This window comes from Candidatus Liberimonas magnetica (assembly GCA_020523885.1).
Classification (GTDB): Bacteria; Elusimicrobiota; Endomicrobiia; order Endomicrobiales; family JAFGIL01; genus Liberimonas; species Liberimonas magnetica.
The window spans coordinates 1-57,671 of record JAJAPY010000020.1; the positions used below are offsets into that span (position 1 = coordinate 1).

Annotated in this window: 52 protein-coding genes and 2 tRNA genes (1 of these 54 running past the window's edge); all 54 read right to left on the reverse strand. The window is 39.1% G+C overall.

Going from position 1 to position 57,671, the window contains the following annotated elements:
- Positions 1-284: 284 nt before the first annotated feature.
- Positions 285-2,294, reverse strand: coding sequence for a glycosyltransferase family 39 protein (locus tag LHV68_11875; protein MCB4792567.1), 2,010 nt, complete (start codon positions 2,292-2,294; stop codon positions 285-287).
- Positions 2,295-2,350: 56 nt separating this feature from the next.
- Positions 2,351-3,784, reverse strand: coding sequence for a B12-binding domain-containing radical SAM protein (locus tag LHV68_11880; GenBank protein ID MCB4792568.1), 1,434 nt, complete (start codon positions 3,782-3,784; stop codon positions 2,351-2,353).
- Positions 3,774-5,471: a carbamoyl transferase gene (locus LHV68_11885; GenBank protein MCB4792569.1), complete on the reverse strand. Its 1,698-nt coding sequence runs from the start codon at positions 5,469-5,471 to the stop codon at positions 3,774-3,776. The genes LHV68_11880 and LHV68_11885 overlap by 11 nt, the downstream gene beginning before the upstream one ends.
- A gap of 57 nt (positions 5,472-5,528) precedes the next feature.
- Positions 5,529-6,272, reverse strand: a complete 744-nt coding sequence (surE, locus tag LHV68_11890; GenBank protein MCB4792570.1) for a 5'/3'-nucleotidase SurE — start codon at positions 6,270-6,272, stop codon at positions 5,529-5,531.
- 13 nt (positions 6,273-6,285) lie between these two features.
- Positions 6,286-7,362, reverse strand: a complete 1,077-nt coding sequence (gene murG / locus LHV68_11895; protein MCB4792571.1) for an undecaprenyldiphospho-muramoylpentapeptide beta-N-acetylglucosaminyltransferase — start codon at positions 7,360-7,362, stop codon at positions 6,286-6,288.
- Positions 7,363-7,460: 98 nt separating this feature from the next.
- Complete coding sequence (gene ftsW / locus LHV68_11900) at positions 7,461-8,561, reverse strand: putative lipid II flippase FtsW (protein MCB4792572.1); 1,101 nt, start codon at positions 8,559-8,561, stop codon at positions 7,461-7,463.
- Entirely contained in the window at positions 8,551-9,909 is a 1,359-nt protein-coding gene (gene murD, locus LHV68_11905; protein MCB4792573.1) for a UDP-N-acetylmuramoyl-L-alanine--D-glutamate ligase, read from the reverse strand. Before murD ends, ftsW begins: the two co-directional genes overlap by 11 nt.
- A 53-nt stretch (positions 9,910-9,962) precedes the next feature.
- On the reverse strand, positions 9,963-11,048 hold the full coding sequence (gene mraY, locus LHV68_11910) for a phospho-N-acetylmuramoyl-pentapeptide-transferase (GenBank protein ID MCB4792574.1): 1,086 nt from the start codon (positions 11,046-11,048) through the stop codon (positions 9,963-9,965).
- 183 nt (positions 11,049-11,231) lie between these two features.
- Positions 11,232-12,554 carry a UDP-N-acetylmuramoyl-tripeptide--D-alanyl-D-alanine ligase gene (locus tag LHV68_11915; GenBank protein ID MCB4792575.1) on the reverse strand — a complete coding sequence of 441 codons (1,323 nt, stop codon included), beginning with the start codon at positions 12,552-12,554 and terminating at the stop codon, positions 11,232-11,234.
- Between the two features lie 119 nt (positions 12,555-12,673).
- Positions 12,674-14,188: a UDP-N-acetylmuramoyl-L-alanyl-D-glutamate--2,6-diaminopimelate ligase gene (locus LHV68_11920; protein MCB4792576.1), complete on the reverse strand. Its 1,515-nt coding sequence runs from the start codon at positions 14,186-14,188 to the stop codon at positions 12,674-12,676.
- Between the two features lie 248 nt (positions 14,189-14,436).
- On the reverse strand, positions 14,437-16,197 hold the full coding sequence (locus LHV68_11925) for a penicillin-binding protein 2 (protein MCB4792577.1): 1,761 nt from the start codon (positions 16,195-16,197) through the stop codon (positions 14,437-14,439).
- Positions 16,190-16,447, reverse strand: coding sequence for a hypothetical protein (locus tag LHV68_11930; GenBank protein MCB4792578.1), 258 nt, complete (start codon positions 16,445-16,447; stop codon positions 16,190-16,192). The genes LHV68_11925 and LHV68_11930 overlap by 8 nt, the downstream gene beginning before the upstream one ends.
- A gap of 2 nt (positions 16,448-16,449) precedes the next feature.
- Complete coding sequence (gene rsmH, locus LHV68_11935; GenBank protein MCB4792579.1) at positions 16,450-17,331, reverse strand: 16S rRNA (cytosine(1402)-N(4))-methyltransferase RsmH; 882 nt, start codon at positions 17,329-17,331, stop codon at positions 16,450-16,452.
- Between the two features lie 32 nt (positions 17,332-17,363).
- Positions 17,364-17,789 carry a division/cell wall cluster transcriptional repressor MraZ gene (gene mraZ / locus LHV68_11940; protein ID MCB4792580.1) on the reverse strand — a complete coding sequence of 142 codons (426 nt, stop codon included), beginning with the start codon at positions 17,787-17,789 and terminating at the stop codon, positions 17,364-17,366.
- Between the two features lie 176 nt (positions 17,790-17,965).
- Complete coding sequence (locus LHV68_11945) at positions 17,966-18,325, reverse strand: sulfite exporter TauE/SafE family protein (protein ID MCB4792581.1); 360 nt, start codon at positions 18,323-18,325, stop codon at positions 17,966-17,968.
- A 561-nt stretch (positions 18,326-18,886) separates the two neighbouring features.
- On the reverse strand, positions 18,887-19,306 hold the full coding sequence (locus tag LHV68_11950) for a ribonuclease HI family protein (protein ID MCB4792582.1): 420 nt from the start codon (positions 19,304-19,306) through the stop codon (positions 18,887-18,889).
- 21 nt (positions 19,307-19,327) lie between these two features.
- Positions 19,328-20,029, reverse strand: a complete 702-nt coding sequence (locus LHV68_11955; GenBank protein MCB4792583.1) for a C4-type zinc ribbon domain-containing protein — start codon at positions 20,027-20,029, stop codon at positions 19,328-19,330.
- 99 nt (positions 20,030-20,128) lie between these two features.
- A tRNA-Val gene (locus LHV68_11960) sits at positions 20,129-20,200 on the reverse strand.
- A gap of 102 nt (positions 20,201-20,302) precedes the next feature.
- A tRNA-Ile gene (locus LHV68_11965) sits at positions 20,303-20,376 on the reverse strand.
- Positions 20,377-20,729: 353 nt separating this feature from the next.
- Positions 20,730-21,065 carry a hypothetical protein gene (locus LHV68_11970; protein ID MCB4792584.1) on the reverse strand — a complete coding sequence of 112 codons (336 nt, stop codon included), beginning with the start codon at positions 21,063-21,065 and terminating at the stop codon, positions 20,730-20,732.
- 46 nt (positions 21,066-21,111) lie between these two features.
- Positions 21,112-21,936 (reverse strand): Bro-N domain-containing protein, encoded by an 825-nt coding sequence (locus LHV68_11975; GenBank protein MCB4792585.1) that lies wholly within the window; start codon positions 21,934-21,936, stop codon positions 21,112-21,114.
- 204 nt (positions 21,937-22,140) lie between these two features.
- Positions 22,141-22,896, reverse strand: coding sequence for a hypothetical protein (locus LHV68_11980; protein MCB4792586.1), 756 nt, complete (start codon positions 22,894-22,896; stop codon positions 22,141-22,143).
- A 113-nt stretch (positions 22,897-23,009) separates the two neighbouring features.
- Positions 23,010-24,191 (reverse strand): AAA family ATPase, encoded by a 1,182-nt coding sequence (locus LHV68_11985; GenBank protein MCB4792587.1) that lies wholly within the window; start codon positions 24,189-24,191, stop codon positions 23,010-23,012.
- Positions 24,192-24,379: 188 nt separating this feature from the next.
- Entirely contained in the window at positions 24,380-25,420 is a 1,041-nt protein-coding gene (locus tag LHV68_11990) for a pirin family protein (protein MCB4792588.1), read from the reverse strand.
- Between the two features lie 33 nt (positions 25,421-25,453).
- Positions 25,454-25,978, reverse strand: coding sequence for an ORF6N domain-containing protein (locus LHV68_11995; GenBank protein ID MCB4792589.1), 525 nt, complete (start codon positions 25,976-25,978; stop codon positions 25,454-25,456).
- Between the two features lie 224 nt (positions 25,979-26,202).
- Complete coding sequence (locus LHV68_12000; protein ID MCB4792590.1) at positions 26,203-27,573, reverse strand: PQQ-like beta-propeller repeat protein; 1,371 nt, start codon at positions 27,571-27,573, stop codon at positions 26,203-26,205.
- Between the two features lie 121 nt (positions 27,574-27,694).
- Positions 27,695-27,976: a tetratricopeptide repeat protein gene (locus LHV68_12005; protein ID MCB4792591.1), complete on the reverse strand. Its 282-nt coding sequence runs from the start codon at positions 27,974-27,976 to the stop codon at positions 27,695-27,697.
- Between the two features lie 383 nt (positions 27,977-28,359).
- A complete protein-coding gene (locus tag LHV68_12010) occupies positions 28,360-29,433 on the reverse strand; it encodes a ParB/RepB/Spo0J family partition protein (protein ID MCB4792592.1) in 1,074 nt (357 codons plus the stop codon).
- A gap of 191 nt (positions 29,434-29,624) precedes the next feature.
- On the reverse strand, positions 29,625-30,761 hold the full coding sequence (locus tag LHV68_12015; GenBank protein ID MCB4792593.1) for a PDDEXK nuclease domain-containing protein: 1,137 nt from the start codon (positions 30,759-30,761) through the stop codon (positions 29,625-29,627).
- 321 nt (positions 30,762-31,082) lie between these two features.
- Positions 31,083-31,289, reverse strand: a complete 207-nt coding sequence (locus LHV68_12020; protein MCB4792594.1) for a hypothetical protein — start codon at positions 31,287-31,289, stop codon at positions 31,083-31,085.
- Positions 31,290-31,382: 93 nt separating this feature from the next.
- On the reverse strand, positions 31,383-32,540 hold the full coding sequence (locus LHV68_12025) for a cation:proton antiporter (GenBank protein ID MCB4792595.1): 1,158 nt from the start codon (positions 32,538-32,540) through the stop codon (positions 31,383-31,385).
- Between the two features lie 191 nt (positions 32,541-32,731).
- On the reverse strand, positions 32,732-32,941 hold the full coding sequence (locus tag LHV68_12030) for a hypothetical protein (GenBank protein MCB4792596.1): 210 nt from the start codon (positions 32,939-32,941) through the stop codon (positions 32,732-32,734).
- A 12-nt stretch (positions 32,942-32,953) separates the two neighbouring features.
- Positions 32,954-34,009, reverse strand: a complete 1,056-nt coding sequence (locus LHV68_12035; protein MCB4792597.1) for a DUF1646 domain-containing protein — start codon at positions 34,007-34,009, stop codon at positions 32,954-32,956.
- Positions 34,010-34,084: 75 nt separating this feature from the next.
- The gene (locus tag LHV68_12040; GenBank protein ID MCB4792598.1) at positions 34,085-34,222 is read right to left on the reverse strand and encodes a hypothetical protein; all 138 of its coding nucleotides are present in this window, start codon (positions 34,220-34,222) and stop codon (positions 34,085-34,087) included.
- 145 nt (positions 34,223-34,367) lie between these two features.
- A complete protein-coding gene (locus LHV68_12045) occupies positions 34,368-35,579 on the reverse strand; it encodes a glycosyltransferase (GenBank protein ID MCB4792599.1) in 1,212 nt (403 codons plus the stop codon).
- Position 35,580: 1 nt separating this feature from the next.
- A complete protein-coding gene (locus LHV68_12050) occupies positions 35,581-36,249 on the reverse strand; it encodes a DUF5752 family protein (GenBank protein MCB4792600.1) in 669 nt (222 codons plus the stop codon).
- Positions 36,246-38,858 (reverse strand): phosphoenolpyruvate--protein phosphotransferase, encoded by a 2,613-nt coding sequence (gene ptsP, locus LHV68_12055; protein MCB4792601.1) that lies wholly within the window; start codon positions 38,856-38,858, stop codon positions 36,246-36,248. Before ptsP ends, LHV68_12050 begins: the two co-directional genes overlap by 4 nt.
- Entirely contained in the window at positions 38,827-39,651 is an 825-nt protein-coding gene (otsB, locus tag LHV68_12060) for a trehalose-phosphatase (GenBank protein ID MCB4792602.1), read from the reverse strand. Before otsB ends, ptsP begins: the two co-directional genes overlap by 32 nt.
- A complete protein-coding gene (locus tag LHV68_12065; GenBank protein ID MCB4792603.1) occupies positions 39,648-40,697 on the reverse strand; it encodes a mechanosensitive ion channel family protein in 1,050 nt (349 codons plus the stop codon). The genes otsB and LHV68_12065 overlap by 4 nt, the downstream gene beginning before the upstream one ends.
- Before the next feature lie 9 nt (positions 40,698-40,706).
- A complete protein-coding gene (locus LHV68_12070; GenBank protein MCB4792604.1) occupies positions 40,707-42,938 on the reverse strand; it encodes a trehalose-6-phosphate synthase in 2,232 nt (743 codons plus the stop codon).
- An 89-nt stretch (positions 42,939-43,027) separates the two neighbouring features.
- Positions 43,028-43,243 carry a DUF2892 domain-containing protein gene (locus LHV68_12075; GenBank protein MCB4792605.1) on the reverse strand — a complete coding sequence of 72 codons (216 nt, stop codon included), beginning with the start codon at positions 43,241-43,243 and terminating at the stop codon, positions 43,028-43,030.
- Between the two features lie 746 nt (positions 43,244-43,989).
- Positions 43,990-45,708 carry a sigma-70 family RNA polymerase sigma factor gene (locus tag LHV68_12080; protein MCB4792606.1) on the reverse strand — a complete coding sequence of 573 codons (1,719 nt, stop codon included), beginning with the start codon at positions 45,706-45,708 and terminating at the stop codon, positions 43,990-43,992.
- A 1-nt stretch (position 45,709) separates the two neighbouring features.
- On the reverse strand, positions 45,710-47,509 hold the full coding sequence (dnaG, locus tag LHV68_12085; GenBank protein ID MCB4792607.1) for a DNA primase: 1,800 nt from the start codon (positions 47,507-47,509) through the stop codon (positions 45,710-45,712).
- 56 nt (positions 47,510-47,565) lie between these two features.
- Complete coding sequence (locus LHV68_12090) at positions 47,566-48,525, reverse strand: NGG1p interacting factor NIF3 (GenBank protein ID MCB4792608.1); 960 nt, start codon at positions 48,523-48,525, stop codon at positions 47,566-47,568.
- Positions 48,526-48,643: 118 nt separating this feature from the next.
- Entirely contained in the window at positions 48,644-48,841 is a 198-nt protein-coding gene (gene rpsU / locus LHV68_12095; protein ID MCB4792609.1) for a 30S ribosomal protein S21, read from the reverse strand.
- Between the two features lie 37 nt (positions 48,842-48,878).
- Entirely contained in the window at positions 48,879-49,220 is a 342-nt protein-coding gene (locus LHV68_12100) for a histidine triad nucleotide-binding protein (GenBank protein ID MCB4792610.1), read from the reverse strand.
- 62 nt (positions 49,221-49,282) lie between these two features.
- Positions 49,283-50,542 carry a tRNA (N(6)-L-threonylcarbamoyladenosine(37)-C(2))-methylthiotransferase MtaB gene (mtaB, locus tag LHV68_12105; protein MCB4792611.1) on the reverse strand — a complete coding sequence of 420 codons (1,260 nt, stop codon included), beginning with the start codon at positions 50,540-50,542 and terminating at the stop codon, positions 49,283-49,285.
- Positions 50,543-50,573: 31 nt separating this feature from the next.
- Complete coding sequence (locus LHV68_12110; protein ID MCB4792612.1) at positions 50,574-51,356, reverse strand: hypothetical protein; 783 nt, start codon at positions 51,354-51,356, stop codon at positions 50,574-50,576.
- A 3-nt stretch (positions 51,357-51,359) separates the two neighbouring features.
- Positions 51,360-51,896: a flavin reductase family protein gene (locus LHV68_12115; protein MCB4792613.1), complete on the reverse strand. Its 537-nt coding sequence runs from the start codon at positions 51,894-51,896 to the stop codon at positions 51,360-51,362.
- A 161-nt stretch (positions 51,897-52,057) separates the two neighbouring features.
- A complete protein-coding gene (locus tag LHV68_12120; GenBank protein ID MCB4792614.1) occupies positions 52,058-52,777 on the reverse strand; it encodes a 16S rRNA (uracil(1498)-N(3))-methyltransferase in 720 nt (239 codons plus the stop codon).
- A gap of 1 nt (position 52,778) precedes the next feature.
- Positions 52,779-54,221 carry a B12-binding domain-containing radical SAM protein gene (locus LHV68_12125; protein MCB4792615.1) on the reverse strand — a complete coding sequence of 481 codons (1,443 nt, stop codon included), beginning with the start codon at positions 54,219-54,221 and terminating at the stop codon, positions 52,779-52,781.
- A 56-nt stretch (positions 54,222-54,277) separates the two neighbouring features.
- A complete protein-coding gene (gene dnaJ, locus LHV68_12130) occupies positions 54,278-55,420 on the reverse strand; it encodes a molecular chaperone DnaJ (protein MCB4792616.1) in 1,143 nt (380 codons plus the stop codon).
- Positions 55,421-55,475: 55 nt separating this feature from the next.
- Positions 55,476-57,377, reverse strand: coding sequence for a molecular chaperone DnaK (gene dnaK, locus LHV68_12135; protein ID MCB4792617.1), 1,902 nt, complete (start codon positions 57,375-57,377; stop codon positions 55,476-55,478).
- 70 nt (positions 57,378-57,447) lie between these two features.
- Positions 57,448-57,671, reverse strand: the end of a protein-coding gene (locus LHV68_12140; GenBank protein MCB4792618.1) for a nucleotide exchange factor GrpE. 352 nt of this gene lie beyond the right edge of the window; only the last 224 of its 576 coding nucleotides appear in the window; its start codon lies beyond the right edge, outside the window; the stop codon is at positions 57,448-57,450.

Sequence of the window (57,671 nt, forward strand, 5' to 3'; positions counted from 1 at the left end):
TCTGCATTGCCTACTCCGCCGTAGTAGCCTTTATGGCTACGAAGGCCGGGCATCCTCAGACAGGAGTCGTGGGATTTCATGCCGCATGTATTAATATACAATACTTAATATAACTATTACCTGTTTCTATTTGCGTCCCAATATATCTTTTATCAGGTGGGCTTTATTGGACAAAAGCGGGTCTTTGCAGTGCCCATCCTTCACTCTTATGAAATCTGGGGCAAGTTTATAAATATTATTTTTCCGTTTACACTTTTCCCATTAGAAATAATGAATGATAAAACTCAATTTATATTATCTATTATGCGGGCATAGTATAACGGCTTTTTAAAATCCGGGAATGCGTTTAACTTTAACCAAATTATGTATTTTTCACTTGTGTAATATTCAAACCACATTTCGCCATTTTCTGTAATTATCCTGTCAATTAGAAACGGGATTATTTGCACGCCTTTGCTTCTTAACAAAACCAGGGCTTCATATTTTTCTAATGTTTTAGAATCCACTACCTGATCTTTTAAATAACTAACGTTTCTACGCCTTGTATCATGGGGAATCTCTGAGTGCATCAGAATCTTTTTATCACCTCTTTGACACATAGAAACAATTTCATATATTTTATCATTTTCCATACCTATATTTTTAGCTCTTTTGTAAAAACCAATCTTCATTGTCACTCCAACAGGATAAGAAGGAAATCTTTCTTCAAAATCAAATGTTTTCACGTTCAATGGGATAAATCCATACTTTTCAATATACTTATCATAATCTGGGAAACCATAACAAAGGGGCCTGAAATAAATATCGCAATCACTGTCTTCCCAAGGATAAACGGGATCACGTAAAAGTGGGTATATCTTTTTGAACGCTTCTATAACCGAAAAAGTTTCAATATTAATAAATAATTCATTCATGGACTCTAATTTTGAATCTATCGGCCATTTAAGTAAATTTACCCTGCCATATTCTTTTATGTTATTCTTAATAAATTTATACTCTATTTGTTCATCATATGCCTTAATTATCTTATTATAATTTAAAAACAATTGAAGCAACGATATCCCTGCGATTAATACTGAAAAGATTGCGAACATATATCTTTTCAGCAACCTCTTTTCAACGGCCTGCATAAGTATACAGATAAATATAATCGGTATATACTCTAAATAACTTGAATAATAATAATTTATAAAATATCCTGGGTACACCACAGGAACTGTTGCGACAAAAAATACATATATTATGAACAACCCTACAGATACATTCCTTGTAGGCCTATTTATGATTCCGGTTATCACGCCAGCCAAAAATAAATAATAAAGAGGCAAAACAAAATGTCCGGACGAGTAATTGCTATTTGCAAAGGGCATCATTATATTTATCAATTTGTTCAGCAAATTATTTTCAGGTGCTATATTTACAAGCCCACGATACTCTTGCAAAGTTTCCTTGAAAGGCAATATAAACGGCCAGAAAACAATTAACAAATAGCAGATAATATACAAAGTTATTTTTATCTTTGAAACAGCTTTTGAGTTAATTAATATATAAAGCGTAAATGGAATTACTACAGGGAACTGCTCTGGCCTTACAAAAGTAAGAAATGAAAGTACTAAAAAGTATGTTGGCAACAATATTTTCTCTTTATCTTCCCGACATAAAATACTGCTATAGATGAGTAAAAGGTGCAGGAAAATAATTAGATTACAGTGTGATTCAGTCGCCGCATAGCGTATCTGAATCGGAGAAAAAGCAAAAATAATTAAACCAATATATACAATTGTGCTATTTTCCAGTATCCGCTTTAAAATAAGATATAGTAAATAGAGACTAATAATATTTAGAAGCATATTCCCAATAAACAATTTCTCAAACGTCATGGCCCCGAACGATTCCAGTATTTTAAAAGGGCTCCAGAAAATATTGTAAGGAAAACCATAAAGTACGTCCCCATGGGCCACTGTTGCTTCAAAAATATCATAATAATAAAATGTTCCGCGGTAATTAATATGTGCAAAGCTAAACAATGACAAGTAACATCTTAAAAGAAAGGCAATGGTAAGTATAGCGATAATTTTATAGTTTAGTAGGTTTGAAAAAAAATCATGCCTGAAAACACTTGAATATATAAGGGAAAAGATAATCAAATAATAGATAACATAATACATACTATTATCATGATTTCCAGTGACAGCATACCCAATAAATACTCCTATAAAGATGAGCACATAGATTAATTCTATTTTCTTATTTTCTTTTAGCAAACTTGCAATTAATATTTTAATAGCTTTCATATTTTTTAAACCCTGTAAATTCTGGGGACATTTTGTTTACGTTTAAAATCTGTTTCCTAATATATAAATCTATTTGTTATATTAAGCATAATCCTGCAAAGATATATTTCATACGGATATTTAAAATATCGTTTCCTCCAGCGGAGAACACTTAACTTGTGTAATAGTTCCAATATATAGTTGTAAACACGATTTTTTTTCTTTATCCTCCAATCACAAAATGCCAGCAAAGATACTATCGTTATTATGTTTAGAAATCCCTTATCTTTAACTACTAACTGGTTTGTGGCATTCCAATAAGACCTGCTCCATTCCATTAAACTGGAAGGAAGGACATATCCTTTTTGGACTGCCTCAGAATAGAATTCCGAACCGGGGTATGGGGTCAGTATTTTTATGTCGGAGATTGACAGGTACGGGTTTATTTTAAACATTTCATCTACCAGATCCATGGTCATGATCATTTCTTCAAGTGTTTCCTCAGGATGGCCCATAAGGATAGTAGTATACGCGCTGATACCGTATTTTGCTGTTAAGGCAGCCGTATCCTTAATGTTTTGGACAGAAATTCCTTTTTTATAATAATCCAGTATCCTTTGTGAACCGGATTCAGTGCCCCAATCTACCTGCACACAGCCGCAATCCTTTAAATCGCGCATTAAACCATCGTCCGCATAATCAGCCCGTATTGCTAATCCGAAAGGAATGCCCCGTGTTTTCATGCCCCGTGCGATCGATAATGCACGCTCTTTATCTACAAAGAAATTGTCATCATGAAAATATACCGAATCAAAATCATAACGTATTTTTAATTTATCTATATCTTCCAGGACCTCTGAATAACTTTGAGCGCGCCATTTTTTTGAATGAAATTCTTTTCCATAACAAAAGGTACAGCAATGCGGGCATCCGTTACTGGTGAACATACTTAATACTTTATTCCCAAATCTGTAGTTTGATTGCAGATAGCGGTTCAGGTCTGCCGCATCCCAGTCATATACCAGGGGAATATCGTAAACCTCGTCATTCCTGGCATTTACTACTATATTTCCATTTTTTTTATACGCTACGTTAGGTACGGTATTTAGCAGCTTATTTTCCATAACCGCATTCAACAGGGATGGGAGAGCGATCTCGCCGTAACCCATGACAATATAATCTATGCTTGGCTCATCCAATGTTTGTTCTGGAAGCAAAGTAGGGTGTATCCCGCCCCAGATCACTGGAATACTTGATTGTTTTTTGATAAATCTGCTTATCTTTAACGCATGATATATCTGCGGGCCCGTCATGACCGACAGACCGACAGCCAGGATATCATCTTTATTATATTTATCGAAGATGTCCTTGTAATTATCATACCTTGAATCCCATATTATGGGTTCAAAGTTCTGCTTTTTTAGGTTTTTTGAAAGGCATAAAAGGCCGAAAGGAGGTTCAATTATGGACGGGCCTGTCCGCGGCATGATCAGTATTATCTTATTTCTCAATGATATAAGTCCCCAGGCATAAAACATCGATATTCGTTGATAAATAGCATTTTATCGCGTCTTCCGGAGAACAAACTATCGGTTCGCCTTTAACATTGAATGATGTATTTAGAATTACATGGACTCCTGTAATCGCAGCGAATTCTTTTATGAGAGAATAGAAGAGAGGGTTATCTTCGTATTTGACAGTCTGTACCCGTGCTGTGCCGTCAACATGCACAACAGCAGGTATCCTGCTTTTATACTCTTCTTTTACAGGTAATGCGAAAAGCATATAGGGTGAGTCGATACCTTCCATTTTAAAGTAATCGTCTTTTCTCTCATAAAGAACGGCAGGGGCAAAAGGCCGGAAAAATTCACGGTGTTTTACTCTATCATTTAAGATATCTTTCATGTTCCCGTTTATAGGAGAAGTTAAAATACTTCTATTGCCCAGGGCCCTCGGGCCGCCTTCCATCGCGCCCTGGAACCAGCCGACTATTTTATTAGCAGCTAAGTATCCGGCAATTTTTTTACTCTGGTCACTTGTTTTGAGGTATTTCAATTTATATTGAACGAGCATCTTTTCAATCGAATCATCAGAATATTTTGGGCCTAAATAGACATGTTCTAAACTATGCCTGTCTTTGTTTTTTAATATCTTGTGGTATATATAGTAGGCAGCGCCGATCGAAGTGCCGGCATCATTAGGGATAGGGAAAATAAAGATGTTTTTGAACCCTGATTCCTTTATAATCCGGCTGTTTGCCGTACAGTTCAAAAACACTCCGCCGTTTAAACAAAGATTGTTCGTTGAGGTATTTTTACGAATATGCTTCATCAGGTCAAGCAGTGTCTCCTCAAATACTTTCTGCACGCTCGCAGCAAGATTTTCATGCGCTTTATTTATCAATTCATCCTGGTTTCGTTTACAATTCAAGTCTTGCATAAATTCCCAAGACAAAGGATTAGTGGCATTGAAATTAACATGCTCAGTATTGACTTTAAGGACACCGTCTTTATTTACGGATATAAGTTTTTTTAATGTGTCATAGAATGCCGGTTCGCCGTAACTTGAAAGTCCCATTACCTTGCCTTCGTCAGCATTCATTCTAAAACCGAGAAACTCCGTTATTGCCCCGTAAAAACGCCCCAGAGAATCCGGGAAAGTTGACCTGGACAATACCTTATAATCATTTTGCTCGACAACTGCACTTACTACTGTATCAATTTCACCCGTTCCGTCAACAGATAATATGGCTGTATCATCGTATCTGGAAAGATAATATGCCGCTGTCATATGCGTTTCATGATGAGTTATAAAAAAGAATTTACCCTTAAAACCGTATTTCCACCTCAACTTAAGAGGTATCGAGAGCATAGCAAGAAAATAACTTGCATACAGCCCGAAACGAGAGTCATTAAAATTATACGATTTTATTAAATTCCAGATTCTCTGGACAATTCCCTTCCATGGTTTCCAGAAAAAACCGATGTATGCCACCTGTTCAAAATTTATGCCTGCTTCGCTTAAACAGTATTTTATGGCATGTTCCGGGAATTTATCGGTATGTTTTTCCCGATTGAACCGTTCTTCTTCCGCAAAAGCTACGATCTTTCCGTTCTTTATTAAACATGCAGAAGAATCGTGCATAAAACTGGATATGCCTAAGATGTATATTTCGTCTGATCGTTCAACCTTTTTCATGTAGTATTCTCTGATTAGATTTCAAAGCCGTTTTTTTGCTCCGTCCTGCTAATTTATTCAAGTTATATCTTTTATCCAACTGCTGAAAAGTTTGAATAGGTATTTTGTAGGAGGCGTTACAAGAAGGGGTGTTATGGAAACAAAACCATTGTCGACTGTAGTCACATCCATTCCAGCCTGAAGGAGCCCTGAAACGCTTTTACCCGCAAGCCAGAAGTATTTTCTTCCCCTCGGGTCGCGCCTCTCCTCTATATCGTCATCATATATCCTTTTTCCCAGTTCAACTATCTTCGCTCCTTTTGCACTGCGGGGCACGTTTACATTCAGGTATGCCCCTTCAGGGAAACGGTTCTTGAATATCTTTATGGCAAGGTTAAGGGAAACCTTAGCAGCTGTTGAATAATCAGGCTGCTGGTAATCCGAGACAGAAACAGCGAAAGAAGGGACACCATGCAGTGCTGCTTCCCGGGCACCTGCAACAGTGCCCGAATAAATGACATCCTGTCCGAGGTTAGGCCCTGAATTTATCCCTGAGATGACAAGGTCAGCCTTTTTTTTCAATATATAAATGATACCAAAGCGAACGCAGTCAGCAGGCGTACCGTCAGTAGCATAGAAGTCTTTTCTTAATCCCCTTACATGAAGAGGTTTATTTAGCGTTATAGAATGGCTTACAGCCGAGCGGTCGTATTCGGGCACGACAACAACTACCCTTGCTATCAAGGAAAGCTGTTTTACAAGCGGTTTTATACCTGGGGCGTTAACGCCGTCATCATTGGTTATCAATATAGTTTTGCCCATAGGTGAGATTTTACTAATTAAGGACTAAATCTGCAAGCTTTTCCTGAGGCAAAGGCGAGGGTAAGGAAATTCTTTCTTTGCGGTTATAAGAAGACTTTAATTGAAATTTTATTGCTGCCGCCAGCATTTCGGGTTTCAGGTCTTTTTCCCTTATCATGACTGCTTTTAATTTATCCGCCAGGGCTTTTGCGTTATATTCCTGATGGTTTTCAGTTGCGAACGGGAAAGGGATGAATATAGTGGGTTTATTCAAGATAGCAAGCTCGCTTACCGTTGATGCCCCAGAACGGCATATGATAAGGTCTGCCATGTGGTATGCTTCGCCTATCGATTCAAGATATGGAAGCACGCATGAAACAAAGCCGTTTTTTTCATATTCTTCCTTTACTCCTGGCACATAGTTCGTACCGGTAATGTGTAGAAATTGCACGTTTTCTTTCACTTCAGACATAAGATGCAGGCTGTCGACCAGGTTTTTGTTAAGGTTTTTTGCCCCCTGGCTTCCTCCGAATACCAAAACAGTGAATTTATCCTTGGATAATTTATATTTGGAGTAAACGTCGTCACTTCTCTTGTTGAATATTTCCAGCCGTACCGGGTTTCCCGTAAAAAAAGCTTTTTTTTCTTTAAAATGTATTTTCGTATCTTCAAATCCAAACGCCATCTTATCAGCAAAATTCATCAGGAACCTGTTTGCAAGGCCCGGGATAAAATTGGATTCATGCAAAACGACCTTTATACCTTTCAACCATGCAGCCAGGACCACGGGCCCTGAAATATACCCTCCCATACCGACTACCGCTTTAGGTTTAACAGATACCATCACCATGAACGATTTAATAAAACTTATGACAAATAAGAGAATAAATTTGAATACCTTTAAAGACAAAGACCTTGATAACCCTATTATAGGTATCTGGAAATATTCAAGTTTTTCCCCATCTAGTATCTTGCAGCCCAGGTCGTTGCTGCGCACAATAAAAATCGGCTTGATATTTCTTTTTTTTAATTCCCTTGCAAGTGCTATGCCCGGGTATATGTGCCCACCGGTACCTCCTGCGGCAATAATTATAGTTTCCGTTTGTGCCATAACAACCCTTTAAAAAACTCTAAATTTAAAATTCTAAATCCGAAATATTTATTTATAGCTTTATATTTTGAGTTTTAATTTTATTTAGTGTTTTAAGTTTAGGATTTAGAATTTATTTTTTTTGAAATATTAAGGAGTATTCCGACACTAATTAAATTTATCATAAGAGAACTACCCCCGAAAGATACGAAAGGGAGGGACAGGCCTTTTGTCGGAAGAAGTCCGCAGGACACGCCCAGGTTTATGGCTACCTGGAAAACCACCATGAATGTTATCCCTACGGCAAGGAAACCGCCGAAGAGGTCTTTGGAGTTTCTCGCTATCACGAGGCCCCTCCAGGCAAACAGGATAAAAAGAGCTATCACAAAAAGCGCCCCCGCATATCCGAGCTCCTCCCCTATTATGGGAAATATAAAATCCGTATGAGGTTCAGGCAGGTACATCATTTTAAGCTGTCCCTGGCCGAGCCCTTTTCCAAAAAAACCGCCCGAGCCAAGAGCAAGAATTGATTGTGATAGCTGGTATGACCCTGAATTTATATCATACCACGATGAAAAAAATGATTTCATTCTTTCAATACGGTAAGGTTTTCTAAGCACTTCTATGACTCCGAACGGAATAAAAGCTAATCCAGTTACTAAAATATGCCAGAAGCGCGCTCCCGCGACAAGCAATAAATTCATGCTTACTATTACCATAAGTACCGGGGTCCCGAGGTCGGGTTCCATGGCTATGGGGATGCAAAATAAACCTATCATGAAGAAAGCCGGCCATAGCCCTCTCCAGTCTTTTATACGGCTTTTTTTTCTATCTAAATAATCGGCCAGCGCCACTACAACAACAAGTTTGGCAAGCTCTGACGGCTGAAACCCTATGAATCCAAACCTTAGCCAGCGTTTTGCTCCGCCCTTTACAGTGCCGATTATCAAAACAGCCACTAATACGGCTAAAGTGATGAACATCAATATTTTTACATATTTTTGCAGGTAATGGTAATTGAAGTTTGAAAAGAGCATCATACCGATGAGGCCTAACGCCGCCCATACCGCCTGCTTAATGACAAAAAGATAAGGGGCTTTCCACCTTATGTCTGCCATTATAACGCTTGAAGAAAAAACCATAAGTATGCCCAAAATAACTAGTATCAAGGTTATAATGAACAGGCTATAATCAAAATTATATGAAGCTTTATCCTTCATTCTTAATTTTATTGACGAATGACTTGAACTGGGTGCCCCTATCTTCGAAATTCCTGAACTGGTCAAAAGAAGCGCAAGCAGGGGACAACAACACCATATCCCCGGGTTTTGAATGTTTTACAGCTCCCTTTACTGCCTCAAGGAGGGTATGCGAATCAAAAAACATGGTAATACCTTCAAGGTCATGTCTGATTTTTTCTGCGGATTCTCCTATAAGGAATATCCCTTTGACTTTTTCTTTTACAAGCCTTTGTAGGGGGGTGTACGGAAAACCTTTGTCCCTGCCACCCATGATAAGCCAGATAGGCCTATTAAAAGACTCCAGCGCGACCTTTGTTGAATCTACATTGGTAGATTTCGAATCGTTAATGTAACTGGCACCATTTATCTCGGTTATAAATTCCAGCCTGTGTTCAACTCCCTTAAAACCCGAGATAACTTTTTTTATGACTTGAGATTTTATTCCTGCGATACATGCTATTGCTATACAAGCAAGGGCATTCTCGATATTATGGGGGCCCGGTATATTAAGGCACACTGGCATTCCAAATCTTTTAGAACCAAAGACAAATACCATTTTGTCCTTTAAAAGATAGGCCCCCTGTTTAAGCACCTTTTTTCTTGAGAAGAAAATTACTTTTGAAGGTGCTTTTTTGGCAAGAACCCTGCATATCTTATCGTCATAATTCAAGATGCAATAATCGTTCTTTACCTGGCTTTGGAATATTTTTTCTTTGGCTTTTATGTAATTGGCCATAGAATGGTGATGTTCAAGGTGGTCTTCGGTTATGTTTAAGATGCAAGAGATATCGGGATGGAATTTCAGAGAATCTTCAAGCTGGTAGCTTGAAATCTCAAGGATTATATTTGTTTTACCATCTATTATATTTATGTGGTCAGCCAACGGAGAGCCTATATTCCCAGCAACGATTGTCTTTTGCCCGCTCTTCTTAAAAATATCGCCGAGAAGCGTTGTAGTAGTTGTTTTTCCGTTCGTGCCTGTAACAGTTATGATTTTTTTCGGCTTTACAACATTCAAGGAGAGTTCAAGCTCACTCCAGACAGGTATATTCTTTTTATTAATTTTTTTCAATATCTCTATGTCAGGATGCACTCCCGGGCTTTTTATTATCAGGTCCATATCCAGAAGCTTATCAGAATGTCCGCCAAACTCCACAGCGATGTCTTTTTTCAGGTTAGCTAATCGGTCTATACATTCATGTTTCTGGTTTACTTCGCTTATGAAAACTTTTGCTCCCAAAGACTTTAATAAATTTGCGGCTGCTACCCCGGATTTGGCAAACCCGATTACCCCAACTTTTTTGTTTTTTAAAGTTATTTTGTTCATATTTCAGATTCACCAGTTAAGCTTTTAATAAGGGTTGCCAGGTTTTCAGCAACTTACCTGATCTTTAATGAAGCAAGAGAGATGAGAGCAAATATTATCCCGAGTATCCAGAACCTGACCGTAACTTTTGGCTCTGCCCAGCCGGATAATTCAAAGTGATGATGGATCGGGGACATCTTAAATATTCTCTTCCCCCTATGGCGATAAGAATAGACTTGCAGAATAACGGAGAGGACCTCAATGACAAATACTCCGGATATTATAGCAAGTATTATCTCCTGCTTAATGAATACAGCGGTCAAACCCAATGCTCCGCCCAGGAACAGGCTTCCCGTGTCTCCCATAAAAACCTGAGCAGGATAAGTATTAAACCATAAAAATCCAAGCCCAGCACCCACAAGAGTTGCAAGGAATACACTTAATTCTCCGGCACCGGGTATGGGCACTATCCTTAAATAGGATGCTATCTTTAAATGCCCGGAAAAATAAGCAAAAAGGGCCATTGTAAAAGCTGCGATTATCAGATTACCTATAGCCAAGCCATCCAAACCGTCTGTTAGGTTTACCGCATTAGAACTTGCCACGATCACAAGGGCAGAAAATAAGATATACCCCAGGTATAGGTTTACAAAAATATTTTTTAGATAAGGGATATTTACAATTGAGGCGTAATCCGGATGCGGCGGATAAAACCATAAATAGACTGAAACACCCAGGGCAAGTACGGACTGGGCTACAAATTTTATCTGTGGTTCTAATCCCTTGGGGTTTTTCTTTACGAGCTTCAGATAATCGTCAAAAAAACCGATCAGGCCGAGCCAAACGATTGAAAACAGGATAATTACTATGAAACGGTTATCCAGCCTTGCCCATAAAAAAGTAGCTATGATCATGGAAAGCAAAATAATAATGCCGCCCATCGTGGGGGTCCCTGATTTCGCCAGATGAGTTTGAGGCCCGTCACTCCTTATCACCTGTCCGATCTTATATTGTTTCAGGTATTTTATTATATGTGAACCTAAGACAAAGGCCAGTACCAGGCTCGTCAAAGCAGCCATAGCTGCCCTGAAAGTAATATACTGGAATAGATTGAAGGGCGAGAAATATAAGTGAAGCGGGTAAAAAAGATGATAGAACAAGTTAATTTATCCTATATTAAATATATTGGGAATTCAAAATGAAAAATGCAAAATTTAGGTGTCCCGCATTAGCGGGGCTTATTTAAATTATCCCGCAAAATCGGGATACCGCAATTTTTCAATTTGCATTTTGCAATTTTCATTTTTCATTTGTTAGCCATCATAGGCCGGGCTAACTTGAGTCTAGTCGGAAAATACCTGGCTTATTATTTCTTCAAATTTCATTCCGCGTGAAGCTTTAAAAAATATCACATCTTGAGACAAAACATGCTTTTTAAGCTCCTGGGTTAATTCATCTTTTTCCTTAAAATATTTTACGTTATTTGTATCAATAGCTAAAAAAGCATTTTCCATCAAAGGGCCGTATAATAAGATACTGTTCAACGGTTTATGAGTAAGGAATTCACCTAATGAATGATGTTCCATCTTTGCTTCTTGCCCCAACTCCAGCATATCTCCCAGAACCACTATCTTATCCCGGTCCGGGAAAGACTGGACCAGGCTGTCGATCGATTCTCTCATTGAAGAGGGGTTTGCATTATAGGCGTCATTGACTATAGTAACACCTGATACCATATCCTTTACATTCATCCTCATTTTTGGGATGCTATAGTTTTCTAGCCCATCTTTTATTAATTCAATCTCCGCTCCAAGAACTGTTGCTGCAGCTGCTGCGGCTAAAGCGTTGTAAATATTGAACTTACCGAATACAGGCAGCTCTATAGCTATGGAGTTATCATTAATATGCAGGTCAAATTTCGGATGGCCGGGCCATAGCTTTAAATTTGTCGCATATACGTTTGCGGGTTTGTTCAAGCCAAAAAACATAATATTCGTCTTTAATGTTTTATCCAGGCCGCTTAGGTACTGATCGTCTTTGTTTATTACCGACCATCCGTCGTTTGGCAGGCTTTCCAGCAGGTTTTTCTTCTCCGTTAAAACTCCGTCAAGGTCTTTGAAACCTTCAAGGTGCGCAAGGCCTATATTTGTAATCACTCCGACTTTGGGAGCAGCTATTTCGCTTAACCTTTTGATTTCTCCGAAACAAGATGTCCCCAGCTCCAAAACCGAATATAGATATTTTGAACTTAGATTGAACAAGGTCAAAGGCAGTCCGATCTGGTTATTATAATTTCCTGCATTTTTTAAAGTAGCCCCTTTTTTGCTTAAAATAGAAGCCAGCATTTCTTTTACAGTGGTTTTCCCATTTGAGCCCGTGATGGCTACAACCTCAAGGCTGAACTTTCTCCTGTAGTAGCCCGCCAGATCACCGAGCGCTTTGACCGAATCGGAGACTTTTATTATAGCGGGTATGTACGGGAAAGGCTTACCGAGGTCAACATCGTTCCTTGTAATAATAAGCCCCTTGGCTCCTTTTTCGATCGCTACTTTTAAATAATCATGCCCGTCATAATTTTTGCCTTTAATGGCAAAATAATAATCATCTTTTTTTAAAGTGCGCGTGTCCGTCGCTATAGATTCAACCGGGGAATGCGGATCCCCCAGAAGGAATTCTCCTTTTACTGCATCGATTAGCTGGTATAAAGATAAATTCTCCAGTGGAGCTCCTCCTGTAGGAGCCGAAGGCTCCTTAAATAACGCGACCTACTGCGATCTTGAATGTACTATAGTTTGCCTTTTGAGATATATTTTTTTGCTATTTCAGCATCATTAAAATGTATCTTTTGGTCTTTAAGTATCTGGTATGTTTCATGGCCTTTGCCGGCTAAAAGTATTATATCGCCTTTCTGTGCCATAGCCACTGCTGTCGATATAGCCTGTTCCCTGTCCAGGACTACTTGATAATTATTCCTGTTATGACGCCTGATACCGACTTCAATATCAAGAGCTATCTGGGACGGGTCTTCGCTTCTTGGGTTATCTGAAGTTACAAAAACATAATCGCTGAATCTTGTAGCAATGTCGCCCATCACAGGCCTTTTTGTCCTGTCCCTGTCCCCGCCGCAGCCAAAAACAGTTATGAGCCTTTTATGCGGTAATTGGCGCAAAGCGGCCAGAACATTCTTTAAGGCATCATCCGTATGTGCATAGTCCACAACTACGGTATAAGACTGTCCAAGGCTTACCTTCTCTAACCTGCCCGGGACAAAAGGAGATGCCTTGATATTCTTTATAATATTCTCTAAAGAGATGCCTATTCCCAGGGCTGCGCCGACACTCGCAAGCACATTGTAAACATTGTACATACCCAGATAACCCACATGTACTTTCCCTTTTCCGGCAGGGGTTTCAAGAAAGAATTCCGTGCCTTTGCTGGATATTTTTACTCTCTTTGCTTTTATATCGGCTTTTTTCGACAAGCCATAAGTTATTACAGTGGTGTTTTTTACCTCTCTTATAAGTTTCTTGCCCCACGGGTCATCTATATTGATTATAGCAAATTTAGGAATTAAAGTGTTTGAACCCGTCCGTTTCGGTTTTGCAGAGTAGCTTTTTCTGCCGTTTTGTAATGACAGGAACAATCTTTTTTTAGCTTCAAAGTAATCTTCCATAGTCTTGTGAAAATCAAGATGATCTCTTGTAAGGTTAGTAAATAGAGCTATATCAAATTCCACAAAATTAACGCGTCCTAGATAAAGCGCATGCGAAGAAACCTCCATTATTGCAGAACCGCATTTGCTCTTTACCATATCATTTAGGATCTTAAAGGTTTCGGAGGATTCCGGAGTTGTATTTTGCGTTGGGTATGTTCTCTGCCTGAACCTGTAATTCACCGTACCTATTACGCCGGCATAAATGCCGACTTTATTTAAAATATTCTCCAATAAGTAGGTAATAGTAGTTTTTCCGTTCGTTCCCGTAACTCCTATCATCAGAAGTTTCTTATCTGGATGGGAATAAAAATTACTGCTTAAATATGCCAGGGCCCGCCTAATATCAGATACCACGACCAGAGCTGCATTTTTTATGTCAATAAATTCGTCCGTTACTACCACCTTTGCTCCGGAATTTATGGCATTACCTATAAAACTCTTGCCGTCTGCGTGATAACCGGATAGAGCCACAAATATATTCCCCGGTTTGATCTTTCTGGAATCATGCGTTATACCGGTTATATTGATATTCTTATCTCCGAAAACCTCGCAATCTAATCCATTCAAAACAGTTTTTAGTTTCATTGGCTATCGCGTCCTGTGGAACCCCTCTGGCCAGGAGCCGGAGGCTCCTTTAGTGATGCTCCTCCGGCTGAAGCCGGAGGCTTCTTTAATAACGCAGCCTAATGTGACTTCATTAATTTGATTTGACGGAATCCCTTTAGGGACTACATCATTTTGCATTGCCTACTCCGCCGTAGTAGCCTTTATGGCTACGAAGGCCGGGCATCCTCCGACAGAAGTCGGAGGTTTTCATGTCGCATGTAATAATGTTACATCCCGCCATCATTTATTCCCCGACATACGTCGGAGGTTTTCTTTGCGGCGGGATAATTGGGAATATTTTTGTTATTAGCCAATAACATAGTTTCATTCTCAGGCAAAATCCTTAAATACTGCAATGAACGGGAACATACTTTCTGAAAAACCGGGACTGCCGTAGTAGAGGCCCAATAGTCTGTCTTAGGTTCATCAAGTATTACAAGTATCGTTAATTTCGGGTTTATTACAGGGACTATCCCGCAAAATGATGCAGTATATAATTTTGTAGAATATTTTTTTGTCAGGGGGTCCCTTTTTTGGGCTGTGCCCGTTTTTCCGCCAATTTTATAACCCGGTATCTTCGCGAGCTGGCCGGTCCCTTTTTCTACTACACTAAGAAGAATTTCTTTTAATTCTTTAGCTGTCTTTTCAGATATCGTCCTTCTTATTATTTTCTTGTCCGGGCTGTATAGGACATCCCCTTCCGGGCTTACTATCTTTTTTATTATGACTGGTTCAAGCAGTAGTCCGCTATTCGCTATCGCAGAATACGCATTGATAATCTGCAGCGCTGTTACCCCTATTTCCTGTCCGAAAGAAATTATGGGAAGAGACAGGCCGCTCCATTCATTCGGAGCCTTTAAAAGTCCTTTTACCTCGCCCGGGAGGTTTATGCCTGTCTTGCTGTTAAAACCGAACTGCCTTATATATTTATAGAGAATGTTTTTCCCCAGTCTCTGCCCTATCTTAGCTGCACCGATATTTGACGAATATTCTATTACCTCATCAAAATTTAACAGCCCCTGTTTTTCATGGTCTTTGATGATATGGTCATAAACAGCATACTTGCCGTTTTCACACCATATAACTTCATTCCTCTTTATAAGTTTTTCTTCGAGGGCTGCGGCAGCGGTGATTAACTTGAATGTAGAACCTGGCTCAAAAATATTGCTTATGGCAGGATTGCATAAACTCTTTGAACCAAAATAAGATTCCGGCTTATAATTCGGCCTGCAGGCAAGCGCAAGTATTTCTCCCGTATTTGGGTCTTGTATGATTATAACCCCGTCTTTGGACCTTGTCTTTGCCATAGCATCTTCCAGCTCCTGCTCGGCAATGAACTGGAGGTTCCTGTCAATAGTTAAATAAACATTAGCACCTCTAATAGCATCCATATCGGTCAGTTTATCCGGTATTTCCCTTCCTTGGCCATCACGATACCTTAAGTCTTTTATTTTTTTCCCGGAAAGATGAGAATCACAGGAGTATTCAATCCCTTCAAGCCCTGCTCCTTCCTTGCTCACTACTCCAAGCAGATAACAAGCCATATCCTTTTCCGGGTATTTTCTGGAAAAAGCAGGTACAAAACCAAGACCGGGTATTTTCCATGATTTGACAAGGTTCATAGTTTCAATATCTAGATTTTCTTCCAAAGGTATGTATGACCTGTTCCTATCAGAAAGTAAAATATCTTTAGGCACTTTTATATTTATCTTATTCAATCTTTTAACTACTTCTTCGCTATTATCTATTAGCTTGCCGTCTGCAAAAATTGTGTATGAGGCCGTGCTCATCGCAAGGATCTTGCCGTTTTTATCAAATATCATACCCCTGCAGGAACTTTCAGGACGGTTCTTTGTTATGGTTTTTTCGACCTTAGAATTTATTTCCTGATGGTGCCATATCTGAATGAAAAAAAGGCGTGCGCCTATCGTTACAAAAGAAAATATTATAAAAAATATTGATAAAATCAGCCTTTTTGAATTAATCATTTTCTAGATAGATTATATCCTTATCCTGGGGATGTATTAAGCCTTTTTGTTTTGCTATTTGATCTAATCTTTCCATAGAAAGATATTCATTTATCTTCAATTTCAGGACATCATTTTGCTGTTCCCATTTTTCACATTCTTTGCTCAGATTGTCTACTTTATATCCCAAACGTATGGCTTCCGTTTGCTGCCAGAGATAAAAAGACAATACTAAAGTTACAGCCAACAGGATTTGAAGATATTTGATCATTTTTAGGACTTTTCCACTGACCTTAATTTTGCGCTTCTGCTTCTCGGGTTTAAATTTATTTCTTCCTGGCTTGGAGTGATTATTTTTTTTGTCAACAAACGATAAGTGCCTTCTTTACTTAGGTCCCTGAAATTATTTTTGACTATCCTGTCTTCCAGGGAGTGATAGCTTATGATTACCACTCTTGCTCCGGGTTTTAAACAAGCGGGTAGTTTATCCAAGGCTGATTTGAGGTTTTCTAACTCGTTATTAACTTTGATCCTTAAGGCTTGAAAAACTTTTGTTGCGGGATGGATTTTGCCTTCTCGTTTCTTTACTCTTCCGACAAGTTCTGCCAGGTCTCTTGCAGATTTAATCTTATCCTTTTCTTGTTTTATAATACGGCTGATCTTTTTTGAGAATCTTTCTTCTCCTAGATTATAGAATATCTCGCTCAGCTCATCTTCACTGCAACAATTTATAATGTCCAGTGCGCTGTTATTTATTTGATCATCCATTCTCATGTCCAGATTTGAAGATTTAAAACTAAAACCCCTATCTGGGCTGTCAAACTGATGAGAAGAAACGCCTAGATCAAGCAATATCCCGTCTGCCAGGTTTACTCCTGCGCCGGCCAATGCAGCTGACAGCTCTTTAAAATTCGTCTTTATCAGCTTTAGCCGGTCTTTAAAAACACTCAAATTCCTTTCGCATTCTCTTATAGCTTCTATATCGCAATCAAGAGCTATTATTCTTATCTCCGGATATTTTTCAAGAAAATACCTGCTGTGACCACCTCCGCCTGCGGTTGCATCGATATATACACCACCTGTATTCTTTATCAGATATTCTTCCGTTTCTTTAAGCATTACAGGTAAATGGTATATATGATAATTCTCTTCCACTTTTATGATTTATGCCTCTCTTCGTTAAGACATTATAATTCCAATTTGACCGCAAGTTTCTTTAAAGATATTTCAGCCTTTTCCTTGGAATAGTTTTTCCACTTTTGTTCATCCCATATCTCGATCCTGTTACCGACACCTACAATAACAGCATCCCGTTTTATTTTTGCAAAATCTTTAAGGTTTTTTGGGATAAGGACTCTTCCCTGCGTGTCCAGATATAGCTCGTGAGCTCCGGATAAAAGAGCGCGTTTGAACGCCCTTTCCTCGGTCTTGTCCGGCAAGGAAAGGTTCTCAAGCTTAGTTAAGACCTTTTCCCAGGTTTTCATGTCATATAAAAAAAGACAGCCTTCAAGGCCTTGAGTAAGAATAAATAATTTTGATTTTTCCCTCAGGATTGAAGGAATAAAAAGCCGGTTTTTTGTATCTATGGTATGGTTATATCGTCCAATATACATTATTTGTCACTTAACACCACTTTTCACCACTTTAGTATAAGTATACAATATAACATAAAATATTGTCAATATATATTTTAAAATAATATTTTTATGATTTATCAGGTTGTTCTGCAGACATGCCTGGAGGTGTCAGAGATACTTAAAAAAAATGGGCCGATTAAGGTTTTACGGGGTTATTTACCAAATATCATTTTTATGGCGACTAGAAGCATTGCTGCACCGAACAGCTTTTTAAGTGCGTCGTTTGAAAATAACGCCGCTATCTTTGCTCCAATAAAACCTCCTATAAAAAAACCCAGGCATATAAAAACAGCTATCTTAAGGTCAACATTGCCGTTCTTATAATAAACCCAGGCTGCAAGCAGGCCTATAGGAGGTATTAATATAGCAAGGGTAGTACCCTGTGCCTGATGCTGTGTAAGCTTGAATAAGTAGACAAGGGCAGGAATTAAGATTATGCCGCCGCCTATCCCAAACAGACCGCCCAGTACCCCTGCTACGAACCCTAAAAGCACATAAAGGACAATTATCATCCAATTCTCAACAAAATTATTTTTAAGATAACCTATACACCGAATTCTGTCCCCGCCTCATCGGCAGGGTAGGATCATCATTCTGCCCCGCAAATTGCTTTACGGGATCAAGCGGCCGTAAATGGCCTTGCTTCCCAGTAAGGATTTAGCCGTTTCAACCCCGCACTTATAAAAGTATCTCTACTTTCATTATACTGCGGGACTCAGCCGAAAAAAATTTGCATTTTTTCCTGCTGCCTCTGAGCTTTCGATCAAAGGCGTCTCTGTTCGCACCTCTTGCCGCTACTGCGCAGCGGAAACACCAAATTCGAATCTCTAAATCCGAAAAGGAATTATTTTGGATTTCGTAATTCGTGCTTGGTTCTTCCGTTGCGCAGCAACGGCCGATGGGTATTACCCACTACCGTTTTCCCGCCTTCGCACAAGGCTTCGGCTGGCAAGCCCGCATTGTTGCCATAAACATAACAAATCGGCTTGTCCTCCGAAGCTTTAGCGAAGGAGGAGATTGAAGTTCGGACTTTCCTCTCCACTACTTTCTAGTAGAGCGATCCTACGGTTACCTTAAAAATTATTTTTTTTTGCAGTTGCAAGGTTTATTGCCTGATTAGCCAGACGGTCTGCTGATTTATTCTGTTCTCTGGGAATATACTTAAAGTCAACTTTCTCAAATTCTTTTAAAATACCCTGGGCATTTTCAAAATACCTGGATAGATTCTCGTCTCTTACCCTGTAAAGACCGAGCATCTGCTTGCAGACCAACTCTGAATCAAGATGCATCTCTAAACTGCACGGAATATATTTTTTCGCCAGTTCAAGCCCGCGTAAAAGAGCTTTATACTCGGCTATATTGTTTGTAGCTTCCCCTATAAACTCTTTGGATTCTTCCAGAACATTATTATTTTCATCACACAACAAAACCCCTATGCCGCCGGGCCCGGGGTTGCCTCGTGATGCTCCGTCCGTGTAAATATTTATCTTCATCTTAAGCGGTCTCCCGGGGAGTTATTTTTTATAAAGTATCCTTGAACAACTGTCACAGAATATCAGATCTTGTTCTTTACAAACTTCATTTACTATTTGAGGCCTTAAAGTGATATAACATCCTCCGCAGCTATCCCCTTCTATTGACACAATCGCTAAACCCTGCCTGCCGTCTCGTATATGTTCATAACGCTGCAACAATGTTTCAGGCATGTCCTTTACATATTCTGCTCGTTCTTTTTCTGATTCGATTATTTCAATTTTTAATTTCTCAAGTTCCTTGTTGAGCTCTTCGCTAACTGATTGTATTTTTGCTTCTTCTGCTTTTAGCGCCGCTTCTTCGGTTCTAATTATCTTAACTTCATTTTCACTTTCTTCCATTAGCGTTAATATCTCTTCCTCAAGCTTCTTTTTTAGTTCTTTGGCCTTATCTATCTCTCCAAGCATAGCTTTATAAGCATCATTCTTCTTGATGGAATTCAACTCAATGTTATGCTTTTTTATCTCGTTCTCTTTTGTTTCAAGCTCTATTTCTTTTTCTTTCTTTGCCATCTGCAGTTTTTTGTATTTATCTTTCAACTCTTCAACCTGAAGCTTTAATTTAGTTAAAGTAAGATTTTGTGCTTCGATCTCTTTGGGTATCACTTCAGCCCTGTGACGAAGCCTGTCTAAAACGATATCTTTTTCCTGTAAACTCACCAAAGACTGCAATTCTTTTTTCACGTATAGGTCCTTTTGGATTTAAATTATAAATTCATTAACCAATCTTTTTGACTTTACCTTTCTGCTAACTGGTCACTGGTAACTGTTCACTGTATTAACTGGGTAGTGCAGGGTTTGAACCTGCGGCCTCTCGCGTGTGAGGCGAGCGCTCTCCCACTGAGCTAACCACCCTTTTACAGTGACCAGTGACCATTGAACAGTAACCAGTAAACAAACCTCTTTGACTTAGCCTCTATGGTCACTGGTAACTGGTCAATGATTACTGATATTAATTGGGCCAGGAAGGACTTGAACCTCCGACCCGACGATTATGAGTCGTCTGCTCTAACCAACTGAGCTACTGGCCCTTTACTGTCTTAAACTTTCTTACAATATATTTGTGGACGGCAATACAGTGTATGCTGTTAAAATAATGACATTTCCTGACATCTTCTGATACCCCAAAAAACCATGCTGTTTTTGCTACCTTTACTGATTTTTTACTGATTTCATTTTGCCTATTATTGCTCTGCGTTTGGTTAATATAGCAAATTTCTATTATTTTGACAAGGTTTTTGCCAATTATATTTGGTTATATGCAATAATATCATACAATTTACTAGAAATTTCAATAGATTTCATTGCAAAAATGAATACCAAAGAAGGGTTAAAGTAGCCAAGAACCTATAAGAGTTATCATATATATAGCCTGTCACCGTTTCTACGCATCTCTATTTTTTTGAATAAACTTTATTCTTTGTTCAATAATATCAAATATCTCATCAGGGATTTCATCCCTTTTTAATATGCCAAACGCTGCTGCTGAAGCTACTATCATGTCCGCATCGGTGTAGTTATACTTTTTCCATATTTCCTGAGCTGCTCCATTATGAAATTTATGTATATATTCATTTAACTCAAAACCATCAATTTTCTTGTTTTCCCAATCCTTAAACCTATCCTGTAATAATTTTAGCTCTGCGCCAAGTTCTTTTTGATAAGACAAACCTGCAAGCTCCTTCAATTTTATTCTGATTTTTTTGGGATATTCGTTCATGATTTTTAGTTCAACTTGTCAAGCCTGCATACCGTTTTATAAATTTTTATTGCTCCAACTGTTTACGCTTTGCTGGTAAAAAGTTTTTTCTTGATATAACCGACCTCTTTAATGTATGTTCAAGTTTCCTGCGGGCAACACCAGCTATTTCGCCGCCTTTTTTTGCATCTACTTTCAACTTCGGCATTCCCTGCGAATCTTCCGTTTTGTGAATCTCTGTTGTAGCACGTTCTCCAAGCATTGTAAATATCAATTCAAAATCGTCCATATGGTCACGAAGGTTTTCCCTTTTTAATCCTTTGAGCTTTTTATACTGGCTGGGAGTAACTCCAAATGTCGCCTTTGAAATATCTGCGGTTAATATTTCATAATCTTTGTCTTTTTCCGCTCCCCGCTTCTGCCATTCTTCGGTTAATTCTTCCCGTATAGCAATACCACGCATACGCTTCTCTATCCAATCATCAGGATAGCCTTTTAATTTATAAAGCATTCTGGTTCTTTTTGTAGCAAGTTCCGGATTCTCTATTTCCTGTATCCGTTCATAACCCACTTTTGCCAGCCAGCGTTTGAAAGGCTCGGCTTTCGGTGAAGGTATTGACTGGATAATGCGGAATACCCCTTCTGTATTAGCACAATTGAGCTTTTGAGACCCACCTTCCGTATCAACTGAAAGGGGGGTGACAATTTGTCCCCACCCTTTGGAAAGATCTTTATCTCTAATCCGCATTTTGCGAACATAATCCTTAACATTAGGTGTATCTGTTAATGCTTCTACTACATCATTTACCACAAACCACCATTCCTTGTTGTGTAAGGTTTTTCTAATTGTCTTTCCCCTGAACAAAGCTATTTTTGTCATTTCATCTGTCATTGCGGTTCTCCTAATTGAATTGTTGCCGCTGAATCGGTGACTGGCACCGTTTCCGTCTTAAAAATAAGTATAGTGTCCCCGGAATTCTTCAATCAGCCCGTAAAGACAATATCAATCTATTATTTTTAGTTCAACTTATCAAGCTGTGTCCTTCCGAAGCTTTACGCGAAGGAGGGCCTGACACCGTTTTTGTGTCCCCGAAATTCAAAATGAATAGCTAAAACCGATCAGCCAGTAGTTTAGGAGTGCAAAGTTATAAACTTCAGTAACATCTGCTCCGCCTTCTACTATCCTGTAACCGGCTTTGATGGATGTCCTTGAACCTGTCCTGTACTGCGCGGCAACAAGAACATCTTCAGCCCTGCCAGGCCCGCCTGCAAGAGCGTCGGCATCAAAAATGAAAGCGAGTTGTTTGCTGAGCCTGTAATCTAGCCCGAAATTAAGAAGAGGCACAAACCCAGTGTTCTTTTTTTCAGATGTCAGCCCCGCGCCGGTAAGTGTTATCGACGCGTCTCTTACCTTTGCCGTAAACCCCAGCTTTACAGACAAGTCATCGCTTTTTTTCCACAGCTTCCAAAAAGAGACCCTGTAAGAATCAAACCGGTACTTTGCTGAAACATCTGTGTTTGCGGGTATAGTGTCGTTATTGAAACTTATCAGCGAACCTGTAACTCCGCTCGCGGAAAGCGTAAGCGGCGCATAAAGGAACGATATAAACTTATCTTTCTTTAATTCTCTGGTTAACCGCACCCTGTAAAAGCCTTTTCTGGCAACAGAAAAACTATCCGTCAAAGAAAACCTGGTTCCGATGTTTCCCGGAACCTGAATATCGTTATACCCGGCGGTTACCAGCCCCGTTTCAAAGTCCACATTCCAAGGTTCAAATCCCATCGCCGGACTTGAAAACGCCAAAAATACTAAAAATACTTTTATGGCTTTTGATATTTCTCTCAGTTTCATTAGATACTCCCAAAAATAAGTATAGTGTCCCCGGAATTCTAATAGAAATGGCCTCAATCTCTGCTTAATTAAGTATTGTGTCCCCCGAATCCTTTTCCCCGAATCCTGTTTTTCTAAAAAATATCTCCTGCATTCATCATTCTTAGAAACACCTCAGCCGGATAAACCTCAATTTTATCAAAACGATAAGTTCGTTCCCCTGTATAAACTATTATACTCCTGTCACATTTAAGCCCTTCTAAAGAATTTATAGAAAGTAGCGGTTTCGTCCATTCTGGCTTAAATTTATTAGAAAGCTTGACTTCTAAAGCAACGATATGAGGAGGCTTTAGTTGCTGACGCTTTGCAGTTTCAATAATAAAATCAATTTCTACTCCGGATTGTGTCCTGTAATAGTAAACCGGGCGATGCTTACGGCTAACCTCGTTGTATACACGAAGTTCATGATATATTAGTGTTTCTAAAGCGTTCCCCTGCCAAATCCGGTCACAATTGTCACGCAGCATCCCGGCAGCTGCCCTTGCCACACCTGGGTCAAACCAGTAAAATTTGGGATGCATTATTTCACGTACTTTAAAACCGGGCCGCCACGCAGTAAGAAAATGCCCCATCATCGTATCCACCAGAATGGAAAAATAAGTATCAACGGTAGCCCTTGCCACAGCAGCTTCCCTTGAAATATTATGCCCGTTTATTATCTGCCCATTTAACTGCCCTGCAATAGTAAGGAAGCGAATAAACGGTGGGATGTTTCTAATAAGGCCTTCGGCAGTTATTTCTTCCTTTATATAGTTATTAAGATAAGCTGCTAAGATATCGGGCGCATTTTCTATATTTGAATGAACAAAAGGAATTGTTCCCCATTGTATTGCATTTGATAAGTTGTATTTTGTGCCCAATTCAAACGAAGAAAACCCTTCCATGTTTAAAGTAACTGCGCGGCCAGCTAATAAGTTAGCTCCGCCTCTTTTCAGCTTTCTTGCGGAAGAGCCGCATAATGCAAACTGCCACTTCTTGTCTTCCATTAAACGATGAACTTCATCCAAAAGAGCAGGAATCTTCTGTATTTCGTCCACTACTACCCACGATCCTTCTTTTGCATTTCCAACGATTGCTTCTAACCTGTGAGGATTATTGGTAAGCTCCAAAAAGAGTTCGGAATTTAACAAATCTATGCTTTTTTCATTCAAAAAGGCTTGCTTAAGCCAGGTGCTTTTTCCAACACCCCTGGGCCCGAACAAAAAAAATGAATATTTTGGTTTTATTAACGAACGCTTTAAAATGGATGGTTTCATAAATATCCGCCTGTTTTACTATGTTGTATATTTGCATTACAATTATACACCATATATTGCATATTGTCAATATAGTTTTTTGTCACAAAGGAAGGATTTGGCGCTACTCAATCTACAAGTAAACAAAGTAAAGCCGGACACAGTTTCATTATCTTGTCCGTATTTTTAACCGCAGGCGCAACAACGCGTCATTTGTGATAAAAACCGCGTTGGATGTTTTTGCCTTCATTTTTTCCGTTTGGGGGCTTGTATTTAATAAATGTGCCGGCATCCAGCTCGCTAAAGGCGCGGGATAGCTCTTCCTGCGTGTTCATAACTATCGGCCCACCCCAGGCCACAGGTTCTTTAAGCGGCCGCCCGGACACTAATATGAACCTCATGTTCCCATCCGGCTTGACTGTAAGCGTATCCGCATTTTTAAAAAGCATCAATTGTTTTCTGGCTATAGGCGTTTCTTCGCACAAGCCATTTCCTTCCAGCACGTAGCAGAACGTGGTATACCCTTTTTTCAGCTTGCGGCTGAAAGGGATTTTGTTCTTAAGCTTTACATCGAAGTATTCCACGTCAACAACCAGATCTTTTACCGGGCCGATACTTCCTTCGTATTCACCGGATATAACCTTAACCTCAATACCGACTTTTCTAACCGACGGAACTTCGCGAGCCGTGATACCGCGGTAACGCGGCTCCATCATTTTGCGTTTGGCCGGAAGGTTAACCCATAGCTGAAGGCCCTGCATCAAGGGCCCGCTTTTACCCTGTTTAGGCATTTCCTGGTGGATTATACCGCTTCCCGCACTCATCCACTGGATATCGCCCGGGCCGATAACACCTGAGTTTCCTATGCTGTCACCGTGCTCAACAACCCCGTCAAGCATGTAAGTTACGGTTTCTATGCCGCGGTGCGGGTGCCAGGGAAAGCCGCGGAGATACTCGTCCGGGTTATCCGAACCGAAATTGTCAAGCAGAAGGAACGGGTCTGTCAGTTCAGTGCTGTCATTTGCAAATACCCTAAACAGCTTGACACCCGCCCCGTCAAAAGTCGAACTACCCGTAATCAACTGTTTTTTCATCCCGGCCTCCAATGCCATAGCCCCTGCTATCACCGTCCATCCTATCAGAAAGGCGACCCCAAGGCAAACAAAGGTTCTCTTTTTAGCAATTAAAATCCCCCAAAGCCTTATTTTAACAACATCCACTTGTTCCTCATATGTTTTTATTATTCTCATAACATCCAAGCTCAGCTGGATTGATTTGTTATACTATTCTTTCTTTTTGAATCCGTTTATTTTGATATGTTTTTCTTGCAACATTGGTATATCTCGTGTTTTGTCGAAAAGTTTTTGTATTTGAAAATCATGATGGTCATATTTACGTTCCAGTTGGCTTATTTTTTGTGCTAAATCCTTATGGGTATATATAAATTCACGAATTTTTATGAATACCCGCATGATTTGAATATTAACATCTATAGCTTTTGTACTATTAAGAACAGATGATAACATAGCTATACCTTCTTGAGTGAACGCATATGGACGTTTTCGCAAGCTCATTTTTATCGCTGCTTTGGAAGTCGCAATTTGCGACTTCCAATTTTCGGCTTCTTCCTTAGTTAATTGAATCATAAAGTCTGAAGGGAATCTTTTTATATTTCGTTTTACTTGCTCATTCAAACGGCGAGTTTCAACACCGTAAAGTTCTGCTAAATCTCTGTCTATCATAACCTTCATATTTCTGATAAGATAAATCTTGTTTTCAATATCAGCTATTGCTATCAATTTTGTCATTACAATTCTCCTGTTGTTTTCAATTCTTTTAGGTGGTCGCAAATTGCGCCCACTTATAGACTCAATCTTTGCCCTAATTAAGTATCGTGTCCCCTGAATTTCAATGCTGTGAAGTCCAAGATCTAATAGGCCAATCATATTGGCTAAAGCCCTTGCTAGTTAATGAAGTTAAAATAATCAATAATACAATTTTCTTTTTCATTGTATTTATGTTTAGAAGTTATTTATTTATCGAATATTGAATAAACTTCCATACCATTGTTTGTAGTCACATAAATGCTTGAGCCATCTTTTGACATTTCAATATTTGGCAACGGATATTTTTGTGAATAGAGCACGTGACCGGGTTCAAAGGATTGTGTTAAAATTCTGTTTCCATCTTTGTCGAACAGTAGGATGGAACTTACTGCATTTAACTTTTCTTTTGTAGGTGAAATTGAGGTTACAAGTATTTTGTTAAAATTAGCATCACTGGATATTTTCGGCCAGAATAAGTCTATTCCAACTTCTCTTTCCCAGTCAGTATTGCCGGTTTTAATATCAAACATGTAAACCTTGCTTCTATCTGCAGCTATTATTTTGGTAGTATCATGTGGAAATAATATTCCCGTATTTCCAATAATCATCTTTTTTTTCCATAAAAATGTTCCAGTCCTGGTATATAAATAGAGGTAAAAGTCCCAAGGTGTAGTTTTTGTGTTATACCCTATTGTTGCTATAAATTCTCCATTATCCGACAAAACAACTTCTCCACCTTTTTCCATTCCTAAATCCCTTCTCCATATTTCATTTCCATCTTTATCAAATAATATTAAAAATGAATTTTGTGACCCGATATTAATAGCCCACAATTTACCATCAGCTGAAAAACCCATTTTACAACTGGTGTGAGGTGCGGGTAAGTTGTCTATACTTTTATATCCATTTATTTTATTGTAAAACTTGATTGGAGACTTTGTGTATTCAGAGCTAGGATAATTGATGGCATAATCTCCGTTAGGGGAAATAGCTATAGACGCATCATCCGGATCAAGAACGCCCCATAAGTATTGCCCATTTTGATCATAAATACTAAATGATGAAGAAGTTGTTTCTTTTTCTATCTGTTTTTTCCTATCTTGCGGATTATTAGGAATGGTACTTGTAGTCTTAATTACCTTACTCTGCCATAAACCAATATACTTTTTATTATACGACAATGAAGTAAGTGTGCCATAGCCATTACCCCTTTTAACCTCTACTTCTTTCATCTTATTACCGTCTTTATCAAAAAATCTTATGGCTTTGTCAGTAATAATAAACTTAGCATAAGGAGTTTTGCCATTGATATTTGACGAAATTGTTCTCGAGCTCAAATTAAGGGAGCTTTTTTGCTGAATGGTACTTTCATCGTCGTCATCCGTACCGAATACTATGTTTTTCATTTTCTCCGTTTCATCAAATCTCTTTTCCCAGACTTTTTCAACTTTTACTCCGGGTACTTTTTTATCAGCCTGCGGTTGAGCGTATGAATTTGCAGTTATACATACAAGAAAAAAACAAGCTAAAATAAAGCTTGATACTATTTCCGATTTAATTCTTTTTAGTTTATTCATTTTTTTAGTTACTCCTTTATCAGTTAGTTGTAATATTTTCAAACTCATTGTTAAGCCATATTCCTTCAGCATAATTTACACTTTCCCGATTTTAATAGGGATATCTTACTTATGTTAGCATTTATATTCCCAATTGTTTTAATGCATTTATTGCATCCTGATTCCCCAATTTCGCTGCTTTATTTAAACCATTAAGCCCTTGTTTTTTGTTTATAGTTTTAAAATAAATCATACCTCTTTCATATAAGGCTTTACTATAACTAGGATTTATTTGCAATGTATTATTAAAATCTTTAATTGCTAATTCATAATTCCCTTTTCTTAAATATGCAATACCACAATTGTAATATTCTAAATGATAATTTGAGATATGGGTTTCTGTGTCAGGCTTCTCTAACTTCACTAACTATTTTGCGTCAATATCTATTCTATTGGCTTGTTCTTCAGCCATGTCCAAACCCGCATCGGACGCGGCAAGCACTTTTTAGGTACTAATGCATCTTAAAACTTCTTTTCCAAAGTTACGTCAATCTATAGATAGATTAAGACTCATTATCGCTAGTTTTTTGTAATTTCTTAACAGCATTATCAAAATCGCTGAGGGAATTCCGGGGACACACACCTTAATTATAGATTCCCGATTACTGATTTCGGTAATGACACCTTTTTTAGTCCTATTGTATCTCAAGGCTTATTTTAACTCTTTAACAGTCCTTTTGCAAACACAGCACAGCATGATAATTTGTACCCGAAATAGCGATAAAAATTGGTTTTTTACGGCTTTGCTCAGCCTTCACACTCCTTAAGATCTTTTTCCAGCTTGGCTATGAGTTCATCTGCAGAGTTAAAGCCCGAGGCTTTAGCCATGGCTTCTACCATGGCCCGGCCCTGGGGAGTGGACAGGGATTTCTTGAAGCCATCTAGAGTGGTTTTAGCCACAGAGCTGGTATCGCCTTTAAAGAGCTGGTTTTTTAGCTCGTTCAGGTTATCTGAGGCGCCGGCAAAGTAGGTGTCGAGCTCTTTGGCCTGCTCTTTTGCCTTTTCAAACTTTGCCTTGAATGCATTTGCAGGTTTTGCCGATTGATCGTTTTGCCACTGTTTGAACGATTCCTCCAGGCCCTTTGCGAGGTCCGGGTACTGGATATCAGCTTTGAAGGTACCTGAAACGCGGAGTTCGTCCCCCTTCCTATATATAAGGAATCCAGACGGGTGTGTTCCGTCAAGATGTGCGGAGTTTGCAGGCTTGCCTGACTGAGTACCGGCGTTTATCATCTTTGTTATTGTATTTTCAAGCTGTTTTACGGAAAGGCCGTCTTTGGCGCACTTCTCTATCATGGTTATCCGGCCTTTGTTGTCCGGAAGGCGCAGTATCTGGTTCAGGTGGGCTATACCAATTATAAATCGATTTATAATTTCCCGGACGTCTTCAGGAAGGCAGGCTACGGCTATATACTGGCTTACATAAGCCTGGGTTTTTCCTATCTTTTGAGCCAGCTGTTCCTGCGTAAGGCTTCCGGCATCCATAGCCCTTTTATAGGACAGGGCGCGTTCAAGGGCAGAGATATCCTCCCTTTCATCGTTCTCTTCAATGGTTAGAATGGCCTTATCCAGTTCGGACAGGCCCGTCCGGACCAGACAGCGGATCTTATCCCAATTGAGCTGCCGCGCTGCAAGGAGCCTGCCGCAGCCAGCCACGACTTCATAGCGGCCGCCCTCTTTTGGTGTTACTACAATGTTCTGAAGCTGGCCTTCCCGTTCCATGCTTTCTGCCAGTTCCTTAAGCTTTTCCGGGCCGTGCAGCCTCATCTGCCCGGGAATGTCCAGAAGCCTTGTTTCCAGCAATGTAAATTCATCGGCCATTGGCAAGCCTCCCTTTTTATCCCGCGAATGAACCTCCCCGCAGCAAGCTGCGGGGTATCAGATGTTAAAATATTATTTCAAGTCACCCTCACCTAAATCCTCTCCCATCAAGGGCGAGGACTTATGAGGTAACCCCGCAGCAAGCTACGGGGAATAGCCAATTTTAAGTTCCGTGTCAGGATTTACTTGCTTTACTTATTTTCGCCGCTCCATTCTATTAATTTGCGTTTCAGTTCTTCTTTTGACGGTAGGTAAAGCTGATATTCTTTTGCGTGAATGTTTGCGCCTTTCGGAAGAGTTATTTCAACCAGGGCTTCACGGTTCTTGCGGCAAAGGATAATGCCGATGGTAGAACTTTCCTCTTTTGTTTTTACGTGGCGGTCAAAATAATTTACATACATCTGCATTTGGCCCAGATCCTGATGTGTCAGCTTTCCTATTTTTAAATCTATCAGTACATAACCGTTAAGCAGCCTGTTATAAAACACTAAATCAACAAAAAAGTGGTCTTCATCAAAAGTAAACCGCTTTTGGCGAGCCTCAAAAAGAAACCCTTTGCCCAGTTCTAGAAGAAAATGTTCAAGTTTATCAATAATTGCAGATTCTAAATCAGATTCGGAAAACTTTGCTTTCTCATCAATCCCGAGGAATTCCAACACATAAGGTTGTTTAAGCAAATCTTCAGGCTTTGCAACAATCTGTCCTTCTTTTGCCAATTTTCGTATACCTTCTTTATTGCGGCTTAACGCCAGGCGTTCATACAAGCCGGAATTGAACTGACGTTCCAGCTCCGGCAATGTCCAATTATTGTTTGCAGCTTCTATTTCGTAAAAATTGCGGGTATCTTTATCTTTTATTCCCATAAGAAAAACATATTGAGACCAGCTTAAGATAAATTTTAAAGATATTGTCTTGTATTTGATTAATTTTGCAGACAGTGCTTGCGTTTTTTGCAATTTGCCAGATAACATCTGGCTTTTTTGATTATTTGCGAATTGGTCAGATGGCATCTGACCAATTCGATTGCCATAAACAAGATAAAACTGGCGCATCAATTTAAGGTTTGTTTTTGAATAGCCACGCCCAAACTCCAGAGTTAATTTATCTGATAACACTGTAAGTGTTTTTTCGCCATATTCAGCGCGTATTTTCCCCTGTTGTTCATAATTTATGATCCTACGGCCAATCTCAAAATTTGCAATAACCTGAATACTATCAACATTTCTTACAACAGCTTTTCTTGCCGAAAGAATTAACTCGCGAATTTCCCTAAATAATGCTGCACTATCTGAAGTATTGCGTTTGCCAGGTTTTATTTGTTCCTTCATAATTTCCCCTTGATTTCCTTTAGAATTTCAGAGCTTTCTTCATCCAGCTTTTTCATCTCTTCCAAAATAACTTTTACAGAATCGGTTTATGGCTTTACTTGCTTTGCAACAGCTATTTTATCTCTTTATAACGATTTTTGCAATTTAACTACAACTCCCATTAATAAATTTGAAAAAATGACATTTGTAAGGAAAATAACCTACTTTGTGAGGTTTTATGGATAAAATCGAAGTTTCAATCTGAGGAAAATACTTACATTAAGCGATTCTTGGCTGGGATCACCCCACTCTTCCTTGTGGTCTTTTCAGGAAGGGCGGGGATCATATCATGATTTCCAGTTTAGGTTTAATTATTTTATCAACTCTGCAAATCTTTGCATATTTGATGATTTCCGTTGGAGATATGTGCTTTTCATTTACTGCTATTTTTAGCGCTTCTTGAGCAACATCAAAGCCTATTTTATTACGAAATTTGTAACAGTCGGCTACTGTTTTTGCAAGGCTGTATATCTTTACTTTATGACCCACCCTGCATTACCTTCTTGCAGCACATTTTCAATCATTTTGTAAAGATTTGCCTTTCCAAAGATTTTTCTAAATTGTTTAAATATAAACTAATTTCTATTTACTTTGCTCTTCTTCTGTTTCAAACAAATCCTCTTCTTCAACAGGCAAGAACCATTTTTGGGCAATAAACGTAGGAATTACAGCGCTAGCAACAACAACCCCTACTAATATTGAATATTGCGATTGATCAATAATCCCTAATGATAACCCAAAAATACTTGAAATCGTACCGAATGTCAGGCCCGTGCTCATTAGCAAAGTTGTATACATGCTACCCTGTGGGATATACTTTTTTGCAAGAAAATATACTCCGATAAATTTTGTCGCTATTTTCAGGACAAAGAATAATACAAATAGCCACAAGCCTGAGAGAATCATCGGTATTGAGATATAAAGGCCTCCAACAATGAAAAATACGGGTGTAATAATAGCGTACGAAACGGTTCGTAGCCGGTTTCGTACGACTTTTTCTTCTGAAGTTTCACTGAAATGTTTTGACATAAGAAGGCCAAGTAAAAATGCAGGCAATACGGCATGCCCCTTCCCCATCTTTGCGAAAAACATAAAAATCAAAAGCAGAAGAAAAATATACTTTATTTCAGGCTCTATTACTTTATTCTTAATTTTCGGATGCCCAAAAATTAAATGCGAATATTTGGAGGCAATTATTATCACTATAACCGAGACTATCACAAAAATTAGTGTGTATAAAGTCGGTTTAAGAAATAGAATGCTGAGAGCCAGGGCAGTCCCCATATCTGTAATGAACGTTGAAGCCATTAAAAGTTTGCCAACATAAGTTTTGGACAATCCTGTTTCAACCAAGACCGAATATACAACCGCAAGAGAAGTAGTTGATAATGCCGTTCCGGCAATCAATGAAGCCTGAAGTGTCCAATGAGAAACATAAAATGCATATAAAAACACACCAACAAACGGAAATAGGAACGAACAGCTTCCGATAAGAAAGCTTTCTTTGAATTTTTCTTTCATAAGTTGTGTGTCTATCTCTGTACCGGCTAGAAATGTTAATACTATACCGCCAAAACCAGCAAGATACATCATCCAGCCTTCAGATTTTAAGCCAAAGTAACCGGCAATTATGCCCATCAATATTTCAATAATTGCAACAGAGAGTTTTAACTTCAAAGATAATAAACTTGCCGAAAATACTAAAATACCAACGATTAGCGGGGCAAGATCAGAATTCATTATTTCCTCCAAAAATAAAAATACCCCTACCGCAATCGGTAGAGGTCATCAACCCGGAACTTCAAGGTGGTTATACGGCGAACCTCATCGCCTTATTTTTGTTTAAATATATCAAAACCACAAAACTAAGTCAATTTTTTGTTATCATTATTCAAATAAGTTAATTATACTCCATTCCTTATAAACCCGATTTATTTATCTTTAGCAGACGCCTGTTCTAGGGTAACTACAATCAAATAAACAGATGGAATGAGAAATACTGCCCATAAAATAAGCACAGCCGGGACACTTTTAAAATAATCCGCCCAGTAACTGCCAATAAGAATTCCAAAAGCTATCAATGATGTTTTCAACAGCCCGAATTGCCACCAATGCAGAGAATAATCCTGAAACATTTTCATACAAAACACCTCCTATTTTAAAGAAAATATAATGAAATATATTGTCATTATTATCAATCCTAAAGGCACTCCGAATTTTGCCCATTCTTTGCTTTTTATGTTAAGCCGACCGGCTGCAATTATGTTCGGCACATTGCCTGGAATAAGCATACCTCCGGATATTAGAAGCCCCATAAGTATATATTGAATTTGCCCTAAACTCATTTTAGGGCTTACTTCAGCGGCAGTTAATGTTGCATTGTCCAATACAGCTGAAATAGTATTTATCCAGTAAAGAATAGGGCTTGGAAGAGTTATTATATAAGCATCTATTATAGGCTTAAACCCTGTGCCAAGATATACCAGGGCCATAATAAATATGTAAACCCTTCCTGCGTAACCGAAAACATCTTTGATACTGCTCTTTTTCTCTTCAGAAAGGCTATTTTCGTTTGAATCTTCCTTAATCGATGGTTCAATTAAGGCACCAAACAAACCTAATCCAAGGATACCTGGCAAAATATAGAGTCCAAGTGTCCTGAAAAGAAAAAAGAAATCTGCATTATACGGCTCACCTTTAAGCTTTGCTATCGCTATTGTTGATAATGGCTCACCTATAGGGGTAAGAACTGCACCAAGCCCAATAGAAAAACAGCCGAGTATGACAAGCTTTATTTCATATTCTTTATTTAATTTTAATGCATTGACAACTTCAACAAGGATTATAGATGACATAATAGCCGTAATAATGCTTGAAAACAATCCGAGTGCTATAACTAAAACAAAACTAAACCATTTTGAGCCGATTCTGCGCTCAACATTAACGATATATGCTGTTATCTTGTCCCTGAAGAAATACATTAAAAAACCAAAGACTATTACAGCAATTGTTATCATTACCGGCTCAACCATGGATTCCTTAAATAGATGTATTGACCATACAGGCGCAACACCCCATATATGAGAACAGGTTACAGACGCTATTCCCATAATAAAAAGGAACACTTCCAGGTTCCTTTCAACCTTACCAATCGCAATTGGTAAGGCAAGCACAAGAAATAATATTACGAAGAGACTTATTTCAAGCATTGGCTCTCAATATAATTTACTTTTACATATCCTAAATTATCAATGTGGCTATTATAGTCACCTGGCTGTGTATTTTTATTTTCCATTTTTCTTATTTTTTTCTTCTCGTTCCTTTCTCTCATTATCCCTTGAATTCTTTATCCCATAAAGAATTACAGCGATAAATCCAATACCACCAATTATTGCGACGATGTAATCATTCTGCCAATGCATTGTTAATCCCTCCTTTTTATGAATTTTTTATGATTTTCATCCCAATCATAAAAGTAAAAAATGTAAAAAACAACTGTCAAAACAACTGTCATTACAATTATTACGATCAAATCAAACGCGCTCGTTCCCAGAGTCATTTTCTGCCTCACAAATAAACTGTATCCTGATTTTGACCCAACGATAAGAACAACAACATATAGTCTTTTAGGTGGCGAGTTAACAGGAAATTGTTTTTTATATGCTGCTTTCCGTTTTCTCCAAGCCGTAGTGCGTATTTTGGATGGTTTAATAATTGTTTTAAGGCAAATGCTGTTCCTTCTACGGAATATGTCAGCATTCCGGAATATCTGTTCGTAATTTGAAGAGGGATACCGCCAACATTTCCAGCAACCACAGGTTTTGCTTTCCATAACGCTTCTGCTATGGTCAAACCGAAGCCTTCTTTTAATGATTTTTGAAGTATTACATCAGATGCCCTTTGCAGCGCATTTACTACTATATCATCCTGCGGTAAAAGCAGGATATGAATATCGGGGTCACCCTTCGACTGTTCTTTTACTTCTTCCAAAACAGCAATACCTTCGGGATCATCGCTAGCCCCGCCCCCTGCAAGAATAAGCCTGCAATCAATATATTTCCTTACAAGCTTATACGCCTCTATTACCCCTAACGGATCTTTTAATCTGTCAAAACGGGAAATTTGAGTTATTATGGGTTTATCTTTGGGTATTGAATACTTTTCTAATACCGAATCAATAACCTCCTGTGGTAGTTCCTTATTCTTATCACTTAAAGGGTCGATCGAAGGAGGTATGAGGAACTGCCTTATAGGCAGTACCTGTGAAAATTTCTGTGCTGAAAAAACAGAAGCATCGTAATCTTTAATAAAACCCATTAAGAAATCCCAAACCTGTCTATTTGGATCGGACACATCGACATGGCACCGCCATATCCATTTATTTCCAGCCTTCTTTTTTACAAGGGCTATTGGCTGAGGGTCATGAACAAATACTATATCGCCGTCAGTATTTAATTCATTAATATTTCTCTGGCTTGTTTCCATAAAAACATCAAAATCACTCTTCTTTATTTCTTCCTGCTTACCATGCAGGGCGTTATGGAATCTCTTTGTTACTTCATAATACTGGGTTCCGCCTTTTACTATATCCCATTTAGACTTAACACCCAATTCATTTAAAAGCGGTACCATGCGGTTCAGTATCTCCGCTACACCGCCGCCTACAGAAGTAGAGTTTATATGCTGGATAACCCTGCCTTTAAGCTTTCCCGCGAGAGTTCTTAAGTCATCTATTACTGCCTGCCCTACTATAGGAATATATTCATCGATCTTAGCCATTTTAAGTTATCCTTCTGTATACTATTTTGATTATGATTTTTCTTAAATCATCTAAAGCATATGTATAAGGGTCTAGTTTAGCGATCTCTTTTGCCAATTCAGCGTCGCCTATTGAGCTCTCAATCCAATTAGAAAAATCATTGCTTTCCCTTTCAAGCCTCAACCGTGCTTCAAACATATGGAAATATATTGAATTATTGCTTACTTTCTCTAAGGCTGTTTTAAATTCCGACAAGTCATTAGCGGTATAAGCTGTCGGAACGACAAAACTTATTGATTTATTAAAATAGAACTCCTTCCCAGCGCTGGCAAACCTCAAACTGCACGAAGGACATTTATTTCTGTATTCTTCTATAACAGCAATGATCCTATCCCTTAACCCACGGATAGTGCCAAACTGCACAATGTCTATGCTTGCAAGTTTTTCCGCAAGTTCATCTTCACCCAAGGCATATGAAATCCAATACGCAAAATCATTCGGCGGCTCGGGAGACAGATACTCGTGCTGCTGCAAAAACCTGTGCGTATGATGATAAATGGAAGAGCCCGGCACTTCCTTCAGTAAAGCAAGCAATTCTTCAATATTATGGGCTTTAAGCCCCGTCAACTCTGAGAGGTTAAACCTTGTATAAAATGTAAATTGTTCTTTTGCTTTTAACAATTCGCTCATAAACCACCCCTTAACAATTCGGAAATTTTATTCCTGATAATTGGCACGAATGGCGTAGGGACGCTGAAATTCTCCAAACCCAGCTTGAGTAAATCTTTTGTGTAATTAACATCGGATGCCATATCACCGCAGAGAACACATTCTTTGCCTTTATTATTACACGCCTTAATTACTCTTTCTATGTATTCCATAACCATTTCTGATCCGGCTTCGTAGTAGCTGGAAACCGATGAATTTTCACGTCCGGATGCTGTAGTATATTGTATAAGGTCATTTGTGCCTATGCTTACAAAATCTGCATGATTTAGTATCTCGTCAATTTTTAACACAGCAGCAGGAACTTCTATCATAGCGCCTAAAAGTATGTTTTCGTTAAAAGGAATATTTCCCAGCTTTAACAGGTTTTTGCATTCATTCAATTTCTGCCTTACCTTCAAAACATCATCAGGAATTGTAACCATAGGAATTAGTATTTTAAGTTTATACTTAGCGCTTAGTTTTAGAAATACTCTTAACTCTGTTTCTAATACCTGCGGGTAGCCGAGCAGCATCCTGACTCCCCGCAGTCCCAGCGACGAGTTCTGTTCTGTACCAAAGGAAAGGTAAGGAATGGTTTTATCGTTATTAATATCAAGCAGGCGGGCTGTTATCTCGGACCCTTTTAGTCCTGAAAAACATTTATCTAATGCATCATATAATTGTGTCTCACTTGGAAGCGTTTTGTGCTGCATATACAACTGCTCCAGCCTGAATAACCCTATTGCGCTGCTTCCATATTCTAATGATTTGACCACTTCTTCGCGGGAATTTACATTAGACAAAACTTTTATTATTTTATTATCCTTCTTTAATTCAATGTTTTTATTGCGACTTATATAATTCTTCCATTCTGATTCCTTTTGCTTAATTATTGCTTTAAGCGAAGATATCTCGTGCTTGTCAGGATTAATAACTATCTCGCCGGAATCAGCATTTAAGATAGCGGGTTGTCCCGATGGAATATCTTCTAAATCATAATCAAACTGGCATATATAAGGTATCCTCATGCTTTTGGCAAGAAGCGCTGCATGTGAACTCTTGCTGCCTTCCTCTGTAAGCATCCCGACCACATTTCTACGTTTCATATATACTGTATCAGAAGGCAACAGCCTCTTGGATATAACAATTGTATTTTCAGGCAGTTGTTCTATGATATTCTTATCTATTCCCATAAGATAGCGCAAGACCCTTTTGCTAAGATCTAATATGTCATCGCCTCTTTCTTTAATAATATCACTACCAGATTCCCTGAACCTGCCTTCCCATTTTTTAAATACACCTTTAACAACATTTTCTGCATTAACCATTCTTAATTTTAAGTCTGTTTTTAGCTCATCTATAAGCTTTTGGTCATTAAGCACAAGCCAATGGAAATCAAAAAGATCAGAAAACTCCTTACCTATATGGTTTTTCATCTCTTTTCCCATTTCTTCAATATCATCTTTTACAAAGCCAAGAGCTTTTTGTATACGGTTAAATTCTGGTTCAACTTCATCTACGCTTATCTCGCGGTATTCTATATCTCTTTCAAGAATATCTTTATAAACATAAATATTACCTATAGATAAACCCGGAGAGATAGGAATACCTCTAATAACCAGCCTGATATTTTTATCCTTTTTATCGACAATGTTACAATTGTCTTTTTTTGTTTCTTCATGTTCGCTTATATTTTTTTCTTCATAAACATAAATTCTGTTCTTGCCCAGCCTTTTTGCCATATATACTGCTTTATCTGCTGCTTCTAAAGTTTCTGAAATACTCTTCAAATTGTCCATATTAAATGATGCAACACCAATGCTTACAGATACGCGTATATTGTCACTTCCAATTTCCTTGGGTTTTATATTTATCTTTCGGATATTTTCAATTATCTTTCTTGAAAATAATCCGGCTTCATTTTCCGAAGTGTTAGGCGCAAGCACTACGAATTCGTCGCCGCCGAATCTGTAGGCAGTATCAATAACCCTGACGTTTTTCTTTAGTACTTCACCGACTTTCAATATTACCTCATCACCAGTCAAATGCCCGTATGTATCATTTATCTGTTTCAACTCATCAATGTCCATAAATAACAATGAAAAATATGACCCGTATCTTCTCGCCCTCTCAATTTCTCTGTTCAATTCGTGAAAAAGAAGTTTCTTGTCATATATGTTTGTTTTATCATCTTCAATAGCAGCTCTTGCAAACGAAAGTATCTTGTCCTCTTCCATTATAAGCGGTTTTTTTAGGGTTCCTTTTATATTGGTCAAATAATCAAGAGACGCCACCTGTATACCGATGTTTCTATTAAGCACGGAAGATAGCATCTTCTGATGAGCGATTATTGAATTAAACTTCTTTTTTGCTTCTTCTTCATCTGATGTTATCTCATGTGTAAGCACATAGATAAACTCAATATATATCTTATTGCCTAATTCTTTTTTAAAACGGTTTAGCTTTTCTATCTGCTGGCTAGTTCCGTTTTTTTCGCCGGCAAATATTTCTATAAAATCCAGGTCAATTTTCTTTTCTTTGATAAACTTTGCCTCTTCTTCAAGGCAATCTGCTTTTCTTATGTGGACCATAAGCACCTCCACACATCATATTCTTAACTGATTTAAGAAATGCAAAAACTTCGTCAGGGTTTTTAAGCTGGTAATCAGCATGAGAACTGCCTTTCTCACCCACAAATACGGTTATTCCTATGTTTTTCAAGGCCATAAAAGCATCTTCATCAGTTAAATCATCGCCTAAACATATAGGGATTACCGAAGTGTCTGAAGCGTACTTTGATAAAATCCGTAAAACAGCGGTTCCTTTGTTCAGTTCAATGCTGGGCCTGATTTCATAACACATTTTCCCAAGCCAAATCCTAAGTTTCCCGTTTTTTACAGGTTTTTTTAACAGCTGATTGAATATTGCATTTAATTGCGGCATATCCTTCTCATTAACCATGCGGTAATGCAGGGTAACCGCAAGTTTTTTGTCTTCTACTAATACTCCTTTGATTATTGATAGTTTGTCTTTAAGTTCGGACTTCATGGCTATCAATAGCTTCTTAACATCCGGCGCAATTTCCGCTTTATATATAAAATCCGGCCCCTCTATCTCAAGCCCGTGATTGCCTACATAAGTTATATTTTGTAAACCCGCCATTTTTTTAACATCATTTAAATATCTTCCCGAAATTATAACGATCTTAACATGTGGCAACTTTGCCAGCGCACTCAAAAGGCTTTTTACTTTTCCCGGTAAAACCGCCTTTTTGGGAGTATCCGCTAAAGAAACGAGCGTGCCGTCGTAATCCAAGAACAGCACCACGCTCTTGTTTTTCATTAATTTTAGGACTTCTTTTTCGTTCTCAAGCAATGATTTCATTTCAATTCCGCCTTTTCCTGTATGTAATTGATAGCCCGTATAGGATACGGGATAGTAATATTTTCCTCTTTATATTTTTCATGGAGTTTCTTTACAAATTCGTGCTTTATCAGGTATTGATCCACAAACTCCTTTACCCGCAAGATGACCGTGAACTGTATGCTTGAATCACCAAAAGTATGATAACGGATAAACGGCTCAAATTCAGGAACGCCGCCGTTTACGGTTTTCATTATTTCCTTGGCCGTTTCGCAAGTAATCCTTTCAACCTTATTTAGGTCGCTGTTATAATGAACTCCCAGATTTATTAGAACTGCCATTTCTTTATCAGGCATATGATAATTCGTTATTATTGTTTTCGTAAGTTTATCATTCGGGATAAGTATGAGGTTATTCGCCAGCATTCTTACTTTTGTAGTCCGCCAGTTTATATCAGCCACGTATCCTTCTTCGCCTGTTTCGAGTTTAATGTAATCTCCGACCCTTACCTGATTGGAAACAATAATATAAAACCCTGCGAATAGATTGGATAAAGTATCCTGTAAAGCCAGAGCTATCGCTAACCCGCCCACGCCTAATGTTGCAAGGAAAGGGGTTATTGAAACACCCATGGTATGCAAAATTACTATAGCCCCGATGCTAAAAACGGCAATTTTTGTAAGGTTATGAGTAAGGCTTGCCATGCCGGAGGCTTTCTCAATACCTTTGGACGCTAACGATATCAGTTTCGTTAATATATTTGATAATACGAACGTTATAGATGTTATTGCGAGTATTACAATAGCTTTTCCTGCTATCGTAATAAGTTCATTATTCATTGGAGCATATTTAACTGAAAAATATAAGCTAAGCATTACACACCACAATAAAGAAGGCTTTTTAAGGGCAGCAATTACAATATCATCTATCTCAGTTTTAGTTGATTTTGCCCAACCAGACAGGTATTTGAAAAATATATTTCGCAGAGCCACACCCGTAATAAATACCCCTACGAATACCCCCGCGGCAAACAGTATCCCGTCTCCTTTTAAAATATTCATAATCATAAAATTCCCCTATTTTTTTAATCCCGTCAAATCGTTAATAATTGCACCTGCCCATTTGAAAACATTGTTCTCTTTTACAATATTGTGCATATTCTTCATACGTTTAACTTTTTCTTCTTTTGGCATCTCAACAGCAAACCTTATTGCATCGGCAAATTTATCTATTGAATACGGGTTAATCTGTATGGCATCTGCAAGCTCCCTTGCAGCTCCGGTAAAACAACTTAAAATCAAGCTTCCGTTATAGTCGGTTTTGGAGGCGATATATTCTTTAGCCACCAGGTTCATGCCGTCATGCAAAGAACTGACCAGGCAGAAATCTGCCATAGCATAATACGGCTTTATCTCATCGCTTGAAAAATGCTGCTTTAAATAGATTATCGGTTTCCAGCCGTTATCTGAATACTTCCAGTTTATCCTTTCTACCACCTCATCAATCTCGCCCATCAATTCATGATATTTCTTAATATGTGTCCGGGATGGCGCGGCAAGCTGAATATACACTATCTTTTTTCTATATTCCGGATACTTTTCAAGCAGTTTTTCTATTGCCAACATCCTTTCAACAAGCCCTTTTGTGTAATCAATCCTTTCAACACCTATGCCGATTATTTTATCTTCCAAATCGTATTCTTTTTTTATGTCGTTTACAGATTGAGCAGTTTCTTTCGAGCCTGCATATGTATTTGTATCAACACTTATAGGAAAAGCCCGTATCAATGTTTCCTTATTATTTCTTACAACGCTGAACTTCTCTGTATCAATCCTGCTTTCAAGAAGGCGGTTACAGGTATCTATAAAATTGTTGCAGTGGTATTGAACATGAAAACCTATCAAATCGCAGCCAAGCATCCCGTCAAGTATTTCTTCCTGGTACGGACATATTGAAAACACTTCAGGGTTAGGCCACGGTATATGCCAGAACATCGCAACTATAGCGTCCGGCCGTTTTTCCTTGATTAATTTGGGAAGCAGCGTAAAATGGTAGTCCTGAATAAATACAAAAGGTGTTTTTGAAGGCAGTTCCTCCAAAATGCTCTCGGCAAACTTCTCGTTGACCTTTTTATAAACCTCCCAATCCGTCTGCCTGAAAGTAGGCCTCGTATATGTTATATGGCAAAGAGGCCACAAACCTTCGTTTGAAAAACCAAGATAGTACCCGTTTTCTTCTTCCTTTGAAAGCCATATTCTTTTTAGTATATAATGAATATCCTGCGGAGGTACTCCCAGTTTATCTTTAGAATTCACAAACTTTCTATCAGCCTGGCCGCTGCCCTGAGCTATCCACATCCCGCCGCAGGCTTTTAGTATAGGATCGAGGGCCGTAACCACACCGCTTGCAGGCCTTATACATTTAGGCTGGTTTGTATCTTCATCTAAAACATGCATATATGGTTCCCTGTTTGAAACCACAAAAAACGAGTTTTCCCCGAGTTTTGCATGAACCAGGTTTTTAAGTTTTGTTTCATCCCAGAGTTCAGCCTTATTTAAATTTCGTAATGCTTCAGTTGAAAGGGATTTCCTTGCTACCCGCAGCCCCAAAGCTACTTGTTCCACTTCGCTTGCGAATTTCCCGAAATCATCAATATCTTTAATCTTAAACTGGTCATCAATATCGCCTTTCTGGAAAAGTTGGAACCATTCTGTAAGCCGCCTTAAAGGTAGCGTAAATATCTGTCTTTGCAGGATTAAAATGACTATCACAATAGCAATTATAAGCCCAAAAAGAGTTATACTGGTCCTTCGCCATAACTCTGTTAACGTATTATTAATATAGGAAGTATCATATATTACTTTTAATACACCTAAAACCTCATTATTATCGTTTCTAACCGGGAATATGTAACTGTACAAGGAATACTCTTTATGCTTTTCCGTTTCATCAGCCGGCTCACCTTTGATAATAGATATCTTTATCAGCCCTTTCTCATCTTTGCCAAGAAATTCAACTACCTTTTCAGTAACAGCTAATACTTTCATATCCCTACTGTAAAAAACGCAACCTTGCAGGCGTTCTCTTTTCTGGAATATATCCGCAAGGCGCTGAGCGGTCTTAACATCATTTTTTATAAAAATATCTCTTGCCGATAGTTCCATACTTTCAGCAACATTTTTAGCTTTCCGTTTCAGGTCGTCATAAAGCCTTTCTTCCTGAAAACGCACCTGCAAAAATCCAAAAACAGCGAATACGCCCGCAATTATCACAAGAATCGGCAATGTAAACAATAGAATTCTTTTCATTGAACCTCACAACGGGCCCGGCCGGCGGCCCGGCATATTCTCTAGATTTTAATGAACCTTGGCAGATAAACCCCTAAAAACCTGCTATATTATTTGTTGGTTTCTTCTTTCTTTGCGGTTGATATCTTTAATATGGAGTATATAGGGCATAAACCTACAAAACTTGTCATAAACAAAATAAAAGCAATTATCAATAAAATAACACCGAATATCCCGCTTATAAAACCTTTCAAATACAGCAATCCCAATGTTAAAGCAATGACGATCCTTAAAATAGAATCCAATGTACCGATGTTTTTCACCATTTCAATATCCTCCAAATAAAAAAGCCGCTACTGGATAAATTATCCAGATGGCGGCCCGACCATCTAATCCTCCAAATCGCTTAAAAGCAATCTGAACCCTTTAGAACAATATTTAGATGACTAAATTATAGCTTAATATATTACAAAATTCAATGTGAGTCCTCAATCTTTAATGGTAAAAGATAACTCCTTGGTTTGTGCCACTATTATGACAAAATTTGTCTGTTTCTTTATTCAGCTGCGCTTCATTCTTTCTTCTTATTGGCTTTTACAGCCCTCCAAACCGATATTTGAAGCCTTGTAAGTACTTTTATGGCCTTCCTGCTAGTCTGGATCATACTTTGTTACCCTTAGAACGAACATGGCTTACAAAAGATGTGATTATATCAAAAAGGGCGGTTGTAGGGATGTCCGTTATTTTACAAGTTTCTTTATTTACAATGTCTGTTATTTTTTTTACTGCTTTTGGCAAGATGTCCGTTATTTTATATGCTATTATAACTAAAAAGACCGTTATGTCTATATGTAAAGTATCTGGAAGGCATGAATTGTGTTGTTGTTAAGGTTTACAGATTTTTTACAGATGGGTTATCGACGATGGTGTCCGTTATATCGACGACTTGATTTTTGCTTATGAGTCGTCTGCTCTAACCAACTGAGTTAAAACAGTATTGAGTTATGAGTAGCTAGTTTTGAGTAACTTCTTATTCTCGCTGTACTCAATACTTTGTTGACAGTACATTTATTTATTCTAAATATTCCCTCAATTGTTTGCTTCTTGAAGGATGCCTTAATTTTCTGATAGCTTTTGCCTCAATCTGCCTGACCCTTTCCCTGGTAACCCCGAATATCTTTCCAACCTCTTCTAAAGTCCTCGGGTAACCGACCCCTATACCGTAACGCAGGCGGATTATATCCGCTTCTCTTGGAGTAAGCGTGCATAAAACTTTTTCTATCTCCATCTGCACCCTGTATTCATTGTTTTTCTGCACAGGGCTCGGGTTATTATGGTCTTCTATAAAATCTTCAAGTCTTGAGTCTTCCTCTTCGCCGATTGGAGTTGCAAGGGAGATCGGGTCCTGCATCATTTTTAAGACCTTCCTCATCCTGTCGCTTGACATCCGAAGCAGTTTGCAGTATTCTTCGATCGTAGGGTCTCTGCCGTATTCCTGCTGGTAACGTTTTTTGACTTTTGTAAGCTTGGATATCAGCTCTTTCATATGGACAGGGATACGTATTGTCCTCGACTGATCTGCTATAGCCCTGTTTATAGATTGCCTGATCCACCAAGTGGCATAAGTTGAGAATTTGAAACCGCGTTTCCACTCGAATTTTTCAACAGCCTTTGACAGGCCTAGGTTCCCTTCCTGAATGAGGTCTGAAAGCTCCAGGTTGCTCATTCCGACATGTTTTTTTGCTATCGATACTACGAGGCGGAAATTCGCCTGAATAAGTTTCATTTTATCGTCATGAATAACCTGTTCGAGTTCTCTTATCCTTTCATCCGTTGTCAGGAGGTCTTCCCGGCTGACAGAAAGCCCGTCTCCTACTCTTCTTCTTCTATGCAGTACGGCCTCTAGATTCTGTATCAAAGCTTCTATACCGGTGGGGGTATATCCCGTCTGCCGTTTAAATTCGTTGAAACTGACCCTTTTTGTTTTATATAAACGATAAAGCTGTAAAACCTTATTGTAGGGCATCTTAAGCTTTTTTTCATAACGTTTTAGCTCGTCTTCCAGTTCCCTGATCTTTGTTGCAGTAGTTTTTATCTTGTTGATCAACCTCTTTATTTTATCCTGGTTCAGATTAAGGCCAACTATTATATTGATGATCTCCGCGCTCATGGATTCAATAAAAACAGATAATTTGCTTTTTTCCTTGTCTGTGACCTTGCTTTTTTTAAGCTTCTCCTGGGCCTTTTCTATTTTTTTCTCATGTTTTGTTATCTGGTTTACGGCTTTTCTTATTTTTTGGCGCATCCTGCGAAGCTGTCCTGTAGATTTTCTTCCTCTCGGCATCAGTTCTTTGGGAGTCATTTCCTGTTGGCTTATCAACGTTTCCCAGTTCCGTATTTCTTTTAATATTATTGGGGATTCAAGCACCAGGTGTTTAAGCAATTTTTCATTTTCCCTTATACTGCGTGCCAGGTTTACCTCAGTAGTACGGTCAAGAAGCGAGACCTTGGCCATTTCGCTCAAATACATCCTTACAGGGTTTGTTATCTCATCCTCATCTTCTTCTTTTTGCAGTACTTCTATTACCTCGGCCGGTTTTTGTGTAAATTCTTTTCCTTTGTCGACTACCGCTATGCCCAGTTCATCGAGCGTCCCGAAAAATTCATCTATTTTCTCAGGGGACATAACTGTACCCGGTATATTTTTATTTATCTCATCATAAGTTATAAACCCGTGGCTTTTGCCGAGTTCTATTAGTTCTTTGAATACATCTGTTTTTTTGTTTTCCATACTACTTTACTGTCCCCTTTAATTGTCTGTTCAACTCATGGTAAAGACGCATTTTACTGTTATCAAGAGGCATATTACCGTCTAGCATCAGGACTATTTCTTTTTCCAATTGTTTCCTCTCGGTCTCAAGTTTTTTTTGTTTCCCGTCCTTTAGCAAATTTAAAAGCGTTTGTTCGGGTGAAATGTAATTCTTTTCCTCTAATATCAGTTCAGTGAACCAGCGGGCTTCTTCTTCATCGAGCCTGCTGATTATTTCAGAACTGTGCATATCTTGTAATAAAAAAGAACAAACTTGTTTATTGCGTTCAATCTGGAACACCTCTTCCGTTACCATCGAACGGCACTGTGAAAAATTCGCTATAATCTGAAGTATCTCCTCTTCCACGGAACGCATTAACGTCACAGGCTTTTTTAATATTTCAGGAGTATCTTTGTACCCCCCTTTTTGCTGCCTTTTGATTTCCTGCAACATTGCTTCTTCTGATATTTTTAATTTATCAGACACAAACTTGATCCAGGCATGTCTGACAACTTCATTTTTAACTTTTTTTATAAAAGGAATTAACTCTGCAGTAAATTTTGCTTTGTCATCAACCGAAGTAATATCTATTCTCTTCATGGCATTTTCAATTAAAAACTCTATTGCCGGTTTCTCTTGTTTTGCTATAAATTCCTGTAAACTTTCTTTTCCGTTTTTTAAAACATATTCATCAGGATCTAAGCCATCAGGTAACACACACACTTTTGCTGTCAGCTCAGTATTCAATATAACTTCTAAAGCACTTTTAGCTTTATCTAAAATAGGTTTAAGAACTCCAGGATTAGGTTCAGTATCTAGGGAAACATCTAAAGCTTTTTTAGCTGCTTTTTCTCCTGCAGCATCCGAATCAAACAACATGGTTATTTCTCCCACATATCTTAGGAGCATATAAGTTTGTTGGAGAGTCAGGGCAGTGCCGAGCGCCGCAACAGTGTTGGTGACACCATACTGGTGCGTCATTACCACATCCATATACCCTTCAAGAACGATAACTTTTTTATCCTGCCTGAGCTTTGGTATTGCGTTGAATAACCCATACAACTGGTTAGATTTGGAATAAACTATGGTTTCAGGAGTATTAAGGTACTTTGGCTGCTCATCCTTAAGAGTCCTTCCTCCAAAAGCGACTATACGCCCCTGAGCATCGTGGATAGGGAAAACAAGCCTTTCCGACATATACTCATATATCTTTCCGTTCTCGGTTTTAGTTACAATGCCTGCTTTAATGAGCTGTTCAAGTGTTATGCCTTTTTTTGTTGCGGCAGATAAAAGAAGTCCTCTCGGGGCATAACCAAGGCAGAATTTTTTTATTGACGTCTCATCTATACCTCGTTTCTTCAAATACCTGAGAGCGACAGAACCATCTTCTGAGTCAACCATGCACCTATGATAAAATTCGCCGGCATTTTCCAAAATATCGTATACTTTTTGTTTTTCCGATTTACTGATCAAATTTTCATCTGATTCTTCCCTTATTACAATCCCTGCCCTGTGCGCAAGTTTTTTTACCGCTTCAGGCCAGGCCAGGTTATCCATCTGCATTAAGAATTTAAACGCATCTCCTCCTGTATGGCAACCAAAACAGTGAAATATGCCTTTTTCAGAGCTTATCATAAAAGACGGGGTTTTTTCATGATGGAAAGGGCACAAAGCTCTCCAATTACGACCGGCTTTCTTTAAGTTCGGGACATATTCTCGTATCAACTCGACTATATCAGTTGATAACCTAATTTGGTCAATAATCTCATTAGGAATAGTCATAAAGGTTTTAGTAAGTTTTTAATTTTAAGAAGATGGGCGAATATCGAAACAAAATATTAACTATGTTTTATTCTCTTAAAACCAGAACATTCAATTACATTTAACTTGCCTAATTTTTTTTCTGCTGCATCCAATAGAAGGTTCACACCCAAGTTATCAGAAGCTATATGGCCTGCAATAATGACATTAATATGATACTTCTGTACATCCTTATAATGATCTTCGCTCATATGCATCCCTATGATAGTGCCGACACCTGATTGAGCAAGTTTTTCAAGGATCTCTTTTGCCCCTTCAGTCCCGCCTGTCATATCAACGAATATTTTACCGGTACTCCTTTCCTTGCTTCCGTTTAATATCGCAGGGCCAGCACCTATTTTTGAAGCATCGCTGTATTCCTTTATCCCCTTAAGGATCTTTACGGCATCTTCAAGGTATTTTGGTTTCTTTTTATCCATAAGGGTCTGAAGGTATGTAGTGACTTGGTTATCTGCCACAGTATGAGCCGACATAAAAGGCAACCCGAGAAGTTTAGCCGCATCTACGGCCCTTGTATGATTTACAGCCATGACCCTTCTCCCGACCTCTTTTAACCGGTTTTCCGTGCAATATTCCGCTATATTTATCGGCACCCCGAATTTATTTAGGATGTCAGCCTGCATACTCATTACCTGATAGAAAGTTGCATAAGCGTGCCCTTCGGGATGATGGGTCAGGACAAGGTCTATATGCCGGCCGTTTGCTTTAAGAGTATTGGCAAGAAGTATCTCAGAGCTTTCGATGTCTATTCCGACAAGCACAGAGCTTACATCTTCATTCCCGCTGCCGTTAAGGATGCGTGAATCTGCATAAGGATTGTTAAGGCTTTCTTTATCAAAATCTTCTTTTTCTTCGTCCCTAAGTTTCTCAAACTTTAATTTGTTTTCGTCTAACAATCCCTTTACCCGTATACTGCCGCGCGGGTCTTTCGCAATACCTTGTTGAATAAAAAATTCAAAAAGATTTTTCAGTTTCATCTATCCCTCTATCTAACTTAAATGCAAATTGAAAATTGCAGAATATAAAATTGTTGTATCCCGCCAAAGAGGACACTTTAATTTTAAATTTTTCATTTTGCATTTTGCATTTCCTTATCTATCTGCCTTCTTTGTAAACTCTCCTGCGCATTTTCCTCTTTGCTTCAGCTTTTTTTTCCTTGCGTACAACACTGGGAGGCTTATAGAACTCACGCTTTTTTATTTCCTGCATTATTCCGTTTCTTTCACATTCTCTTTTAAAACGGCGTATAGCTTCTTCTATGCTTTCGCCTTCACGTATTCTTATATTTACCATTTATAATAACACCACCTTTCTGTTTAATTAACGCAATTTAGCCCGGAGGCCACGACAACTTCCTTCCGCCTAACAAATGAAAATGGATATGATCTACAGCCTGGCCTGCATCTTTGCCGCAGTTAACTACAAGACGAAATCCGCTTTTATCGATATTTTCTTTCTTGGCTATATCTTTTGCCGCATTGGCCAACTTTCCCAAAAGCTCATTGTCGGCACAGGTAATATCATTTAATCCAGATATGTGCTTTTTAGGAACAATTAAAATATGAACAGGCGCTTTTGGATCAATATCCCAAAAAGCGAAAATCTGTTCATTTTCAAATACTATTTTACTTGGGACCTCTTTCTTAGCTATCCTGCAAAATAAGCAATCCATATACAAATATTCCAAAGCCTTATCAGTTAAGCTTTATTATTATATCAATTTTTGAGAAAAAGTCAAATACGTGCAGTAAGTTTTTGCATTTCTGTACTATTTGCTATACCCCAGGCTTCACCCCTGAGGTCAATTACTTTAACACCGAATATCTTGTTGTTTTCTTTAAAACCATTTGATTTATCAAAATACAACCTGATATAATTATCTGTCAGGACGCAATTATTGCCGGCCTCATCAACAGCCGGTCGGCACTTTCCTATGAATTTACGCCAAAATCGTTCCTGAAGACAGGCATCAAGCTTCTTTAGTTCAACCACCCTCTCTTTAATAGTAACCGGACTAAGTTGTTTTTCAAAACCGGCAGCCCTTGTACCCGGCCTTTTTGAATACCTGAAAACATGTAAACGGCTGAGTTCAAGTTTTTCTACAAATTCAAACGTATCTTTAAAATCTTTTTCGTTTTCTCCCGGGAACCCCGCTATCACATCCGTGCTGATACTGGCGTCAGGCAGGTATTTATAAATAGTCTCCGCCACCGATTCAAAATCCTTGGCTGAATACTGCCTTTTCATAAGTTTTAGTATATGTTCAGACCCTGACTGTAAAGGTATATGCAAATGCGGGCATATTATGGATTTGTTTGAACTCATGAACTCCAGAAGGCGGTTATCTATATGGTTTACTCCCAGGGAAGACAACCTTATACGAAATCTGCCGTTTACCCCGTAGACTATGCTTTTTAACAGGTTCACCAACCCGCCTTCATAAAGCCCAAGCCTGACACCGGTAAGGACTATTTCAGGATAGCCGCTGTCCACTAATTTTTTTATTTCAGACAAAACGTCATCCAGGGGTTTACTAAATATTTTCGATCGAATATAAGGTACGATGCAATAGGTGCAAAAAGCATTGCATCCGTCCTGTACTTTGACAAAAGCGCGGGAATGACCGTCAAATTTTGTGATTCCTATATTTGTATTTTTAAGGGTTTTATGCCCAAGGTACATCACTATATCCATACCCTGAGGCAATACCTCGATCCTATCCGAAATATCCCTTATCTCATTTTCGCAGCGGGCCGGATAACAGCCTGCAACAATAACCCTGGCGAGTTTATTGTCCTTTAAAACCTTTCTAATCAGCTGGCGGCATTGCCTGTCGGCTTCAGATGTTACTGTGCAGGAATTTATTAAGAAAAGGTCAGCCTCTATCATGCTTTTAGATAAAGCATAACCAACCTGTTGAAGGGCTTCCATGAACACCTGTGAGTCGTATTGATTGACCTTGCAGCCGAATGTATGTAAATACAGCTTTTTCATGATCTATTATTTAATCCTATCATTTATTTGGTCAAAAAAATAAATCCAGTAACAGACTGTAACCGCCGTAATTAACATTTCCCCAAAATTCATTTGTATCTATCACACTATACTTAAATTTCAATCCGATCTTTTTATTCATGAACCCTGTCAATAACTGATAAGACGTAAAATCACCTTTACTGGCAATCTGTGCACTACCTACGGTTATCGTTTTATTCGTCATTACTACACCCATCCCCGCCCCCAGAAAAAAACGGGTTTTCTCGAACATATATAAATAAGAAAGCCAGAAAGGCATTAACGAAATTTGTTCAGAGTAGCTGCTTATTTTTGAAACAGAGGCCGAAGTATCATAAACAAGCGTAGAACCGTTATAGGTGTTGTTGTAGCTTTCAATTTCAAACACAGGGCCATGGTGTTTTTCTAACCAGAGGCCTACATTTATACCGAGTAACAACCCGTTTTTATGGTATTTTGAAACAGCTGTATCCTTAAAATTATAAAAACCGAATTTCGGGCCGATCATTATTTCTATAGTATCTTGTCCTATCTTCTCATCCAGATCCAGCATTACATCCCGATGAATATCGGTTTCAGACCTGATGTCTTCGTAGGTCTTTATGTCCTTAATTTCTTTACGCGGGATCTTTTTTGTTTTGTCATTTATCCTGACACTGATCGAAGTGCTGTCCTGATCTACGATACTCCCGTTTATTATATCGCCGTTTTTAAGATATATTATCTCAGCGGCTGAATAACACTTGAATATTAACAGAAAGAATAAAATTATCGGGATAATGCGGTTAACCATCTATCAGAATATCCTTTTGCCCGTTACAGCAAAAACATCTTTGCCGATATGGTGGACAACACCAGCTTTTTCCAATACCAGCCCGTTTTTGTAAAACTCAGGCTTGACTTTGGAACAGACCGCCTTTGCAATAAAAACTCTTACACCGCTGTAAAGCAAACCATCTTTTACCCTGCATTCTATAAAACCTATGCATTCTTTAAGATGAGGCACGTCAACCTCCGTGCCTTTTTCTGTTTCAACTTTGAATTTTTTAAGCTTATCGGTTTTCCTTCCAGAAACATTACCTAACCTCTTCAGGGTTGGAAGTGCTTTTCCGCTTACCACGTTTACTACGAATGAACCTGATTTTGCAATTAATTCTTTTGTAAAATGTGTTTCCGCAACCGCTATAGCCAGAAGCTGAGGTTCGTCATTAACAGGCATAGTCCAGGCGATAGGCGCAGCATTGGTTTTGCCTTTATACTTTGATGTTACTATCACGCATGGCCCAAAGTTTATCAGCCTGTAAAACTCTTCGTTCGGGATTTTTTTAAACATTTACAACCTCCCATAAAAGCAGGATTAAGCAGTAAGAATTAAAGATTAAGTACAACAGAATCTATTGCTGTTGTGATTGCTTAGTACTTACCGCTTACAACTTACGGCTGTTGTTAAAAAGTATATCAAAAGTTATGCGGTTTGTAAAACAAGGCAAGGGCTTATAATTTAAATTCGTTGAATGCATTTAAGACAAGTATGCTGGCAAGAAGGCTTGCGGTTTCTATTCTTAAAATCCTTTGACCGAGCGTTACGGGGATGATACAGTTTTCTTTGGCAAGTTCTATTTCATCGAATGTAAAACCGCCCTCAGGACCTATGAAAATATTTGCCTCTAAGGGAGCTTTTGCATCAAACTTCATATTCTCCGTGGCACCTTCCCATGGTATTATATTAAGAGAATATTTCTCTATTTTTTTTGCCGCAGCATCAAAGGGAACAGGCGGGTGTATCTCAAGGACATCGGCTCTGCCGCACTGCTTGCTTGCGGCCAGGGACAGCCTTTGCCATCTTTTTAATTTCAAATCGGAGACATTTTTTACCACACATCTTTTGGTTATTATGGGGAATAAGCCGGTTACTCCTAACTCTGAAAGTTTTTCGACCAGCCAGTCAAGCCTCTCCCCTTTTGGGATTGCCTGATATACGGTTATTTTAATTTTGGATTTACAGGTTTGTTCTTTGGAAAGGATGACGCCGGATATTTCGCCCCTGGAAATGCTTTCAATTCTTACGTGGTATGAATTGCCGGCCCCGTCAAAAAGGTTTAGCTCATCATTTATCTTTACCCGCATAACATCTATCAGGTGGTGTGCTTCATCTCCATAAAGGACAAACCCTGTTTCTGAAATATTATCCGGTTTTATGTAATAGTGGGGCATATTAGCTGCTCATTTTCTTGTAATAAAAATCCAGCCTTTCTTTTAAAGCGCTTGTTATTTGCTCACAGCTGGGCTGGACCTCGACATTGAGTGTTTTTGTAAACTCTGCAAATTCATTAAACCTTCGAAAACGTTCTGGAAAAGTATTTTTCTTATCTTCTGACTCCCAAAACAGTTCATCAAAAGAATCACGCTCAATACTAAATTCATCAAGATGGTAAAAAACATACGATAAAGGGTTAAAATAACATAACCCTTCGCTCGGACAGATGTAATTCAAATAATCTTTCGTTTGATCCAGGAATACCAGGGTCTCATTAAAATCCTCGGCTGTTTCTGTAGGAAAGCCAAACATTATGTTAACACTTGTTTTTATGCCAGCTTCCTTTGCCTCTTTTATGATCCTAACTGCATCCTTTACCCTAAAGCCCTTTCTCATTTTATCGATTATCTTCTGAGAACCACTTTCTAATCCAAAAGTTAAATTAGAGCATCCGGCTTCATGCATTTTTTTGAGTAAACCACCGTTCATCTGATGCCTGAAAGTAGCAGCGCCGGACCAGGAAGGTTTTTTCATAGATTCATTATTTACGCTCTCTATTATTAAATCACAGAGTTTTTCCAATTCCCTCAAATTTCCGTTTATCAACGGCGCACAGAAATAAAATTCTGTTCTTTCAGGCAGTGATTCCATGTGGTATTTTAATTCCTCAAAGACCCTGTTCCCTGTCATCGTCCTGTATTTACCCCACATTCCGTTCACGGAACAGAAGGTGCACAAATTGACGCATCCTCGGCTCAAAGGCAGAGGCAAGGCAGTATAATCAGAAGGATTGAACCATGTATAATCCAAAAAAGGAAGTTTGTTTATTTCCTTAATTTGTTTCCTGAACCCGAAGTCAAATATCTGCCCGTCTTTTTTAAGCAAGGCGCCTGGGCAATTATCTATGACTTTATTATTTTCTAAATGCCTTAGCAATTCCGACAACGTTTCTTCCCCTTCGCCTATAACAACTGCGTCTACGTTCTCGTTTTTGATCAGTTTTTTTCCCCACCATTCAGGATGGCAGTGAGGCCCGCCGAAAACTATCGTTTTTTCCCTATTGAAACCCTTTATATACTGAGCGAATTTTAGGCTCATCAATGCCGTCGAAAAAAAAATGGAAAAACAAAAGACTTCTGGCTGGTCCTTCAAAATGAGATCAAGAGTAGAATCTATCAATTGTTTATTGCTGTTTATGAATTCCGCAGTTTTAATGTCGTCAATAAAGATTTCGCCCCATTCTTTTTTGGCCGTATCCGGAGCAGCATTATAAAGGTATTTATTCAGGTCGAAGACTTTTACAGTATGCCCTTCATCTTTAAGCTTGCCAGCCAATGAACAGAGGGCTATGGACGGAATATTTAACTCAGTAGCTGGGGTTATTATGAGGGTTACACGCATGTTTTTTTGTTGGAGCGAGCGGCTTGCCCTTCCGTAGCCTTGGCGAAGGAGGGCTATTAATTTCCGCCGAAGACTTTTTTAAATATGTTTGGATTGGCGGCTTCTTTTATACCGATGCTTCTTGCATATTCGCGTAAAGCATGTTTCTGCTGGTCAGTCAGGTTTTTCGGGACATCTACGGTCATTTTAACGAACAAGTCGCCTTTTCCTCTTTTGTTTAACCTGGGGAACCCTTCACCGTGTACCCTGAAAGTCGTGCCCGCCTGGGTACCTGCGGGAATCTTGAGTTTTATCTTGCCTTCAAGCGTACGCACATCGAACTCTCCTCCGAAAACAGCCTCAGGAAAAGTAATTTTTAATTCCGAAAATAAGTTGTCATGCTCCCTTACAAAATTAGGGTCTTTCTTAAGGTAGATAACTACATACAGGTCTCCGGGAACGCCGTTTTTTCCAGGAACATTTCCTGCTCCTGCTACCCTTAAAGAAGTACCTTCATCCACGCCGGGAGGGATTCGTACTGTTATTCTGTTCGATCCTTTTTTACTGCCTGTTCCACGGCAGGCCGGGCAGGGTGACGTAATTACTTTACCTTCACCATGGCATTGCGGGCAGGTTTGCGAAAACGAAAAGAATCCCTGATTATGCCTGACCTGTCCGCTTCCCTTACATTGAGGGCAGGTTTTAGCCGACGTCCCGGGCTTGGCGCCGGAACCGTCGCATTGAGAGCAGACCTCGCTCCTGGCAACCTCTATCGGCATTTCAATACCTTTTGCCGCATCAAGCAGGCTTAATTCAAGGTCATACCTTAGATCAGAACCTCGCCTTACACGCTGCCCGCTGGTTCTTCTTTGCCCTCCGCTAAAGATATCTCCTATAAAATCTCCGAAAATATCACCTACGGAAGAAAAATCGCCATACCCGCTGAAATCACCGTACCCTTCAGGTCCTGATCCCGGAGGAGGCGGAGCAGTACCAACCCCGGCATGGCCGAATTGATCGTACATCTGCCTTTTCTTCGGGTCATTCAATATTTCATATGCCTCGTTTATTTCTTTCAGCCTTGACTCGGAATCTTTATTATCGGGATTTTTATCAGGATGGTATTTAAGCGCAAGTTTCCTGTAAGCGCTTTTGAGCTCGTCAGGGCTTGCGCCTTTGCTTACACCAAGAATTTCATAGTAATCTTTTTTATCTGCCATGCCTAATTATGTGCTGCATACGGGTTTAAACCCGTATGCAGCACTATATCCTTTTTTATTTTTTCTCTTCATCAACCACTTCAGCATCCACAACATTACCCTGTTGAGGGCCTGTCGCACCAGCTTGTGGGCCTTGGTCATTTTGTTGCTGTCCTTGTTGTTCTGTACCTTTATCCCTTACCCCTGCCCCCTGTTGTTGTTTTGCCTGTGCTTCCTTATAGACAGCTTCTGCAAGTTTATGCGCAGCGCCCGTGAGGTTATCTTTGGCTTTCTTCATAGCATCGATACTGTCGCCTTTTATGGCATCTTTTGCTTCGTTTAAAGCTTGTTCTATCTTTAAACGCTCGTCCTGGGCTATCTTGTCTCCATGCTCTTTTAAACTTTTTTCAGTAGCATAGATAAGCGAATCCGTCTCATTTTTTACTTCTATCTCTTCTTTTCTTTTTTTGTCCTCATCCGAGAACTTCTCTGCTTCCTTTACGTATTTTTCAACTTCATCCTTGGAAAGCTTTGTTGAAGAAGTTATTCTTATAGATTGTTCCTTGCCTGTGCCCAGGTCTTTTGCATTTACGTGCAGGATCCCGTTGGCGTCAATATCGAACTTTACCTCTATCTGAGGCACACCCCTCGGAGCGGGCGGAATTCCTTCGAGATGAAACCGGCCGAGCGAAACGTTGTCTTTCGCCATGGGCCGCTCTCCCTGAAGCACATGTATCTCAACAGCAGGCTGGTTATCGGCTGCAGTTGAAAAAACCTGCGACTTTGCCGTAGGTATCTTAGAGTTCCTGTCGATTATCGCAGTCCTTACGCCGCCCAAGGTTTCCACTCCGAGAGTTAAAGGAGTAACGTCAAGAAGCAGTATGTCCTTTACTTCCCCGGTCAGAACCGCCGCCTGTATGGCAGCTCCGGTAGAAACACATTCCATAGGGTCTATCCCGTGCTCTACTTTCTTTCCTGCATGGTCTTCAACGAATTTCTGGACTATAGGCATGCGTGTCGGGCCGCCTACCAGAATGATCTTGCTTATCTGGTCATGCGAAAGTTTTGCATCCTTTAAAGCTGTATCGATCGATATATTGCAGCGGTCTACTATTGGTGCAACAAGTTTTTCAAGTGTCGCACGAGTAAGCTTCATGGTCAAATGTTTCGGGCCTGAAGCATCCGCTGTGATAAACGGCAGGTTAAGGTCGGTTTCAAGAACATTTGAAAGCTCGATCTTTGCCTTTTCTCCGGCTTCTTTTAAGCGCTGCATAGCCATCTTGTCTTTACGCAGGTCTATGCCGGTTTCCTTGCGGAACTCTTCGGCTAAATAATCTATTATAGAGTTGTCCATATCGGTACCGCCGAGCTTTGTATCACCGGAAGTCGACAAAACCTCAAACGTCCCTTCAGCCCCCATTTCCATGATTGTAACATCAAGGGTCCCGCCGCCCAGGTCGAATACGAGTATCTTCTGATTGTTCCCGGCTTTATCAATACCGTAGGACAATGCAGCCGCAGTGGGTTCATTGACAAGGCGAACCACTTCAAGCCCCGCTATGGCTCCCGCGTCTTTTGTAGCCTGCCTCTGGTGATCGTTAAAATATGCAGGAACAGTTATTACTGCCTTGGATATAGTTTCGCCCAAGTAAGCTTCTGCATCACGTTTTATCTTCTGCAGTACGAATGCCGATAACTGCTGGGGTGTATATTCCTTGCCGTGAATTTGGTATTTGTAATCTTCTCCCATTCTTCTTTTAAAAGCCGTTACTGTCCCTTCGTTGTTAGTAACAGCCTGCCTTCTTGCGGGCTCTCCTACAAGCAGCTGCCCGTCTTTTGTGAAAGCAACATACGAAGGAAAAGCCTTCCCTCCTAATGTCGTGCCTTCAGCCGAAGGTATCATCGTTGCCTTCCCGCCTTCCATAACTGCAGCAGCAGAATTTGAAGTTCCTAAATCTATTCCTATTATCTTAGCCATAAAATCCTCCTAAATGAGACATCAGACTTCAGACAGCAGACTAAAAACTTTATGTCTGTTGTATTTGGTCTCATATCTGTGGTCTGTGGTCTGCGGTCTGGTTTTTTGCTACTTTTACCCTTGCCGGCCTTATCATACGGCCGCCGAACATATAACCCTTCTGCATTACTCCCAGAATCTTTCCTTCCTCCTCTTCTTTGGTTTCCAGCTGTTCGATAGCTTCATGGAAGTTCGGGTCGAACTTCTGCCCCAAACTTTCAATCTCTTTTATGCCCTCGCTGGAAAGCATTTTTG

Bases quoted from the DNA above. Each gene is read 5' to 3' on its own strand.
- LHV68_12075 (MCB4792605.1), bottom strand. From the start codon at position 43,243: ATGGTGAAAAACATCGGTACATTGGATTCTATTTTAAGGATCGTCATT.
- LHV68_12030 (MCB4792596.1), bottom strand. From the start codon at position 32,941: ATGAAAATGTTTCAGGATTATTCTCTGCATTGGTGGCAATTCGGGCTG.
- LHV68_12045 (MCB4792599.1), bottom strand. From the start codon at position 35,579: ATGGCTAAGATCGATGAATATATTCCTATAGTAGGGCAGGCAGTAATA.
- LHV68_12110 (MCB4792612.1), bottom strand. From the start codon at position 51,356: ATGGTTAACCGCATTATCCCGATAATTTTATTCTTTCTGTTAATATTC.
- LHV68_11875 (MCB4792567.1), bottom strand. From the start codon at position 2,294: ATGAAAGCTATTAAAATATTAATTGCAAGTTTGCTAAAAGAAAATAAG.
- mraZ (MCB4792580.1), bottom strand. From the start codon at position 17,789: ATGTATATTGGACGATATAACCATACCATAGATACAAAAAACCGGCTT.
- LHV68_12115 (MCB4792613.1), bottom strand. From the start codon at position 51,896: ATGTTTAAAAAAATCCCGAACGAAGAGTTTTACAGGCTGATAAACTTT.
- murD (MCB4792573.1), bottom strand. From the start codon at position 9,909: ATGAACAAAATAACTTTAAAAAACAAAAAAGTTGGGGTAATCGGGTTT.
- surE (MCB4792570.1), bottom strand. From the start codon at position 6,272: ATGGGCAAAACTATATTGATAACCAATGATGACGGCGTTAACGCCCCA.
- dnaG (MCB4792607.1), bottom strand. From the start codon at position 47,509: ATGACTATTCCTAATGAGATTATTGACCAAATTAGGTTATCAACTGAT.
- LHV68_11980 (MCB4792586.1), bottom strand. From the start codon at position 22,896: ATGAAACTGAGAGAAATATCAAAAGCCATAAAAGTATTTTTAGTATTT.
- LHV68_12010 (MCB4792592.1), bottom strand. From the start codon at position 29,433: ATGGCCGATGAATTTACATTGCTGGAAACAAGGCTTCTGGACATTCCC.
- LHV68_12050 (MCB4792600.1), bottom strand. From the start codon at position 36,249: ATGAGCGAATTGTTAAAAGCAAAAGAACAATTTACATTTTATACAAGG.
- otsB (MCB4792602.1), bottom strand. From the start codon at position 39,651: ATGAAATCATTGCTTGAGAACGAAAAAGAAGTCCTAAAATTAATGAAA.
- dnaJ (MCB4792616.1), bottom strand. From the start codon at position 55,420: ATGGCAGATAAAAAAGATTACTATGAAATTCTTGGTGTAAGCAAAGGC.
- ftsW (MCB4792572.1), bottom strand. From the start codon at position 8,561: ATGAAGGATAAAGCTTCATATAATTTTGATTATAGCCTGTTCATTATA.
- LHV68_12090 (MCB4792608.1), bottom strand. From the start codon at position 48,525: ATGAAACTGAAAAATCTTTTTGAATTTTTTATTCAACAAGGTATTGCG.
- LHV68_11990 (MCB4792588.1), bottom strand. From the start codon at position 25,420: ATGAGAATAATAAAAACATATGAGGAACAAGTGGATGTTGTTAAAATA.
- LHV68_11925 (MCB4792577.1), bottom strand. From the start codon at position 16,197: ATGATTAATTCAAAAAGGCTGATTTTATCAATATTTTTTATAATATTT.
- LHV68_12065 (MCB4792603.1), bottom strand. From the start codon at position 40,697: ATGATTATGAATATTTTAAAAGGAGACGGGATACTGTTTGCCGCGGGG.
- LHV68_11930 (MCB4792578.1), bottom strand. From the start codon at position 16,447: ATGATCAAATATCTTCAAATCCTGTTGGCTGTAACTTTAGTATTGTCT.
- LHV68_11970 (MCB4792584.1), bottom strand. From the start codon at position 21,065: ATGAACGAATATCCCAAAAAAATCAGAATAAAATTGAAGGAGCTTGCA.
- LHV68_12070 (MCB4792604.1), bottom strand. From the start codon at position 42,938: ATGAAAAGAATTCTATTGTTTACATTGCCGATTCTTGTGATAATTGCG.
- LHV68_12100 (MCB4792610.1), bottom strand. From the start codon at position 49,220: ATGGATTGCTTATTTTGCAGGATAGCTAAGAAAGAGGTCCCAAGTAAA.
- LHV68_11920 (MCB4792576.1), bottom strand. From the start codon at position 14,188: ATGAAACTAAAAACTGTTTTGAATGGATTAGATTGCGAGGTTTTCGGA.
- LHV68_12000 (MCB4792590.1), bottom strand. From the start codon at position 27,573: ATGAATAAACTAAAAAGAATTAAATCGGAAATAGTATCAAGCTTTATT.
- LHV68_12080 (MCB4792606.1), bottom strand. From the start codon at position 45,708: ATGGAAAACAAAAAAACAGATGTATTCAAAGAACTAATAGAACTCGGC.
- mtaB (MCB4792611.1), bottom strand. From the start codon at position 50,542: ATGAAAAAGCTGTATTTACATACATTCGGCTGCAAGGTCAATCAATAC.
- dnaK (MCB4792617.1), bottom strand. From the start codon at position 57,377: ATGGCTAAGATAATAGGAATAGATTTAGGAACTTCAAATTCTGCTGCT.
- LHV68_12120 (MCB4792614.1), bottom strand. From the start codon at position 52,777: ATGCCCCACTATTACATAAAACCGGATAATATTTCAGAAACAGGGTTT.
- LHV68_11975 (MCB4792585.1), bottom strand. From the start codon at position 21,936: ATGACAGATGAAATGACAAAAATAGCTTTGTTCAGGGGAAAGACAATT.
- ptsP (MCB4792601.1), bottom strand. From the start codon at position 38,858: ATGGTCCACATAAGAAAAGCAGATTGCCTTGAAGAAGAGGCAAAGTTT.
- LHV68_12035 (MCB4792597.1), bottom strand. From the start codon at position 34,009: ATGCTTGAAATAAGTCTCTTCGTAATATTATTTCTTGTGCTTGCCTTA.
- LHV68_12025 (MCB4792595.1), bottom strand. From the start codon at position 32,540: ATGAATTCTGATCTTGCCCCGCTAATCGTTGGTATTTTAGTATTTTCG.
- LHV68_11995 (MCB4792589.1), bottom strand. From the start codon at position 25,978: ATGACAAAATTGATAGCAATAGCTGATATTGAAAACAAGATTTATCTT.
- LHV68_11885 (MCB4792569.1), bottom strand. From the start codon at position 5,471: ATGAAAAAGGTTGAACGATCAGACGAAATATACATCTTAGGCATATCC.
- LHV68_11945 (MCB4792581.1), bottom strand. From the start codon at position 18,325: ATGATAATTGTCCTTTATGTGCTTTTAGGGTTCGTAGCAGGGGTACTG.
- murG (MCB4792571.1), bottom strand. From the start codon at position 7,362: ATGGCACAAACGGAAACTATAATTATTGCCGCAGGAGGTACCGGTGGG.
- LHV68_12125 (MCB4792615.1), bottom strand. From the start codon at position 54,221: ATGCGTGTAACCCTCATAATAACCCCAGCTACTGAGTTAAATATTCCG.
- rpsU (MCB4792609.1), bottom strand. From the start codon at position 48,841: ATGGTAAATATAAGAATACGTGAAGGCGAAAGCATAGAAGAAGCTATA.
- LHV68_11985 (MCB4792587.1), bottom strand. From the start codon at position 24,191: ATGAAACCATCCATTTTAAAGCGTTCGTTAATAAAACCAAAATATTCA.
- LHV68_11950 (MCB4792582.1), bottom strand. From the start codon at position 19,306: ATGAAGATAAATATTTACACGGACGGAGCATCACGAGGCAACCCCGGG.
- LHV68_12040 (MCB4792598.1), bottom strand. From the start codon at position 34,222: ATGCATTGGCAGAATGATTACATCGTCGCAATAATTGGTGGTATTGGA.
- LHV68_12015 (MCB4792593.1), bottom strand. From the start codon at position 30,761: ATGAAGGAACAAATAAAACCTGGCAAACGCAATACTTCAGATAGTGCA.